The following is a 41,716-nucleotide window of genomic DNA, read 5'->3' on the forward strand; positions in this document are numbered from 1 at the left end:
ATGCGGGGGTAAGCAGGGGAGGATGGGGAAGGAGCAAGGGGGGGGGCGGTTTCCGGAAGCCCCCTTTGGAAACGGGGACCTTCCAAAGGGGGGCCTCAAGGACACCGCCAGAGCGGGTTTTGAATCCTTTATAGACAGTCGAGAAGGCCGCAGGGTGGCGACTTCGCGACACCCGCAGCCGGTAGTGCGGTGGGGCCAGGGGCTGAAGGACGCTTTCCCCGCATCTCACGTGGGGAAAGCGCCCTTCACCGCGTCCGATGTGGGGAAAGGCCCCTTCAGCTCTGGCCGGACGAGGACATCGCCCGGCTGATCAGGTCACCCACGTCCAGGTCGTCGACGGCGTCGGCCGACACCGCGGGCGTGTCCGAAGGCAACTCGTCGGCCAGTTGCACCAACGCCTCCAGCACGCCCAGCTCACGGAGCCGGTCGAGCGACGCTCCCGCCAGGGCCCGCCGCAGACGCGCCTCGTCCGGCACCGCGATTTCGGGGAACAGCAGGGTGCCGAGGTGGGCCGCGAGCGCCGCCGGGGTCGGGTGGTCGAACACCACCGTCGCCCCCAGCGGACGGCCTGCCGCGGCCGCGAGGCGGTTGCGCAGCTCGACCGACGTCAGCGAGTCGAAACCGAGGTCGGTGAACGCGTGCTCCGGATCCACCTCGCCCGCCGTGGCGAAGCCGAGTACCTGAGCGGTCTGCGTCCGGACCAGGTCTTCCAGCGCGTCCGGCGTCAGCGGACCGGCCTCGGCGACCGGGGAGGCCGTCCGCCGCACGGGGAGCCGGACGAGTCCGGTGAGCAACGCGGGCAGCACTCCCGCCCGGGCCTGGTCGCGCAGCCCGGCCAGGTCGAGTTTGACGGGGACGGCCACCGGACCGGGAGCGAGATCGAACAGGACCGCGCCCTCCTCCGGGGTCAGCGCGCCGAAGCCGTCGCGTCGCATCCTGTCGATCAGCGCCTCGTCGAGGACGCCGCCCATCCCCTCAGCGGCCCACATCCCGTAGGCGAGCGACCGCGCGGGCAGGCCGTCGGCGTGCCGTCGCTCGGCCAGCGCGTCCAGGTAGGCGTTGGCCGCCGCGTAGTTGCCCTGCCCCGGCCCGCCGAGCACGCCGGACACCGACGAGACGAGCACGAACTCGGTCAGCGGCCGGTCGAGGGTCAGTTCGTGCAGGTGACGGGCACCGTCGGCCTTCGGGCCGAGCACGCGGTCCAGGCGTTCGGGGGTCAGCGCGGTGACGACGCCGTCGTCGAGGACGCCGGCCGCGTGCACGATCCCCGACAGGCCGGGGATGCCGTCGAGCAGGGCGGCCACGGCGTCACGATCGGCGACGTCACACGCTTCGACGCGCACCTCGGCGCCCAGTTCGCCCAGCCGGTCGGCCAGCTCTTGGGCGCCGGGGGCGGCGAGGCCGCGACGGCTGGTGAGGACCAGGCGTTCGACGCCGTTCTCGGTGACGAGCCGTTCGGCCAGTTTGGCCCCGACGCCGCCGGTGCCGCCGGTGATCAGCACCGTGCCCGAGGACTCCCAGTCCGGTTTGGGTCCGGGCTCGGCCCGGACCAGACGCGGTACCTCGGCCCGGCCGTCCCGCACCCGGACCCGGGGTTCCCCGGCAGCCAGCGCAATGTCCACATCGGACACTTCGCCGTCGAGGATGACGAACCTGCCAGGATTCTCCGCCTGCGCGGACCGCACGAGACCGGCGGCGGCCGCGTCGTCGAGCCCGGGTCCGGTGACCACGACCAGACGTGAGCCGGAGAACCGGGGTTCGGCGAGGAAGCTTTGCAGGGCGGCGAGGACGGCGTGGATTCCCTCCGGGGGAACCGGCAGGACGACCACCGGCGGAACCGGCTCGGTCACCTCGTCCCACCGTGCCCACGGCACCGGCGTGGTCACCGAAGACTCGGCCGCGATGTGCTCGACGCGGAACAGCGACCGGTCTTCCCCCGCCCGCAGTTGCTCACCGGTGACCGCGCGGACGACCAGCGAGCCGACCGACAGCACCGGCGCTCCGGCGAGATCGGTCAGGTCGACGGCGACCTCACCGGGCCCGACGAACCGCAGCCGCGCACGGACCGTGGTGGCGCCGGTCGCGTACAGGCTGACGTCGCTCCAACTGAACGGCAGCGCGCCCGACTCCTCTCCCTCACCGAGGAACATCCCGTGCAGAGCGGCGTCGAACAGCGCGGGGTGGATACCGAAGCGGGCCGCGTCCTCCTGCGCCTCTTCCGGCAGCGAGATCTCGGCGTAGCGGTCCTCACCGTGCCGCCAGGCCGCCCGCAAGCCCTGGAACAGCGGGCCGTAGGCGAACCCGCGGTCGGCGAGGTCGTCGTAGAAGGAACCGAGGTCGATCGGCTCGAGACCGTCCGGCCACGTGAATCCCTTGGCGGGCGGTTCCGCCTCCGCCAGCAGGCCGAGCGCGTTGAGTTCCCAGTCCTCGCCGGGGATCCGCGAGTGCACGGTCACCGCCGCCGCACCGCTGACCGCGACCTGCAGTTCGATCGGCCCGCTCTCGGGGATCACCACGGGCGCGTGCAGGGTCAGTTCGACCAGGCGCGGCCGCCCGGCCTCGTCACCCGCCCGGACGGCGAGCTCGGCGAGCGCCGCCCCCGGCAGCAGGACGGTGTCGTGCACGGTGTGCCCGGCGAGCCAGGGGTGGGTCGCGAGCGAGAGCCGTCCGGTGAGGACGGTGCCGTCGCCCTCCGCGAGCGAGAGCCCGGCGGCGAGCAGCGGATGCCCCGGCGAGTCCAGCCCGGCCGAGGTGAGGTCCGCGACAGGCGCGGGTTCGAGCCAGAAATGCTTGCGCTGGAAGGGATAGGTCGGCAGGTCGAGCGCACGCGCGCCGGGCAGGACGCCGTCCCAGTCGACGCGGGCACCCTGGACGTGCAGCGTGGCGAGTGCGGTCATCGCCGTGACGGTCTCGTCTCGGCCCTTGCGGAGCAACGGAATCCCGTCGGTGAGCGCCGAGAGCACCGCGTCGGGACCGACTTCGAGGAACTTCGTGACCCCGTCGGCGCGGAGCGTCTCGACAGCCTCGGCGAAGCGGACGGTCTCGCGTACGTGTGCCACCCAGTACGCCGGGTCGGTCACGGGCGACACGAACGGGATACGCGGCTCCGAGAACGTCAGCTCCCGCACCACTTCGGCGAAGTCGTCCAGCATCGGTTCCATCAGCACCGAATGGAACGCGTGCGAAACGTCCAGGCGCTTGGTCTTCCGACCGCTGAACCGGGCCGCGACCGCGAGCGTCGGCTCCTCCGCACCCGAAAGCACCAGGGACGTCGGACCGTTCACCGCGGCCAGCGAAACACCGTCCGGCAGCTCCCCGATCTCGTCCTCGGCCGCCTGCACGGCCACCATCACGCCGCCCTCGGGCAAAGCCTGCATCAACCGGCCGCGCGCCGTGACGAGCTTCGCCGCGTCCTCCAACGAGAACACCCCGGCGACATGAGCCGCCGCGATCTCACCGATCGAATGCCCCGCCAGGTAGTCGGGCCGCACACCCCAGGACTCCACCAGGCGGAACAACGCCACTTCCAGCGCGAAGATCGCGGGCTGCGCGAACTCCGTCCGCGAGAGGTCGCCGAACTCCGGCAGCAAAGCGCACACCTCGTCGTAGGCCGCCGCGAACACCGGGAACGCCCGGTACAGCTCGGTTCCCATGCCGGGACGCTGCGAACCCTGACCGGTGAATAGGAACGCGAGCTTGCCCTGCTTGACCTTTCCGGTGATCCCGCCACCTTCGGCGACGGCTTCGAGCCCGGCCCGGAGGGTGCCCGCGTCCGCCCCGACGACCGCGGCCCGGCGTTCGTGCGCGGTCCGCGTCGTGGCCAGGGAGAACGCGACGTCACGCGGGTCCGCCGAGTCCACTATGGACAACAGCGCGCGAGCCCGGTCGGCCAAGGCCTGGTCGGTCTTCGCCGACAGCACCCACGGGACGACGCCGTGCGAGGCGGGCTCGGCGGGCTTCTCGGCCGGAACCTGCTCCAGGACGACGTGCGCGTTGGTCCCGCTGATCCCGAAGGACGACACCCCGGCGCGCCGGGGCCTGCCGGTTCCGGGCCACTCGCGCGGCTCGGTGAGCAGTTCCACCGCCCCGGCGTCCCAGTCGACCTCGGCCGACAACTCCGCGGCGTGCAGGCTGCGCGGCAGCACACCCCGACGCATCGCCTCGACCATCTTGATGATCCCGGCGACCCCGGCCGCGGCCTGTGTGTGACCGAGGTTCGACTTGACCGAACCGAACCACAACGGCTCGTCCCGTTCGGCGCCGTAGGTCGCGATGAGCGCCTGTGCCTCGATGGGGTCGCCCAGCCTCGTACCGGTGCCGTGCGCTTCGACCGCGTCGATGTCCGAAGTGGACAGACCGGCGTCGGCGAGCGCCGCACGGATCACGCGCTGCTGCGAAGGACCGTTCGGCGCGGTGAGACCGTTGGACGCGCCGTCCTGGTTGACCGCCGAACCGCGGACCACGGCCAGTACCGGATGCCCGTTGCGGCGGGCGTCCGAAAGCCGCTCCAGCACGAGCACTCCGGCGCCTTCCGACCAGCCCGTGCCGTCGGCGGCGTCGGAGAAGGACTTGCAGCGGCCGTCCGGGGAAAGCCCGCGCTGGCGGGAGAAGTCGAGGAACGTCTCCGGCGTCGCCATCACGGTGACCCCACCGGCGAGCGCCATGTCGCACTCTCCCGACCGCAGCGACCGGGCGGCCAGATGCAGGGCGACCAGCGACGACGAACACGCCGTGTCGACCGACACCGCCGGGCCCTCCAGCCCCAGGGTGTAGGCGATCCGCCCGGACAGCACGCTGGCCGAGGTGCCCGTCCCGAGAAACCCGGCGACGCTGTCGGGGACGCTGGCCAGTTTCGCGGCGTAGTCGTAGTACATGATCCCGGCGAACACGCCGGTGGCGCTGCCCTTCAGCGAGGCCGGGTCGAGCCGGGCGCGTTCGAAGGCTTCCCAGCTGATCTCGAGCAGCAGACGCTGCTGCGGGTCCATCGCGAGGGCTTCGCGGGGCGCGATCCCGAAGAACTCGGGGTCGAACTCGCCCGCGTCGTGCAGGAACCCGCCGTGCCGCGTGTAGGTCTTGCCGGGCAGGCCGGGTTCGGGGTCGTAGATACCGTCGACGTCCCAGCCGCGGCGGCCGGGGAACGGCGAGATCGCGTCGGTCCCCGCGTCCACGAGGTCCCAGAGGTCCTCGGGTGACCGGACGCCGCCGGGATAGCGGCAGCTCATCGCGACGATCGCGATCGGCTCGTCGACCGCGCCGCGGCGGGTCACCACCGGACGGGCCGGTTCCGGGGCGCCGAGCAGTTCGGTGCCGAGGAACGCGGCCACCGCGGCCGGGCTCGGGTGGTCGAAGACGAGGGTCGCGGGCAGCCGCAGACCGGTCTCGGAGGTGAGCTCGTTGCGCAGTTCGACGGCGGTCAGGGAGTCGAAACCCAGTTCGGTGAACGGTCGCGACGCCTCCACGGTGTCCGCGCCCGCCCTGCCGAGAACGGCCGCGACACGGGCCCGCACCAGGTCCACCAGCAAGGTTTCGCGGTCGCCAACGGGCAGTCCGGCGAGCCGTCCGGCCAGACCGGTGTCGGCGCGGCGGGCGGCTTCGCGACGAGTGCGGACGCGGACCAGCCCGCGCAGCAGGGGCGGCACCCCGGCGTTCCGCACGGTCGCGAGGTCGAGCCGTACCGGGATGAGGACGGCGCCGCCTTCGGCCACCGCGGCGTCGAACAGGGCGAGGCCCTCTTCCGGTTCGAGGGCGCCGAAGCCGTCCCGGCCGATCCGGTCCCGGTCGGTGCCGCTCAGCGCGGCACCCATGCCGTCCCGCCACAGGCCCCAGGCCAGCGATTGGGCGGGCTTCCCGTCGGCGCGACGCTGCCTCGCGAGCGCGTCCAGTGCGGCGTTCGCGGCCGAGTAGGCCGCCTGCCCCGGCGAGCCGAACACCCCGGCGATCGACGAGAACAGCACGAAGAAATCGAGGTCGCCGGCGAGTTCGTCGAGGACGTGCGCGGCGGTCGCCTTCGCCCGGAACACCGCGGCGACCCGTTCGGGGGTGAGCGAGGTGAGGACGCCGTCGTCGAGGACACCCGCCGCGTGGACGATCCCGGTGACCGGCGGTTCGGCCCGGTCCAGCAGGTCGCGCACCTGATCGCGATCGGCGACGTCGCAGGCCTCGATCCGGGCCCCGAGTTCCTCGGCGAGTTCCTTCGCCCCGGGCGCGGCCTCACCGCGGCGGCTGACCAGCAGCAGATGCCGGACGCCGTGCTCGGCGACCAGATGCCGGGCGAGACGGGCGCCGAGCCCACCGGTGCCGCCGGTGATCAGGACGGTGCCGGAGGTGTCCAGTGTGGACTCACCGGTCCCGGCCCTGGCGAGACGGGGCGCGAACAGGCTTCCGTTTTCAGCGTGGACTTCGGGTTCGCCGGTGGCGAGCGCGGCGTCGAGGTCCGCGTGGGTACCGCGGACGAGGACGATCCGTCCCGGATGTTCGGCCTGCGCAGTCCGGACCAGGCCTTCGACAGCGCCTTCGTTCCCGGTGAGTACCACGAGCGGGCCGGGCTCGTCCGTGGCCAGGAAGTCTTGCAGTGCAAGGAGAGTGGCGTCGAGAGAGTCGGCTTCCAGGATCCCGGCGGGCGTGACGTCCGAGGAACCGGCGGGAAGCGGAACCTCTTCGAGGCGGTAGAGGCCGTCCGTCACCGAACTGGCGGCCGTCACGGCGCGGACGCTCAGCCCGCCGATCGTAGCGACCGGTGCGCCGGTGCCGTCGGCGAGGTCGAACTCGAAAGAGCCGTCGGCGCCCGGCCGCGCATGCACACGCAGTTCGGTAGCGCCCCGCGCGTGCAGCACGACGTCGCGCCAGGCGAACGGCACCGCTCCCTGGTCCTCACCGAGGACCGCGGTGGCTTGGAGCGCGGCGTCCAGCAGCGCCGGATGCAGGCCGAACTTCGCCGCCTGATCGGGATCCGGCAGGGCGACCTCGGCGAAGACCTCGCCGCCGCGACGCCAGACCTTGCGCAGGCCGCGGAACATCGGCCCGTAGGCCAGCCCGGCCGCGGCGAGCCGGTCGTAGGCGTCATCGAGGTCCACGGCTTCGACGTCCTGCGGCGGCCAAGCCAGGTCCACTGTGGACACCGGAGGCGTGCCGAGGAAGCCGGTGGCGTGGGTCGTCCACGGATGCTCCGGCAACCGCGAGTGGATCGACACCGGGCGGCGGCCGTGCTCGTCGGCGGCACCCGCGACGACCTGGACCTCCGGCGTGGCACCGGGTTCGAGGACGAGCGGTTCCTGCAGGATCAGCTCTTCCACGCCCGCACAGCTCGCTTCGTCACCCGCGCGGACGGCGAGTTCGGCGAACGCGGTGCCGGGCACGAGCACGCGGCCCGCGACGACGTGATCGGCCAGCCACGGATGCCGGTCGAGCGAAAGCCGCCCGGTGAGCAGGACACCGTCGTCGGTGGCCACGGACACCACCGCGCCGAGGAGCGGATGGTCTGCGGCGGCGAGCCCGGCCGCCGTGACGTCGGCGTCGCTTTCCTGGCCGAGCCAGAAGTACTCGTGCTGGAAGGCGTAGGTCGGCAGTTCGGTGAACCGACCGCTGCCACCGAGGTAGGCGGACCAGTCGACGGCGACACCGCGCGTGTGCAGGGCGCCGAGCGCGGTCACCAGCTGCCGGGGTTCGTCGTGGCCACGGCGCAGTGCGGGAACTCCGCCGTCGACGAGTGCGCTGAGCACCGCGTCCGGCCCGAGTTCGAGGAACTTCGTGACCCCGGTGGCCGTCAAGCGCCGGACCGCGTCGGAGAACCGCACGGTCTCGCGGACATGGGCGACCCAGTAGGCCGGGTCGGTCACGGGCGACATCATCGCGATACGCGGCTCCGAGAACGTCAGTTCCCGCACCACCTCAGCGAAGTCGTCCAACATCGGTTCCATCAGCACCGAGTGGAACGCGTGCGACACCTCCAGCCGCTTGGTCTTGCGGTCCGTGAACCGGGCGGCGAAGGCCAGCGTCGGTTCCTCGGCGCCGGACAGCACCACCGAGGACGGACCGTTCACCGCAGCCAGCGAAACACCTTCGGGCAGCTCTCCGAGTTCCTCCTCGGACGCCTGCACAGCGACCATCACGCCGCCCTCAGGCAACGCCTGCATCAACCGGCCGCGCGCGACGACGAGTTTCGCCGCGTCCTCCAGCGACAGCACTCCCGCCACGTGGGCGGCGGCGATCTCGCCGATCGAATGCCCCGCCAGGTAGTCGGGCCGCACCCCCCACGACTCCACCAGCCGGAACAACGCCACTTCCAGCGCGAAGATCGCGGGCTGCGCGAACTCCGTCCGGCCCAGGTCCCCGAGTTCCGGCAACAGCACACGTACTTCGTCGTACGCGGCCGCGAACACCGGGAATGCTTGGTACAGCTCGGTTCCCATGCCGAGGCGCTGCGAACCCTGACCGGTGAACAGGAAAGCAAGCCCGCCCTCGGTGACCCGGGTGGCGGCAACGTCGGACAGACCCGCCGAGAGGGTTTCCCAGTCCGTACCCGTGACAACGGCTCGATACGGCAGCGCCGCCCGGGTGGCCAGGGTATGGGCCACGTCGATCGGCTTCGCGGTTCCGGCGACCGACAGCAGGCGAGACGCCTGAGCGGCCAGCGCCGGTTCGGTGGCCGCGGACAGCAGGAGCGGGACGACCGCGGGCGCGTCCGGCGCTGCGTCGGTTTCCGTCGCGGGGGCCTGCTCCAGCACGACGTGCGCGTTGGTGCCGCTGATGCCGAACGACGACACCGCCGCCGAACGAGGGCGGCCGGTCTCGGGCCACGGAGTGCTTTCGGTCAGCAGCGAGACCGGTCCGGCGGACCAATCGACCTCGCGGCTGGGCGTGCCGACGTTCAGGGTGGGCGGCAGGGCACCGTGCCGCATCGCCTCGACCATCTTGATGATCCCGGCGACCCCGGCCGCCGCCTGCGCGTGGCCGAAGTTCGACTTGACCGAGCCCAGGAACAGCGGGCGATCGCGGTCGCGGCCGTAGGTGGCCATCAGCGCCTCGGCCTCGATCGGGTCGCCCAGCCTGGTTCCGGTGCCGTGCGCCTCGATGGCATCGATGTCCGAAGTGGACAGTCGCGCGTCGGCGAGCGCGGCGCGGATCACGCGTTGCTGGGACGGGCCGTTCGGCGCGGTGAGCCCGTTGGACGCGCCGTCGGAGTTCACCGCGGAACCCCGCACCACGGCGAGGATCCGGTGACCGTTGCGCTGGGCGTCGGACAGTTTCTCCAGTACGAGCATCCCGACGCCTTCGGCCCAGGCGGTGCCGTCGGCGTCGTCGGAGAACGACTTGCAGCGCCCGTCCGGGGCCAGGCCGCGCTGGCGCGCGAAGTCGACGAAGATCCCCGGCGAGGCCATCAGGTTCACGCCGCCGGCCAGCGCCAGGGTGCACTCCCCCGCGCGCAGGCCGCGCACCGCGGCGTGCACCGCGACCAGGGACGACGAGCACGCCGTGTCGATCGACACCGCCGGGCCCTCCAGGCCCAGCTGGTAGGCGATCCGTCCGGAGTGGACACTGCAGGTGGTGCCGGTGAGCAGGTAACCGTCCACCGTGTCACCCGGATTGTGCAGGCGTGGCCCGTATTCCTGCGCGGAAACACCGACGTAGACACCGGTGGGGCTGCCGCGCAGCGCGGCCGGGTCGAGGCCGGACCGTTCGACGGCCTCCCAGCCGACCTCCAGCAGCAACCGCTGCTGGGGTTCCATCGCCAGCGCCTCACGCGGCGAGATCCCGAAGAACTCGGCGTCGAACCCGGCGGCGCCGGGCAGGAAACCGCCGGTGCGCACGTAGGTGGTGCCGCGGTGGTCGGGGTCGTCGTCGAACAGGCCGGAGGTGTCCCAGCCGCGGTCGGCCGGGAACTCGCCGATGCCTTCGCGGCCCGAATCGACCAGATCCCACAGCGCGGCGGGCGTGTCGGCCCCGCCGGGGAACCGGCAGGCCATGCCGACGATCGCGACGGGCTCGTGCCGTCCGTCCTCGGCGTCGCGCAGCCGTTCCCGGGTCCGGTGCAGATCCCCGGTCACTCGCTTGAGCAGGTCGAGAAGCTTCTCTTGGTCCGCCATCACACCCTCGCTGGTCAGAAGATCTCGTCGGTGAGGAAGTCGAAGACCTTGTCGACAGCGGCGTCGAAGAGCAGGTCGTCGAACTCGTCGTCCTTGTCTCCGGCCGCGTAGGCCAGCAGCAGCTTCTTCAGCGGCTTGGCGACCTTCTTCCGGTCTTCGGTGTCCAGATCGCTCAGGCGCTCGCTCAGCCGTTCGATGTCGGCGAGCACCTTGGCGACGGCTTTCTTGTCCGCCATCAGGAAATCCCCAGTTCGGTGGCCAGGAAGTCGACGACTTCGTCCGCGGTCGCGTCCTCCAGGCGCCCGCCGACGTCCGTCCCCGGCGTGATGCCGTCGAGCAGGGCCCGCAGCCGCCCGGCGACCGCCGTGCGGCCGTCGTCGTCGACCCCGCTCAGGCGCGTCTCGAGCGCGTCGAGTTCGGCGAGCACCGCGTCGGCCGCGCTGAGCGACGGCGGGGCCAGTTCGGTCAGCAGGTGCCCGGCGAGCGTGGCGACGGTCGGATGGTCGAACACCGCGGTCGCCGACAGGCGCAGCCCGGTGACGGTGTTGATCCGGTTGCGCAGTTCCACCGACGTCAGCGAGTCGAACCCGAGGTCCTTGAACGCGCGCGCCGGATCGATCATGCCGCCCGCCTCGTGACCGAGGACGGCGGCGGCGTTGTGCCGTACCAAATCGATCAGCAGGGCCGAACGTTCTTCGTCCGGCAAGGTCGTGAGCCGCTCGCCGAGGCCGTCACCACCCGCCGTCGCGGGTCCCGCGGCGCGCCGGGTCGCGACCTTCGCGAGGCCGCGCAGCACCGGCGCGACCTCGGTGGTCCTGGCGTGGGCGCGCAGCGCGGCCCGGTCCAGTTCGATCGGCAGGACGGCGGTGAACCCGCCGTCGAGGGCGGCGTCGAACAGGGCGAGCCCGGACTCCGCGGTCAGCGGCGGCAGTCCTTCGCGGGCCATGCGGTCGACGTCGTTCTCGGCCAGCCCGCTGCCCATTCCCTCGCGCCACAGGCCCCACGCGAGCGAGACGGCGGGCAATCCCCGCGCGCGGCGCTGGGCGGCCAGCGCGTCCAGGAACGTGTTCGCGGCCGCGTAGGAAGCCTGCCCCGCGGAACCGACGATCCCGGACACCGAGGAGTAGAGCGCGAACAGCGCGAGGTCGTGGCCGCGGGTCAGCTCGTGCAGATGCCAGGCCGCGTCCACCTTGGGGCGCAACACTTTCGCGAGCCTTTCGGGGGTCAGCCCGGTGAGCACGCCGTCGTCGAGGACGCCCGCGGTGTGCACGACGCCGGTCAGCTCGACGCCGTCCAGCAGCGCGGCGAGCGCGTCCCGGTCCGCGACGTCGCAGGCGGCGACCCGGACTTCGGCGCCCAGCCCGGTCAGCTCGGCGGCGAGTTCGCCCGCGCCCGGCGCGTCCGGGCCGCGGCGGCTGGTGAGCAGCAGTTTGCGGACTCCGTGCGTGGTCACGAGATGCCGCGCGACGAGCGCCCCGAGTCCGCCGGTGCCCCCGGTGACGAGCACCGGCCGGTCCGGGTCCAGCGCCCGCGGCACGATCAGCGCGACCTTGCCGATGTGCCGGGCCTGGCTGACGAACCGGAACGCGTCCGGCGCGTGCCGGACGTCCCAGGTCCGCACCGGCAGCGGGGTGAGCGCGCCCTTCTCGAACAGCGCGAGCAGCTCGGCCCAGATCTCGGCGGTGCGCGCCCGGCCCGCTTCGATCAGGTCGAAGGCCCGGTAGGCGACGTTTTCGGGCGCGCGAACGTCGGTCTTGCCCATTTCGAGGAACCGGCCGCCGGACGCGGTCACGCCGAGGGAGGCGTCGACGAACTCGCCCGCGAGGGAGTTGAGCACGACGTCGACACCGCGTCCGCCGGTGGCCGTCAGGAAACCGGCGGCGAAGTCGAGGGTCCGCGAGGACGCGATGTGGTCGTCGGGCAGCCCGGCGGCGCGCAGGACGTGCTGCTTGCCCTCGCTCGCGGTGCCGAACACCTCCGCCCCCAGATGACGCGCGAGCTGGGTCGCGGCCATCCCGACCCCGCCCGCCGCGGAGTGGATCAGGATCGACTCACCCGCCTTGAGCCCGGCGAGGTCGACCAGCGCGTAGTAGGCGGTCAGGAAGACCAGCGGCACGGTCGCGGCCTGCTCGTCGGTCCAGCCGTCCGGGATCCGGGTCAGGAACGGGCGCTCGCCGACGGCGACCGGGCCGATCCCGCCGTGCACCATGCCCATCACGCGGTCGCCCGGCGCCAGATCGGTCACCGCGGTTCCGGTGGCCAGGACGGTCCCGGCGACCTCGCAGCCCAGCGGCCCGGCCTCGCCCGGGTACATGCCCAGGACGTTCAGGACGTCGCGGAAGTTCAGCCCGGCCGCCCGGACGGCGATGCGCACGTCGCCGGGTTCGAGATCGGGCTCGTCGATCGTGGTGAGGGCGAGGTTCTCGACGGTGCCCTCGCCGGATTTGTCGAGCCGCCAAGGCCCGGCGGGCGGTAGCAGAACCCCCGCGCCCGCCTCGGCGATCCGCGGGACGAGCGGGACACCGTCGCGCACCGCGACCTGCGGTTCCCCGGTCGCCACGGCCATCGGCACGTCTTCGGGCGCGGCGTCGACGAGGACGAACCGGCCCTGGTGTTCCGCCTGGGCACTGCGCACCAGGCCCCAGATCGAGGCCGCCGCCGGATCCGCGGCGTCGGGTCCCGCCGCATGTCGCGTGTGGACGACCAAAGTGGACTCTTCCCGCGTCACCCAGTCCTGGAGCACTTCCAGCACACGGGTGCCGAGCTCGTGCGCCGAGGTGACCGGGTCACCTTCGGACAGCAGTGATAGCACGGCGGGTTTGCCGGGGACGACCTCCGGATACGTCGTGCACGCCACCGGTTCCGCGGCCGCGGCCGGCGTCCAGTCCATGGTGAACAGCCCGGCGGGGAGTTCCCGGCCACGCTCGGACGGACGGCGGACGGTCAGCGAGCCGACGCTGAGCACCTCGGCGCCCGACGGATCGACGGCGGCCAGCGACACAGTGTCCGCCGCGTGGAACGTGATCCGCAGCCGCAGCGCTGTCGCACCGCTCGCCCGCAGGCGGACGTCCGACCAGGAGAAGGGCAGTCCACCGGCGGATTCCGCCGACTCGCGGAAGAACATCGCGTGCAGACCGGCGTCCAGCAGGGCCGGGTGGATGCCGAAGCCGCCGTCCTCGACGTCGGCGGGAAGCGCGACTTCGGCGTGGACGTCGTCGCCGTTTACCCACACCGCTCGCAGGCCGCGGAACACGCCTTCGTAGGCGAATCCGGGCAGGTCGTCGTAAAAGCCTTCCAGGGAAAGGGGTTCTCCAGGCGGCGCCCACGCGAGAGCTGTCGGCGCGGCGCCGGTGTCAGGGACAAGCGTGCCGTTCGCGTGGCTGGTCCACTCTTCGCCGTGCTCCGGTCGCGAGTGGACGGTGACCGCGCGGCGCCCGTCGTCGTCCGCGGCGGCCACCACCACCTGTACTTCGACCGGGGCCACGAGGGCGAGCGGCGCGCCCAGGGTCAGCTCCTCCACGCATCCGCAGCCGGTCTCGGCTCCGGCGTGCAGGGCCAGTTCGAGGAAGCCTGTGCCGGGGAACAGGACGTCGTCGCCGACCCGGTGCCCGCTCAGCCACGGCTGCTCGGCCACCGAGAGCCGGGCGGTGAAAACGGTGTCACCGCCGGGGACCGGGACCACCGCCCCGAGAAGCGGGTGTCCGGCGTCGCGCAGGCCGAGCCCGCGCGCGTCCTTCGCCGGGCCAGGGGTGAGCCAGTAGCGCGATCGCTGGAACGGGTAGGTCGGCAGAGCGATCCGGCGCCCACCCGGGGCGAGCGCCGCGAAGTCGACGTCGACCCCGCGTACGTGGGCGGTGCCCAGGGCGGTCAGGATTTCGGGCACCTCGGGCCGGTCGCGGCGGAGCAGGGGCCGGGCGACGCCGTCGTCGACCAGCGCCGAGAGAACGCCGTCCGGGCCCAGTTCCAGGTACGTGCCGCAGCCGTTGTCCCGCAGCACGCGCAGCGCGTCGGCGAAGCGGACGGTGGCCTCGACGTGGCGGATCCAGTACTCGGCCGTGTCGTGCCCGCCGATCTCGCCGGTGACCGTCGAGACGATCGGCAGGTTCGCGGGGTGGTACTCGGCGAGCCGCGCGATCCGGGCGAAGTCGTCGAGCATGTCCCGCATCAACGGCGAGTGGAAGGCATGACTGACGTTGAGCCATTTGACCTTGCCGTCGAACCCGGCGATCGCCGCTTCCAGCGTGGCACGCGCGCCGGACAGCACGACGGCTTCCCCGCCGTTGACCGCGGCGATCCCGGCGCTGTCCCCGTATCCGGCCAGCAGCGTGCGGGCCGTTTCTTCGGAGGCACGGAGGGAGACCATCGCGCCGCCCTCGGGCAGCGCGCGCATGAGCCTCCCGCGGGCGGTCACCAGCATCGCCGCGTCGGACAGCGACAGGACGCCCGCGACGTGCGCTGCCGCGAACTCGCCGACCGAATGCCCGCACAGGGCGGCCGGGACGACGCCCCAGGACTCCAGCAGCCGGAACAAGGCGACCTCGACGGCGAACAGCGCGGGCTGCGCGTAGTCGGTGCGGTCCAGCAGCGCCGGGTCCGCCCCGCCGAACACCACGTCCCGCAACGGCGGATCGAGCTGCAGGTCCACGTGGGCACAGACCTCGTCGAATGCCTCGGCGTAGACGTCATAGGTGTCGTAGAGTCCCCGGCCCATCGCGATCCGCTGGGCGCCCTGTCCGGTGAACAGGTACGCGAGTTCGGCGGGCTCCTGGAGCGGGCCACCGCGCAGGACTCGCTCGTCGAAAGCGGTCAGGGCCTCGGTCAGGCCGTCGGCGTCCGGTGCCAGGACGAAGGCGCGTTCGGCCAGCGTCGCCCGGGTCTTGGCGAGCGAGAAGGCCAAGTCCGCCGGGTTCGCTTCGACGGCGGCGAGCTGGGCCGCGCGGGCACGCAACGCGTCCGGATCGGCGGCCGAGAACGTGACCGCGATCGGCGACGGCACGTCGGGTGCGGGCGCTTCGGACGTGGCGGGCGCCGGTTCTTCGAGGATCAGATGGGCGTTGGTGCCGGAGATGCCGAACGACGAGACGGCGGCCCGGCGCGGTTCCTCACCGCGGGGCCATTCCACCGGCTCGGCCAGCAGCGAGACCGCGCCTGCGGACCAGTCGACCGCCGGTGTCGGGTCGGCGCCGTGCAGGGTGCGGGGCAGCCGGTCGTGCCGCAGCGCCATGATCATCTTGATCACCCCGGCCGCTCCGGCGGCCGCCTGCGCGTGCCCGATGTTGGCCTTCACCGAGCCCAGCCACAGCGGGGTTTCCCGGTCCTTGCCGTAGGTCGAAAGCAGTGCTTGCGCCTCGATCGGGTCGCCGAGGGTGGTCCCCGTGCCGTGCGCCTCGACGGCGTCCACAGTGGACGCGGCGATCCCGGCGTCGGCCAGCGCGGCGCGGATCACCCGTTGCTGGGACGGGCCGTTGGGCGCGGTGAGCCCGTTCGACGCGCCGTCGGAGTTGACCGCGCTGCCGCGGATCACCGCGAGCACCGGATGCCCGTGGCGTTCGGCGTCGGAAAGCCTTTCCAGGACGAACATCCCGGCGCCTTCGGCCCACGCCGTACCGTCCGCCGCCGCCGAGAACGGCTTGCAGCGCCCGTCCGGCGCCAGGCCGCGCTGATGCGAGAAGGCCACGAAAGGACCGGGCGTACCGAGCACGGCCACCCCGCCGGCGAGCGCGAGCGTGCATTCACCGCTCCGCAGTGCGCGGACCGCGAGATGGAGGGCGACCAGCGAACCGGAACACGCGGTGTCGACGGTCAGTGCGGGCCCTTGCAGGCCGAGGGTGTACGCGATCCGGCCGGAGACGACGCTCGGCGCGCTGCCGGTGAGCAGGAGCCCGTCGAGACCTTCGGGCGCGTCCGCCAGGCGGGTGCCGTACTCCTGCGGCTCGGCGCCGACGAACACCCCGGTGCGGCTGCCGGTCAGGGTCCCGGCGTCGATCCCGGCGCGTTCCAGCGCCTCCCACGCCGTCTCCAGCACGAGGCGTTGCTGCGGGTCCATCGCCAGCGCCTCGCGCGGCGAGATGCCGAAGAACCCCGCGTCGAATTCGGCCGCGCCGGGCAGGAAACCGCCGTGGCGCACGTAGGTCTTGCCCGGGGTGCCCGGCCGGGGGTCGTACAGGCCGTCGACGTCCCAGCCGCGGTCGCGGGGGAATTCCGTGACGACGTCCCTTCCTTCGTCCACAAGGGACCAGAGGGCGGCGGGCGAGTCCGCCCCACCGGGGAAGCGGCAGCCGATGCCGACGATCACGATGGGTTCGCCGGTGGCCGTGCCGCCGTCCGCGGCGTCCTCGGCCTCGGCACCGAAGAGGCACTCGTCGAGGAAGTCCGCCAGCGCCTCCGGTCCCGGATGGTCGTAGGCGAGGGTCACCGGCAGTTCGAGCCCGGTCTCGGCGCTCAGCCACGCGTGCAGCTTCACCGCCAGCAGTGAATCGAACCCCAGGTCGGCGAAGGTGCGGCCGGCCGGGAGCGGCCCGTCCAGCACCGCCGACGTCGCCCGGCGCACCAGGCCCAGCAGCGTGCGGCGCCGCTCGGCGCGCGGCCTGCTCTCCAGCCGTCGCAGGGAATCCAGCTCGGTCATGCGCGCACTCGCCACCTCGGGTCGCCTGGCACAGGGAAGTCGTGCTCCAGCTATCCACAGCGGGCCGGGCGAGCGGGACGGAACTGTTCCACCGCCGGGTAACCGCCCGCCCCTCCGCCGGGTTTCCGTGCCGTGGGCAAGCGGTGGAAAAGGTATCCGTCGCTCCGGAACGGAATCGTTAACGTGGCTCTCGGCGAACCGGATTCAGTGCCCCGATTTCAGCGCCCCCGATTTCAGCGCACAGACCCGTGGCCGCACGAGAACGCCGGCGTCCGCCGTGCCGGCCGGGTCGTCCGCGCGACGCCAGAACTAGTGCCGGAGGTAACGCCGATGACCATGTCTCCCGTCGAAGAACGCATCCTGCCCCGCCCGAGGGCCGAGGCGGCTCCGCCGACGAGCATGCTGTGTCCCGATTTCCCGTTCGCCTACGACGACTGGATCCGCCATCCCGCCGGCCTCGGCCGGGTACCGCGCCAGGCGCACGGCACCGAGGTCGCGGTGATCGGCGGTGGGCTGTCCGGGATGGTGGCCGCCTACGAGCTGATGAAGCTCGGCTTGAAGCCGGTGATCTACGAGGCCGAGCAGCTCGGCGGCCGGATGCGCTCGGTGAGCCTGCCCGGCTACCCCGACGCCGTCGCCGAACTGGGCGCGATGCGCTTCCCGCCGTCCGCGGGCGCGCTCTTCCACTACATCGACAAGGTCGGGCTGGAGACGACGCCGTTCCCGAACCCGCTCTCCCCCGCGTCGCCGAGCACGGTGATCAACCTGCACGGCGAGAACCACTGGGCCCGCACGTCCGCCGACCTGCCCGCGGTCTACCGCGAGGTCAACGACGCCTGGACGAAGACGCTGCAAGAACAGGCAGACCTGTCGCTGATGGAGGACGCCATCCGGCGCCGTGACATCTCGACCATCAAGGCGCTGTGGAACCACCTGGTCACCAAGTTCGACAACGTGTCGTTCTACGGATTCCTGACCTCCTCCCCGCTGTTCTCCTCCTTCGAACACCGCGAGATCTTCGGCCAGGTCGGCTTCGGCTGCGGCGGCTGGGACACCGATTTCCCCAACTCCGCGCTCGAGATCCTGCGCGTGATCTGCACCGACACCAGCGACGAGCACCACCGGATCATCGGCGGCTGCCAGCAGTTGCCGCTCGGGCTGTGGACCGACGAGCCCGCCGATCTCGAATACTGGCCGTCCGGCACGTCGCTGGCGAGCCTGCACGGCGGTGAGCCGCGCCCGGCGGTGGTGCGGATCGACCGGACCGGCCGCGGGTTCACCATCGAGGACGCCGACCGCGACGTGCGCACCTATCCGGCGGCGATCTTCGCCGCGCAGAACTGGAATCTGCTCTCGGGGATGAAGAGCGACGACGCCCTGCTGCCGCAGCCGGTCTGGACCGCGCTGGAGCGTACGCACTACATGGGCGCGTCCAAACTGTTCGTCATCACCGACCGGCCGTTCTGGCTCGACCAGGATCCGGCGACCGGCCGGGACGTGATGAGCACGACGCTCACCGACCGCATCCCGCGCGGGGTCTACCTGATCGACAACGGCCCCGACGAGCCCGGCACGATGCTGCTTTCCTACACGTGGAACGACGACTCGCTGAAGGTCGCTTCGCTGACCCCGGACGAGCGGCTCGACGTGATGCTCGCCGCGCTGGCCAAGATCTACCCCGGCGTCGACATCCGCTCCCACATGATCGGCCCGCCGATCGCGATCACCTGGGAGACCCAGCCGCATTTCAAGGGCGCCTTCAAATCCTGCCTTCCCGGCAGCTACCGCTACCAGCGGCGGCTGTTCACCCAGTTCATGCAGCGCGACGCCGCCGACCACCACCGCGGCTTCTTCCTGGCCGGCGACGACGTCGCGTGGATCGCCGGTTTCTCCGAGAGCGCGGTCACCACCGCGTTGAACGCCGTGTGGGGCGTCGTCGAGCACCTGGGCGGCGGCACCCATCCGGACAACCCCGGTCCCGGCGACGTGTTCGACGAGATCGCCCCGGTGAGCCTGGATTGACAGCGGAAAGGACTTCCCCATGTTCGCGAAGATCTACTCCCCCGACGCGGTCACCGGCGGCGCCGCCTTCGAGCAGCAGGCCCTGCGGGTCGCCGAAGTGCTGCGCGACCGCGGTGTCGGCTCCGGCGACCGTGTCCTGCTCAAGGCCGACAACACGGTGGCCTACCTGACGATCCTCGTCGCGCTGATGCACGCCGGCGCGTCCGTGGTGCTCGTCGACCACATGGAGCACGCCGACCGCACCGCCGAGACGATCGCCGGTTCCGGTGTCGTGCTGGCGGTCGTCGACGACGACGCGCCGATGCCCGCCGACGCGCCCACGGCGTACACCTACGAGATCATGGTGGCCGCCGCCGACCGGACCCCGACCGATGTCCAGTTGCGGTTCGACGTCTGGGAGAAGCTGCCCGACAGTCTCGTGATGTGGTCTTCCGGCTCGACCGGCGTCCCCAAGGGCGTCGCGAAGAACGGCGCACGGTTCCTGAAGAACCTGGAACGCAACGCCGACCTGGTCGGCCACGTCGCCGACGACGTCCTCCTGCCGTTGCTGCCGTTCAACCACCAGTACGGCCTTTCGATGGTGATGATCGCGTGGCTTCGGGACTGCTCGCTGGTGATCGCGCCCTACCGCCGTCCCGACCGGGCGCTGCGCCTGGCGGGGATGGCCGGCGCGACGGTCGTCGACGCGACGCCGTCCACCTACCGCAGCCTGTTCAACATCATCGGCAAACGTCCGTCGCTCAAAGCGGAATTCTCCCGCGTGCGCATGCTGTGCAGTGGCGCCGCCCCGCTCGAACCCGGGGTCGTGGAGCAGTCCGACGAGCTCTTCGGCATGCCGCTGCTCGACAGCTACGGCAGCACCGAAATGGGCAACGTCGCCTTCGCCAACATCGGGAACCCCCGTGGCTGCGGGCAAATCGTCGAAGGACTGACCCTGGAGGTGCGCGCCGACGACGGCACCGTGCTGCCCAGCGGCGAGATCGGCGAACTGTTCGTCCTCGACCCGGATCTCATGGAGGGCTACCTCGACGGCACCGGGCAGGTGCTCCCCGTCGACCGCGGCTGGTACGCCACCGGCGACCTCGGCCGGCTCGACGCGGACGGGAACCTGTTCGTCGTCGGGCGCAAACGGGCCGTGCACCGCAACGGGCACACCCTGCACCCCGAGGTGATCGAGCACCGGCTGGCCGAAGACGGCTGTTCCGCGAAGATCGTCGCGCTGCCCGACCAGCGGCGCGGGTCGAGCCTGGTCTTCGTCGTCGAGGACGACGCACAACGGGACTCGCGTTACTGGCGCGACCGGATCTGCGGCGTGCTGCCCCCGGCCGAGCAGCCGAACCGTGTCCTCGTCACCGATCAGTTCCCGTTGAACCGCAACGGGAAACCGGACCGGAAGCGGCTCGAGCAGTTCGCCGCGGCCGAACAACTCTGATCCGATCACGAAACTGGGTGTGCACAGTGGACATTTCCACGGATGCCGTCCTCTTCCCCGGCATGGGTCCCGCCCGTGCTTCGGAACTGGGCAGGTTCCTCGTCATCGACCCTCTGGCCCGGCGCCTGCTCGGCGCGGCGGAGCACGCGCTCGGCCGCTCCTTGCTGGATCCGCTGGCCAGAACGGGCGAAGAGTACAGCGAGCACACCCAGATCGCGTTCGTGCTCGCGTCGCTGGCGCTCGCCGAACGGGTGGAGCGGGAGCACGGGCTGGCACCGGTCGCGGTCGGCGGCGCCAGCTTCGGCGAACGCGCCGCCGTGGTCCGCGCGGGCGCCCTTCCGCTCGGGGATCTCGTCCGGCTCGTCGACGCCGTCGCACGCCGGGAACGGGAGTATTTCGAGACGGCGCACCAGGATCTCGTCAGCCAGTTCATCGTGCGGACGCCGGATACGGCACTCGGCGAGATCCTCGACGGGATCGGCCACGAACTCTCCGGCCGGTTCGACGACGAAGTCCACCTGGTGACCCTGCGCGAGTCCGATTTGGACGAATTCGTCCGCCGGGTGCGGGCCGCGGGCGGATACGCGCTCACCACCATGCGTCCCGCCGCTCACGCGCGGACGCTCGGCGGGCTGCGCGACAGGCTCTCGGAGGAGGTCTTCGGCGAGTTCGAGTTTTCCGCCCCGGACCTCCCGATCGTGTCCGATCAGGACGGAGAGCCGATCCGGACCGGTGGCGAGGCGGCGTCGCTCCTGCTGGAGTCGACGGTCAACGCGGTACGGCTGCCCAGGCTGGTCCACCGGTTCACCCAACTCGGCGTCGGCCGGGTCCTCGTCGCCGGTCCGGACCACCTGCTGCACCGGCTGCCCGGGCTGACGTCGGCGTTCACCCTCCTGCGCGCCGACCTCCGGAGCACGCTGAAACCGAAACCCCGGCCCCGCCTTCCCGAGGCGGTGGCCGCATGAGTTCCAAGGCCCGCGACATCGCGACGATCATGGTGTCCTGCCTGGCGCAGCTGATGGTCGCGATCGACATGACCGTGCTGCACCTGGCCGTCCCGGCGCTCACCACGCAACTCGGCGCCTCGGCCGAGGAACTGCTGTGGATCGCGGACGTGTACGGCTTCGCCATGGGCGGTCTGCTGGTGACCATGGGCAATCTCGGCGACCGGTTCGGCAGGCGGCGGGTGCTCGTGGTCGGGGTGGCCGCGTTCGCGCTGGGCTCGCTGGTGGCCGCCTACGCCCCGAGCGCGGAAATGCTCATCACGGCCCGCGCGCTGCTGGGAGTGGCGGGCGCGGCCGTGCTGCCCTCGACGACTTCGTTGCTGCGCGCGGTTTTCACCACCCAGCGGGCACGGACCGCCGCGGTGGGCGTCACCGCCGGGGTGTCGGCCGCGGGCTTCGCGATCGGCCCGATCGTCGGCGGGGTGCTGCTGGAACACTTCTGGTGGGGTTCGGTGTTCATGGTCAACATCCCGGTGGCGCTGCTGATCCTCGCCGCCGCCCGGGTCGTGCCGGAATCCCGCTCCAGCGGCCGGTTGCGGCTCGATCTGCCCAGCGTGCTGCTGTCCATCGTCGGACTGGTGGCCGTGGTGTACGCGCTGAAGGGCGCGTTCTACGTCGGCCTGTGGTACCCGGAGGTGCTCGGCGCTTTCGCGGTCGGAGGCGCGGCGCTGTGGTGGTTCGCCCGCCGCCAGCGACGGCTCGAACAACCGCTGATCGACCTGGACCTGTTCCGGCGCCGCGGGTTCTCGGCCTCCGTCGGTTCGAATCTGGTGTCGGTGTTCACGATGTCGGCCTTCGCCTTGATCTCCAGCCAGTACTTCCAGCTCGTCCTGGGCTGGAGCCCGCTGCGCTCCGGGCTGGCGTTCGTCCCGGGCGCGATCGCGGCGCTCGTCGCGGGCGGTGTCCTGGCGGCCAAGGCGGTGCGCCGGTTCGGCCGGGCGCCGACGGTGTCGGGCGGGCTGGCGCTGGCGTCGATCGGCTTCGGGCTGTTCGGTGCGGTGAACACGGAATCGACGTACGTGCTGGTGCTGGCCGCGCAGGTGGCGTTCGGCGCGGGCGCGGGGCTCACGCTGACCGTCACCGGCGACACCATCCTCGGCACGGTCCCCCGCGATCGCGCGGGCGCGGCGTCGGCGATCTCCGCCACCGCCTACGAACTCGGCGGCTCACTCGGCATCGCGGTGGTCGGCAGCGTGCTGTCCGCCGTCTACCACGCCGAGCTGACCCTGCCCGCCGGCGTACCGCCCGAGCTGGCCGCCCAGGTGCGGGAGTCGTTCAGTGCCACGGCGGCGGTCGCGACCGGCCTGCCGGAACCGGTGGCGACGGCGGTCCGCACGGCCGCGGAGGAGTCGTTCGTCGGCGGCATCCGCACCAGCATGCTGGGCAGCGCGGCGGTGATGGTGGTCCTCGCGGTGGTGGCGCTCCGGAGCCTGCGCGGCGTCCCCAAGGTGATCGAGACCGACGTGCCCCACCCGCAACCCGACCCCGTCCCCGACGCCCCCACCACCCGCATTTAGTCCTCTAGTTGCGGTAGTTACGCACGCTAAAGACCGCAACTAGAGGACTAAACGCGGGAGGGGAGAGCGCTTTCTTCGGGACGGCCGACTCTGGTGGAAGCGGTCGACCGTGGTCCGCCGGGGCAACTATGCTGGCCGAAGGTGCCCCGGCCGCCTGACCTCCCGACCGAGCGGTCCTCCGTGCGCCATGCTCGGAGCGACCGTCGCCCGGCCGCGCCGTGGTCCCGCGCCGGTCGAGGAGGGAAATGGGAGCGACGGCCGTCACGAACGCCGGACCGGACGACGCGCAGGCCGCTTTGGACCGGGTACTCATCGGGTCCGGTGCGATCTGGGTGGTGCACGGCCCGGTGGGCAGCGGCCGCAGCACCGTCCTCTCCGGGCTGGCCCAGCGCGGGCGCCGCTCCGGCGCCGCCGTGCTGGCCGTGCCCGCCGGTCCCGAGCCCGAAACCGTACTGCTCCGGCTGACGACCCAGCTGGTCGAGCTGATCGCGACCCTCGACCGGCCCGAGCTGGTCAGCATGCTCAGCGCGGTGGCCTGGCTGCGGGCCCGGCTCGAGTCGGGCTCCGGCACCGCACCGCAGACGACCGCCCACGATCTGATCACCGTTCTCGCCACCCTCGCCCCGCGCAGCCGGATCGTCCTGCAGTTCGACGACTTCGATCTGCTGCCACCGGAGCTCGCCACCGTGCTCACCCTGGTCGCCGAGGGCGCCCGCGCCACCGGGACGGTCACCGTCGCGACCGCGGCGGGCCGGGATCCCGACGGCGGACCGGTCGGCAAACTGCTCGCCATCGCCGACGGCACGGTGGGCCTCCGGCCGCTGACCGCCGCGGAGACGACGGCGCTGCTGCCCGGCTGGACCACCCGTGCCGGGCGGATCGCGAGCGATCCCGCGCTCGTCAGCGCGGTGCGCACCGCGCTCGGCCCGCTGTTCGGCAATCCCGGCACGGTCGGCGCGACGGTCGCGGGCCTGCGCGTCTCCGGCAGGCTGTCGGTCGTCGACGAACACGTCTGCCTGACCGGCGCGGGAACCCCGATCGTGTTGCCCGAGGGACATGCCGAGACGCTCAGACTGCGGCGGCTCGGGCCGCGCGCCCGGCGGCTCGCCGCCATCATCGCGGTACTGAGCGAACAAAGCGTCCCGACCCTCGAAAGACTGCCTTGGCTGGCCTCCGCGGCCGCGCTGACGCCGTCGGTCGCGGGCCAGGCTGTCGACGACCTGGTCCGGGCCGGAATCCTTCGCGGCGGGACGGACGGCGTGGTGGAGTTCGCCGTCCCCGCACTGGCCGACAGGCTCCGGCTGGAGCACGGCTTGCGCTGGCGCACGGTGCTGCACCGGAGGATCGTGCGGGATCTCCTCGACCGGGGTCCGGCCGATCCCGCCGAAATCGCCCCGCATCTCGCCGAACTCCCGCCGTCACCACCGGATCCCGGGACGGCGGGACTGCTGCTCGAAGCGGCCGCGAGCGGGAACACCGACATGCCGACGGCGCGCCGCTACCGGCTCGCGGCGCTCCGGCTGCTTGCCCCGTCCGACGACCGCTTTCCCGACGTGCTCCGGGCCCTGCTCGCGGACAGCCTCGCGGCGGGCGGCTACGGCGCGCTGGCCGACGACCTCGCCACCGTCGTCGCACCGCGGCTCGCCGACCCCGGGCCGTCCGCCCGGCTGTCCGCCACCGTCCTGATGTGCTGGCTGGGCGCGCTCGCCCACGAGCAACGACTCGCCGAACTCGACGTCGTACGACCTCTTGCCGCCGAAGTCGCGCATCTCCTCGACAAGGTTCCCGACTGCCGCCTGCTGCTCGACGCGGTCAACCGGGCCGACCGCCCGGCGGCCGCGGAAGCGGTGCGGGCGCTCGCGCGTGCCAGTGGCGCGGAAGACGACCAGCTGTTCGCCCTCGGCGCCGGGATCCTGCTGGGCGCGCTGCCGGGCGACGGCGGCAGACCGGCCGAGGAGTGGTTGGTACTGACGGAAATGCCGCCGCACGAGGACGTCGCCGAAGCCGCGGAGGTCCTCGACACGGTCAGTGTCCTGAACGTCTTGCTGCGCGGCCGCTACCAACCGCCGACGTCCGGTTTCGCGGTCGATTGGCATATGGTCCGGCAGGCTTACCGCGAGGGCGAGTGGGACGCGGCGTTGTCGCTGGCCCGGCAGCTCGAAGGCGACCGCCTGTGGTGGGACCCGCCCCGTCGCCACCGGTTCGCGAGTGTGTTCGCCGCGGAGATCTGCGCCCAGCGCGCCCAACCCGATCGGGCGGCGGATTGGTTGCGCCGCTTGCCTTTCCGGACTTCCGCCGACGCGTACGTCGCGTGGGTCAGGTGCCTGCTCCACCAGTCCGAAGGGAAGCACGACGAAGCCCTCGCTCGCGGCTGGCGGGACTACCTCGACTGCCGCGACCGCGGGGTGCGGGCGGGGATGGAACGCCTGCTCGCCCGGCTCCTGCACGGAGCGAGGCTGTACGGGGACACCGAGACCGTGACCCGCCTGCTCGCCGAACTCGAGAGCCTCGCCGTCCGCAGCCCGACCGCGTCGGTCCAGGAGGCGGCACTGGTGTGCGGGGGTCTCGTGCGCGGGGACATGGAGTCGGTACGCGCCGGGGTCAAACTGGCGCGGCAGTCCGGTGACGTCTTCCGGATCGCCGAGGCGTGCACGGCGTTCGGCGAGGTGAGCCCGGTCCCCGGGCCGTCGCTGCTGGAGGCGCACCGGACGTTGAAGCGCCTGGACGCCGTCGTCGCGCTCGCGCCCGTTTCGGAGCTGCTCGATCGGCACCGGATCGCCTTCTCCCCCGACCGCGCGGACCGGACCGACCGGGCGGGGCTGGATCCCTTGGAACGCCACATCGTCGGCCTGATCGCGAGCGGCCGCACGAACCGGCAGATCGCGGCGGCGCTGCAGGTCAGCGAGAAGCGCATCGAAGCCCGGTTGACGTCGCTGTTCGAGCGCACCGGCAGCCAGTCCCGGGTGGAGCTGGCGGCGGCGTGGCTGCAGGGACGCCTCGGCCCCGCCGGATCCTGACCGGGCTCAGCCCGCCCGATGGCCGCGCATCGCCGCGGCCAACTGGGCGCGGCCACTGATGCCCAGCTTGCGATACGAACTGGTGAGGTGCTTCTCCACCGCGCGCACGGTGACCTCCAGCAGTTCCGCGATGTCGCGGTTGCGGCGGCCGGACACCGCCAGTTCCACCACGCGCTGCTCGGTCGCGGTCAGCAGTCCGCCGTCCGCCTGGTCCGGCGGCTCCGCGGACCCGGTCAGCCAGCTCGCCCCGCATCCGGCCGCCAGGCTGCGGCCCTCCAGCAGCCGCTCGCGGGCGTCGGGTCCGGTGCCGCGTTCCCCGAGCAGGATCAGCGTGCGGGCGAGTTCGAGCCGGTCTCCCGAGCGGGCCAGCGTTTCCGCGGCCTCGCGCAGCACCGGGACGGCGTCCTCGTCCCGGTCGAGCAGCGTCGCGCGGATCCGCAGCGCGCGCCCCACCGACGACGGCGCACCCCACGACAACGCCCGCTCGACCTCGCCCTGCGCGACCGCTTCCGCCCGCTTCGGATCGTCGGTCGCCGCGAGCAGAAGGGCGATCTGGCCGCGCAATGGCAGCAGCACACGGTTCCCGAACCGCTCCAGCTGATGCACGCAGTCGAGGAAGTACTCGGCGGCCGCGGTGTGATTGGCCTCGGTCAGGGCCAAGGTGCCGTACGCCAGCGATCGGAGCCAGGGGTCGTGTTCGACCTCCAGATGGTCGACGATCAGCCGCGCGAGTGCCGGATCTCGTTGCTCCATCGCGATTTCGGCCAGCACGCGCATGGCCGTCATGGTGATCCCGACCCGGCTGGGACCCGCCGAGGTCAGTACCGCCTGCGCCCGGTCGCGGGCCACGCCGAGCAGGCCGGTGGCGGAGGCCACGAGCGACTGTCCCGCCCAGGCGACCAGCGTCGGCAGGTCCGGATCCGCCGCGGGACCGCACGCCGCGGCGAGCCAGGAGTCGACGCCGTCGAGCGAATCGGCGGCGGCCAGCACCAGCACCGTGAGCGGCAGCGTGGTGTACATCTGGTCCGGCGAACCGGGTTCCCGCTCCAGCACCTGCCTGGCGATGTCCACAATGGACTCCCGGGGTGCGACGCCCGCGACGGTCATCAGGTACAGCAGGACAGCGACCAGTTCCCGCTGGGCCGAGGAATCCTGGGCGGGCGCGGGACCGAGTTCCGCCAGCCGGTCCGCCGCCGCGTCGCCGGCACCGGGGACACCCCGTTCGAGATAGCGAAGACGGGCCTCCATGCGCAACGCCGCGTCGGCCGCGTCCGGACCGGGTACCTCCCGCAGCTCCGCGAGCACCTGCCGGAGGCGGCGGACGTCCGCGGCGAACCGCAGCCCGGTCACCACCGGGAGCAGGCCGAGCGCGAACGCGCGGTCCACCGGATCCCGCATCAGGCCCAGCGCCTGGTGCAGATGCCGGTGGGCGGCGGGCAGGTCGTAGCCGCGTTCGACGGCGGCGAGATCGACGAGCAGTTCCGCGCGGTCGGCCCCCGGATGCGCCAGCGCGTGCTGCAGATACTGGGCGGCCGTCTGGGGCGACGAGTTCGCCAGCGCGGCACTGGCCGCGGTCCGCAGCACCTCCGCGGCCCACGGCTCAGGTTCGGCGACCGTGGCCAGCAGCTGCCGTCCGATCTGCTCGACCGGCCTTCCGTTGCGGTAGAGGACATTCGCGGCGCGCAGGTGCAAACGGTCCTGTTCGTCCGCGCTGAGCTGGTCGGCGACGAGATCGCCCGCCATCTCCCCCGCGAACCGCAGCAGCCCGTCGGCGGGGGCTTCGACGAGTCCCAGCCGCCGCAACGCGCGCAAGGCCGCGTCGAAGTCCGGCGAGTCGAGGTCGGCGAGTTCGGCCAGGACACCGGGCTCGGTCGACCCGCCGAGCGCGGCCATCGCCTTGGCCACCGCGGAGACGTCGTCCGGCTGGGCGCGCAGGCACCGGGTCAGCCGGGCCGCGGCGGGCGAGGGCCGCAGCGCGGCGAGTTCGGCCGCGGCCGGGGCGATCGGCCGCAGACCGTGTCCGAGCATCGCGTTGACCAGCGCGTCCAGCAGCATCGGCGAACCGCCGGTGCGGGCGTGGCAGACGTCCGCGAACTCGTCCGCGGGTTCGGCTCCGCAGCGGGCGGTCAGGTAGGACCGGACACCGGCGGCCGAGAGCGGGGTGGCGTGCACCGTGCGCGCCGCGGTCCGGGCGATGTCCTTGACCACGACGTCGTCCGCGGAGTCGTCACCCTCCAGCAGGGTCGCCACGACGAGGACCCGCAGGCGGCTCATCCGCTTGGCCAGATACGCGAGCCACCGCGCCGAAGCCGCGTCGGCCCACTGCAGATCGTCCACCAGCAGCGCGACCGGACCGGTGTCGCGCACCATCTCCGTGAACAGTTCCAGCAGTTCGTGCAGGACGAGATGGGCGCGGCGCGCGTCGGGCGGATCGGCGGGGAACTCACTGTCGGCCCGGACCGCGGTGAGCAACTCCCCGCGGCGGCCGGATTCCAGCAAGGGTTCCAGCAGCAACCAGACCACGCCGTGGGAGACGCCCCGCTCCAGCGGGGTCGCGGCCGCCCGGACGACGCGCACGCCCCGCGCGGCGGCCTCCTCCCCCGCCGCGTGCAGCAGCGCGGACCGGCCGGCGCCCAGCCCGCCGCGGACGACGACGAACTGCCCCGCCCCGGCACGCGCCTCGGCGACGGCCCCGGCGATCGCGGCCTGCTGGTCGACTCGCTCGATCATCATGACGACGGATCAGAGCTCCTTGTCCAGCGCGTCGAACAGCTCCCGCAGTTCGGCCCGCCCGGTGACCTCGAGCTGCCGGTAGATCGCGGTGAGCCGGAGCTCGACGGCGCGTTTGCTCACGCCCAGTTCCTCCGCCAGTTCGGCGTTGGAGGCGTTCGCGAGCACGCGGCGGACGAGGTCGGTCGCGGCGGGCGAGAGCGCCCGCCATCGCCGGGACGCCGTGCGATAGGACCGCCGAGGCCGGTCGGACAGCCGTTTCCCGAGGTCGGCGATGCGGGAAGTCGCCCACGCGAGCTGGTACGCGGTGGCCAGCCGCTCGGCCTCGCGCAGCAGGCGCGGCACGCCGCTGGTCTGACCCCGGTTGATCTGCGCGGCCGCGAGCAGCAGCACCGCCTCGACGTAGAGCACCCTGGCGGGCGACTGCTGGAGCGCGTTGACGGCCTGCGTCAGCCGGAACACCGCGTCCTCGGACCGCACCGCGACACCCGCGCCCAGATGGGTCCGCCCGATCGCGGTGCGTGTGCCCCAATCCTGCGCCAGCCGCCATTCCTCGCTGATCATCGCGGCGGCGGTGTGCTCGTCGCCGAGCGCCTGCGCCGCGATGGCGACATGCGAACGCCACGGCACCAGTCCGGGGTTCTGCCAGCCGATCGCGTTCATCCGCCTGCCGCATTCCTGGAACAGCCCCAGTGCCCGCCGGTGGCGTTTCAGGTCCAGTTCCAGCAACCCGCGCATGAAGAGCAGATACGGCGTGGAGTACAGCGGCCCGCCGTCGACAGCCGCGTCGACGGCGCGCTGGGCGGCCTCGAGATCGCCGCGGGTGAGCGCCGCCGCGATCGCGATCGTGCTCAGCGACGCGGTGACCGTCGGCGGCCAGCCGTCCGGTGGACCGGACACGGTGGCCTTGGCGAGCGCGTCCTCCGCGGCCTGCACGCGACCGCGTTGCAGGTGGATCCAGGCCTGGCCGGTGAGGCCGAGCGCCACCGGCACGCCCGCCCCGGCGGCGCTCGCGTCCGCGATCACTTCCTCGTAGACGGAAAGCGCTTCCAGGACGTCGTCGGTCTGGGTGAAGGTGATGGCCAGCGCCAGCCGCGTCGAGTAGAGGGTCATGGGCTCGTTCGACGGATCCGCCGCGCGCCGGGCCAGTCTGCGGGCCACTCGCCCGTCGCGGCACGCCGTCGTCGCCAGCCAGGACGCGGCCGCCGTCTGCTCGGGGGTCAGCGATGCCGGGTCCAGGTCCGACAAGGCCGGAATGCCGAGGAGGACGGCCCCCGCGCCGGTCCCTTCGGCCAGCCAGTGCAACGCCGTCAGATCCGCGCGATCCCGGTCGTCGGCCACGGCCTCGCTCAACACGGCCAGCTCGCGCAGCGCGTCGTCCCTGGCCCCTCGCTGCATCATCAGGTCCACAGCGGACAGTCGCGTTCGGACGGTGTCGTCGCCGTTGGAGACCCGGGTCGCCCTGGCCAGCCGCAACCCGCCGGTGAACGGGCACGACGACGCCTCGACCGTCTCCAGTTCCAGCCGCAACCGGGCCGACGTCCCTGGCGGCGCGGGTTCGGCGAGCGCCCGCCGGTAGTACCGGGCCGCTTCGGTGTGGTCCCCGGCTTCGCGTCGGCGCAACGCGGCCGCGTGCAGTGTCTCCAGCGCCCAAGCCTCGCCGACCGGCTGCGAACCGAGCAGCAGCCCGGCGACGTCTTCCTCCGGGGCGGCCCGGCGATGCCCGAGCTCGGCGGCCCGCCGTCGCGTCCCCGCCCGCTCCTCCGCGCCGGTCGCGGCCAGGACCCACGTGGCCACCTGGGGGTTCATCGGCTCGGCGGGATCGGTCCCGATCAGGCCGGAGTCCGCCAGCACCCGCAGCGCCCGGTTCAGCGGCATCCCGAGCGGGGCGGCGAGCGGGCGCAGGTAGGCCTCGTCGAGGGTGCCGATCGCGGCGATCGTCCGCACCAGCGCGGCGAGATCGGACGGCAGCCGGGCGAGCAGGTCGAGCACGGTGTCCCGGCGCACGTCCGCGGTGATCGCGGTGATCTCCGCGCCGGGCCCCTGGCCCGCGGCCGACCGGGCGAGCACTTCCGCGAGCAGCGCGGGGTTTCCGCGCGTGGCCGCGTAGACCTCGGCCACCGGCGGCCGCGGCGCCGGGACCGCGTGCACCAGCCGCCGGACCGCCGCCTCGCTCAACGGCCGCAACCGCACGACATGCCGGTTCTCCCAGGGGAGACCGCCGAGGCACAGCGGATCCGCGCCGTCGCCGTCGGCGTCCTGCGGGCCGGAATGCGCGGCGATGAGCAGCACCGGGTCGCTCCCCCGGCGTCGCTGCAACGCGGCCAGCCAGGCCTCGGACTGTTCGTCGGCCAGGATGAGATCGTCGACGACCAGCAGGACCGGGCGGCGGCGGGCCGATTCCAGCAGCCGCTGGCAGAGCAGTTCGTGCAGGACCTGCACATCGGTGCCGTCCGAAAGCGCGGCGTGCAGCCACGGGACGTCCGCGAGTTCCGGGATCGAAGCGAGCAGCTGGGAAAGGAGCCCGTACGGCAACTCGGCCTCGGTGGCCGAGCCGCGCGCGGTGAATACCTGAAGCCCCCGCTCGGTGGCCAGCGACGCGACCTGGTCCAGCAGCGCCGTCCGCCCGCTGCCCGCCGGGCCGAGCACGAGCGCGGAACCGCCGTGGCCGAGTTCGAGATCCCCGACCAGGCGGGTGAGCAGGCGCAGTTCGGTCTCACGCTCGACGAGTTCGTCGGCGCCGTCGGCTTCGAGCCGCCGGACGGCGCTCACCGGGCACCTTCGAGCAGCACGGGACGGTCGTCGACGTGGCCGACGATCACGGCCAGCTCGCCCCGCCCGCTGATCCGCAGCTTGCGATACACGCTCGTCAGATGCGTTTCGATGGTCCGGACGGTGACGAAGAGGCGTTCCGCGATGACCCGGTTGCTGATCCCGCGCCCGGCGAGCCGGGCGATGTGCCGTTCGGCGGGGCTCAGCGAATCGAGCGGGGAGACCTCGTTCGGGATACCGGCCTCGGCGGCGGTCCGCTGGGCACGGCGGAGCAGAAAACGGTCCCCTGTCCGCAAACTCAGCTCGACACAGCGCCGCAGGCGGACGCGCGCGGCGGCCGTGTCCCCCGCTTCGACGAGCGCGTGGCCGAGGTGGAACTCCGCCAGCGCTTCCTCCAGCCGGGCGGGAGACCCGGCCAGGATGCCCGCCGCCTCCTCGATCAGTCCGATCCGGTCGGGGCCGCGGGTGGCGACCGCGGTCGCGAGCCGGGCCATTCCGACCGCTCGCGGGGTGCCCCACCGCGCCGCCGGTCCGGCGCCTTCGGCCGCGAGTTCCGCCGCGGCCTCGAATTCTCCCTCGCCCGCCAGCATGCAGGCGCCCTCGAACCACCACGGTGCCAGCAGCGGATTGGCGATGCCGACGTCGGCGAGGCTCTCGCCGCAGCGGTGGAACAGCTTCAGCGCCGCCTCGCGATCCCCCGCCGCCCAGTGCACTCGCGCGTCGACGAGCTGGAACCACGGGCGCATCACCGTGTGCTCCCACAACTGCGGGGAATCCGCTTCCCGCAACAACTTCATCGCCTTCGAGGTGTCGCCCTGCTGGGCCGCGACGGTGGCGAGCGCGATGCGCGGGACCACACCGCCGGTGCGCCCTTCGGCACGGCGGCTGAGCGCGTAGGCCTGTCCGGCGTCGGCGGCCGCGGTGGCGAGATCGCCGCACCAATGCCCGAGCAGACCGCGGAAAGCGAGGTACTCGCTGCGCTGGGCCGGGACGAGCTCGATGGCCCTGGTGAGTTCGTCCCTGGCGACGTCGACCTCGTCGGCCAGCAACAGCGCCAGTACGGCGGAGCTGACGGCCGAATCGTCGGTGGTCGGGGTGTACCCGCGGATCGCGCGCATCGCCCATTCGGCGGCCTCGCGCGGCCGGGTTCCGTCGAGGGCGGCGACGACGGCGCACACGGCCAGGTGCCTGGCGTCGACGACGGCTTCCGGGCCGTCGCCGGTCCGGGGCTGGATCCGGGTGTCGAGCTTCGGCAGGCTGTCGCGATCTTCGATGCCCACCAGGCACAACAGCCCTTCGAGATGGATCCGCAATTGCTGGTCCACCTCGCCACCGAGGACGGTCAGCACCCGGTCCAGCACGGTGACGGCGGTCCCGCAGCGGCGGGCGACCAGCGCCGCGCGGCCCAGCTTCACCGCCGCCCTGGCGCGGTCGGACGGATCCTGCTGCAGTTCGAGCGCGCGGCGCAGAAGGTCGAAGCCGCTGTCCGGTTCCAGCAGCGCGACCGTCTCGGCGAGCTGAACGGCCAGGCCCGCGTCGGAAGGCCTCGCCGCCGCGGCGGGCCGGAGATAGCGCAGCGCGTCCCAGGGCGCTCCACGGTCGCAGGCGCAGCTCGCGGCGTCCCTCAGCAGGTCGACCATCCACGAGTCCAGCTCACCGAGTTCGAGCAGATGCTCGGCCACCTCCTCCGGCGACCCGGCCGCGTCGCTCAGCAGAATCGCCGCGGTACGCCGCCACCGGCCGAGCTCGGCGGGATCGAGGGCGTCGAGCAGCCCTTCCCGCACCGGGTCGTGCCGGAAGGAAAACCCTTCCTGCGCAAGGATGTGCTGACTCCGCAGCAGGTCGACGGCGGTTCCGGCGGTGCGGGCCGGCACCTTGGCCAGCCTTGCCACCAGGGAGAGGTCCTGCCCGCCGAGTACCGCGATGGCGGTGGCGACCGACCGGGCGTAGTCCGGGACGCCGGTGAACAGGGAGTGGATCAGCGCGGCTCCCGCCGCGGAACCGGCCACCGGCGCGACACCCGCCGCGACCTTGCCCAGTTCGTCGAGCATCTCCCGCAGCAGCAAGGGATTCCCGCCGGACTGCTCGACGCAGTGCCGCACGAACGCTTCCCCCGGCTCCGATCCGACGGCCTCGCGCGCCAGCGAGGCGACCGCCTCCGCGGGCAGCGGGCCGAGGTCGAGCACCTCGGTGCCGTACCAGGATTCGAGGTCCGCCAACCGTTCCGCCACCCCGTCCGGACCGTCGGCGGCCGACCGGACCAGGATCATCCGCACCGGCAACCGCGTCGCGTGGCGGGCGATGAGACTCAGCCATCGCAACGTCGGTTCGTCACACCACTGCACGTCGTCGACGGCGAGCACGATCGCGGGCCGCCCGCCCGCCCAGGCCGCGAATCCCTCGTACCAGGCGGCGAAGTCGGCCGGATCCGAGACCGGCGCACCGGCCTGGCGCAGTCCCGCGAGCAGTTCCCGGGAAGCCGCGGCCCCTTCACCCGGCACACCGGCGCCCCGGCAGACGACGGTGTCCGTGAGAGCCGCCAGCGCGGTGTCCAGCAGGCTGGACTTGCCGATACCCGACTGCCCTCGTACGACGATGACGGAGCCTTGACCTGGCGCACCGGGGCTCAGCCGCGCGGCGAGCCGGCGCAGCTCGTCGTCACGTCCGGCCAGCGTGCGCCCGGGTCTGTTGGCGTCCACCATCTCCGCCTCCTGTCGTCCCATCGGGTCGCTGCCATCACACAGAGCGAACAAACGCTTACGTGGTTCCATCTCATCGTGTGATCGTCTTACCGAATAGACCGGCCAACCCCGGCGAGGGTTATCCCTCGCTACGGGGATGCCTACCGCTCAGATGAGCGCGAAATCGGAGAGCGCGCGATTCCGAGGGCAGGACGGCCACACTCGACGCGGCACCACGCGTGAGCCTGGTGCGACGAAGTGTGGCAGAAGACCGCGCTCCAGGGAATGCATCGTGAACGACCCATGACGTCCAGGTTTACCCCAGCAGGCCACCCGGCGTCCGCTCCGGCCGGCCGCGCCGCTCAGATGAGCGAACATGCCTCGAAGATCATTACGAATTCTTCCGAAATACAACGGTGAACAGCGGCTGGGGCCGGACCGTTCACTGGGACCGCACCGTAATCGCACGAGCACGTCACGCGGCGGCCATCCGCCCGTCAAGTCCGGGCGCTCAGCTCGCGCGCCGCGACTCCGGCACCCGCGGCGGCCACGCCGTCGAGTCGAGCAGCCCGGTGGCGAAGGCGCGCGAAACCAGTTCGACCCGGTTGCGCGCCTTGAACTTCCGCTGCAAGCGGGCGACGTGGTAGTCGATCCCCTGGCGGCTCAGGTAGTACTTGTCGGCCATCTCCAGGCTGGACAAGCCGCTGGCGATGCCCTGGAGGATCTTCGCCTCGATGTCGTTGACCGAGCTCAGCTGCTCGGCGCGGGCCGCGGCGGGCCCCGCCTCCGGGAGCACGGTCAGCAGGATCGCCGTACCCGGCGCCCGCATCCGGCCCGCCACGATGGTCAGCCGGTCGGCGCCGCCGGAGCCGAGCCCGGTGACGCTGCCGCGGAACCGCTGCTCCCAGCCTTCGGCGACCCGGTTCAGCCGGTCGCGCAGATGGTCGGGACCGGTGGTGACGAGCTCGGGGAACGATTCACCGAGCACGTCGGCGGGACGGCGGCCGAGCAGCCGGAAGAAGGCGGCGTTGCCACCACCGAGCCGCAGCCCGGCGCTGAGCGCCGCCAGTGGCATGTCGGCGACTTCCACGAATTCACTGATGATTCCGGGCCGCGCGGTGCGACCCGCGTCGAAAGCCCACTTGCCGATCGGAGAAATCGTTCGGATGCCGGCCATGGAAAGCCCCCTTCTGCCTGAGCCATTCGTGTCCACCAAAGCCGTCCCTGCCCAAGACTCGGCAAACACTACGAACCGGCTCTCGACGGGGTCAACGAATTCCGCAGCAGTTCGTGGCCACCGAACCCACCGTGCGGACAGGCCGTACCGAAGGTTCGGTATCGGCGGCCCAGCGGGAGAATCCTCAGCTCAGCGGCGGATTCGGCGACCGAACCCTCACGGCGAGCCCGCACCACGAGGGATGCGAGGCGAATTCCGAGTGAAGAACTTCTCGCGTTTCGCCCAGTCAAGATAGCACCGAATCCGCCGGTCCTTAACATTGATTTAAGGTAGATCCCGGCGTCTTTGCGCCGTCGCCGGAGCGGATTCGTGAAGCGGGTGCCCGGTGATCGGCACACCGCCGTCCTCGCCTGTCGATCGACCGAATCGGCATTCGGCGCAGAAGCGATCGCTTGACCGAAACCTGGCCGTCCACTGTGGACACCGGGGAAAGTGACAGGGCCGTCCCGGATGTTTCACACCCGGGACGGCCCTGCGCGGATCAGACGGTTTCGCGCGTGGTCACCGCGGCGTTCTCGGCGGCCAGCGCGGTGCAGGTGCGCACCCACAGCTCCCAGCCCGCCAGCGCCTGGTTGCAGTTCCAGCCGGCCCAGCGCATCGCCTGCGCGCCCTCGTTCCCGGCGCGGTTACAGGAGGTTTTGCTGCTCCAGCCTTCACTCTGCTTGCGGTACGGCGTGCAGGAAGCCGCCGCGACGTCACCCGACGCCCCGGCAGCGCACGGTTCCGCGGTGCTCGCCATCGCCGTTCCCCCGGTGAGCACGGAGCCCGCGAGGGTCGCGGCGAGAACGGCCCCACGGACCACGAAGCGCTTGTTCATTGAGTTTTCCTTACCGCGAGCAAGACCCCACGCCTACAGTGGCCGATCCCCGGGAGAAGATCAACCTTCTCGACCGAAGGGCCCCGTTCGAAACCCGGCGCGCCCCGGCTTGGTTCACCCACCTGTTCAGCCGATCCCGGTCCCAGCTCATGGGCACGGTTGCGCATGCGTGCATCCCAACGGTCCACTCGTCGGTACTCCGATCGGAAGGATCACCATGTCCGTCACCGACGAACTCCTGGCCAACAACGCCGACTACGCCGCGCGCTTTTCCGGGCCGCTTCCCTTGCCGCCCGCCAAGCATGTCGCCGTGCTCGCCTGTATGGACGCCCGGATCAACGTTTACGGCGTCCTCGGCCTCCAGGAAGGCGAAGCGCACGTCATCCGTAACGCGGGCGGCGTCGTCACCGAGGACGAAATCCGTTCGCTCGCGATCAGCCAGCGCCTGCTCGGCACGAGGGAAATCATCCTCATCCACCACACCGACTGCGGAATGCTGACCTTCACCGACGACGGCTTCAAGAAATCCATCCAGGAGGACGTCGGCGTCAAACCGTCTTGGGCCGCCGAAGCCTTCGGCGACCTCGACGCCGACGTGCGTCAGTCGATCGCGCGCATCAAGAACAGCCCGTTCATCCCCGAGAAGGATTCCGTCCGCGGTTTCGTCTTCGACGTCGCCACCGGAAAACTGAACGAGGTCGCCTGACCGGGGCGCGGGCCGCGACCGCGCGCACGGTCGCGGCCCGTTCCGGTCATTCGCCGATGACCTGCTCCACCTTGCGCTGCAGTTTGTTCATCCCGCCGAGCCAGCGGTCGGTCTGCGTGGCGCGCGCGGCGTAGTAATCCGCGACCTCGGGGTGCGGCAGGACCAGGAAACGTTCGTGGGCGATGGCCTCGAACAACGCGTCCGCGACCTGCTCCGGCTGGATCGCCGACGCGCCCATGAGCAGTTCGCCCGCCGGGCCGGTGTTCTCCAGCATCGCCGTCCGCACGCCTTGCGGGCAGATCGCCTGCACGGTGAGGCCGCGATGCCGATAGGTGGCCGACAGCCACTCAGCGAAGGCGAGCGCGCCGTGTTTGGTCACCGAATACGATGCCGAACCGAGGGTGGTCAGCAATCCCGCCGCCGACACCGTCGAAATGAAGTGCCCGCGGCCGCGCTCGAGCCACGGCGGCAGCAACAGCCGTGCCGCGCGCACGTGCGCCATCACGTTGACATCCCAGATCCGCGCCCAGTCCTCTTCCGGCGCGTCCACGCCGCCCATCGGCGCGATCCCGGCGTTGGCACAGAAGACGTCGATCTCGCCGAGGGTCTCGCGGGCGGTCTCGATCAGCGACGCGACGCCCGCCTCGCTCGCCGCGTCCCCGGCAACGGCGGTCCCGCCGATCTCCTTCGCGACTTCGGCCGCGGCGTCCCCGTTCAGGTCGCCGACGACGACCTTGGCCCCCTCGGCGGCAAAGCGGCGGGCGAGGGTGGCGCCGATACCGCCGCCGCCACCGGTGACGACGACACCCGCACCGGTGAACGACGCGGTCACAGGCCACCCGCCAGCGTCACGCCGCCGTCGAGGACGACCGTCTGCCCGGTGATCCAGCCCGCTTCTTCCGAGAGCAGGAACGACACCGCGCTCGCGATGTCGGCCGGCACCCCGAGCCGCTTCATCGGGTACGACTCGGAGACCTCTTCCTCCCGGCCTTCGTACAGGGCGGTCGCGAATTTGGTCTTGACCACCGCGGGCGCGACGGCGTTCACCCGGATCTTCGGCCCCAGCTCGAAGCCGAGTTCCTTGGTGAGCCGGATCAGCGCGGCCTTGCTGACGCCGTACATGCCGATCCCCGGCGACGCGCCGAGTCCGGCGACCGACGCGACGTTCACCACCGCCCCGCCGTGCTCCCCCATCCACGCGTCGCGCGCCCGGCGCGTCCACGAAAGCGGCGCGAGCACGTTCACGGCGAAGATCTTCGCCGCGGCTTCGGGATCGATGTCCAGGGTCGGTCCGAACACGGGGTTGATGCCGGTGTTGTTGACCAGCATGTCCAGCCGCCCGAAGGCCTCGATCGTCTTGGCGACGGCCTCGTCCTGGTGCGCGGTGTCGTCGGCCTTGCCCGGGACGGCGATCGCGACGGCTTCCCCGCCCAGTTCGGCGACGGCCTCGGCCAGTGGCTCCGGCTTGCGCGCGGTGATGCACACCTTCGCGCCGCGCTCGACCAGGTCCTTGGCGATCCCGAGGCCGATACCCCGGCTGGCGCCGGTGACGATCGCGACGCGATCCTTGAACGAGTTCACTCTTCGATCTCCTCTGTGTTCACCGACGAGCGCAGTCACTAAGCGAGCGCTCACTTACAATGGGAAGGGCCGGAGGTGGTGTCAAGCCCACCATCCGGTACGAGCCTCTGGGAGGATCTGCGGATGACCATGTCGCTGTCGGCCGAACTGTGGCCAGACGTCCAGCCGGAGACGGCACGACGGCTGATGCTGGCCGGGGTCGAGTCCTTCGCCCGGCGCGGTTATCACGCGACCACCACCCGGGACATCGCCTCGGCGGCGGGCATGAGCCCCGCGGCGCTGTACGTGCACTTCCCGTCCAAGGCCGCGCTGCTGTTCGCGATCTCCAAGTACGGCCACGAGCAGACCCTCTCACTGGTCGAGAGCGTCGTGGCCCGCGAGACCGACCCCGTCGAACGGATCCGGCTGCTGGTCGAGGACTTCGTGGCGTGGCACGCGCGGCGGCACACCGTGGCGCGCGTCGTGCAGTACGAACTGCACGCGCTCCCGGACGAGGAGTTCGAGATCGTCGCGAAACTGCGCCGCCGCATCGAGCAGATCGTGCGCGAGGTCATCACCGAGGGCGCGCGGACGGGCGTGTTCACCGTCGGCGACCCGCACACCGCCGCCCGCGCCGTGCTCTCGCTCGGCGTCGACGTCTCCCGCTGGTACAGCGATCGCGCCCGCCAGACACCGAAGAAGCTGGGCCAGGAGTACAGCGAGCTGGTGCTCCGCATGCTCGGCACGAAACTCTCCTGACCGGGTACTGATCGACCTCCGTCGGCGATACCGCCACCAGAGTGACATACCAACCGGTCGGTATCGAGAAATACCCGCTGAGACGTTGACCACATACTAAGCGGTTGTTAACTTGCCCGGACTGCATCGCCGCAGCAGCGCCGAGCGAAGGGCATCCAGATGGCCGACAGTGCTCCGAACGCCCCGGAAACCGCCGCCGAACCGACGATCACCGTGTCCCAGCGAAGGAGGGCCGCGACCGCGGCGGCGCTCGCGTCGTCGGTCGAGTGGTACGACTACTTCGTCTTCGGGATCGCCGCCGCCCTGGTCTTCGGGAAGACCTTCTTCCCCACCACCAACGCCGCGGCCGGTGTCCTCGCCTCGTTCGCGACCTTCGCGGTCGGCTTCCTCGCCCGGCCGCTCGGCGGGATCATCGCGGGCAGCATCGGCGACAAACGCGGCCGGAAACCCGTGCTGGTAATGGCGATCGCGCTGATGGGGGCGGCGACGACGCTGATCGGCCTGCTCCCCACCTACGACACGATCGGCATCGCCGCGCCGATCCTCCTGGTGCTTCTCAGGCTCGTGCAAGGCGTCGCGGTCGGCGCGCAGTGGGGTGGCGCGATGCTGCTCGCCACCGAGTACGCGCCGCCGGGCAAACGCGGTCTCTACGGCAGCCTGGTCCAGCTCGGCGTCCCGATCGGCGTGGTGCTGGCGAACACGGTGTTCCTGATCGCCGCGCAGGTCGCGCCGCCGTCGGACTTCCTCACCTGGGCGTGGCGGATCCCGTTCCTTGTCGGCATCCTCGTGCTCGGGCTCGCCTGGTACATGCACGTCAAGATCGACGAAACCCCGGAATACCGCCGTGCCGAAGCGAAACTCACCGCCGAGGAACGCGGCCGCGCCAAGTCGCCGCTGCGCGATGTCATGCGCAACCACAAGGGCACCGTCCTGCTGGCGGGCGGCTCGTTCATGGTCAACACCGCCACCTTCTACATCCTGCTCAACGGCGTCCTCGACTACGCCACCCGCCATCTGGGGATGTCACGGACCACCGTGCTCGTCGCGACCCTGCTGATCAGCACGCTGCAGCTGGCGATCATCCCGTTGTCGGCGAAGCTGTCCGACCGCATCGGCAGGCTCAAGATCTACACCTTCGGCGCGGCGGGGGTCGCGCTCTGGGCGATCCCGATGTTCCTGCTGATCGACACGGCTTCCCTGCCGCTGTTCGTGGTCGCCTCGTTCGTCGGGTCGCTGTTCCTCGGCATCATGTACGGCCCGCAGGCGGCACTGTTCGCCGAACTGTTCACCGCCGAGATGCGCTACACCGGCGCCTCACTCGGCTACCAGATCAGCGCGGTCGTCGGCGGCGGACTCGCGCCGTTCATCATGGTGCTACTGCTGGAATCCACCGGGACGTCGATGTCGGTTTCGCTCTACATCATCGTGCTGGCCCTGATTTCCCTCGGTTCGATCGGCCTGCTGGCCAAACGCGCCAAGCGAGCCGCACAGTCCACTTCGGACTCAGTCGACCGCCCGCGCGAAGCGGTCGGCGACCAGCCGTAGCCGCTCCTTGACCTCGTCCGGCGCCTCTTCCACCACGAAGTCGACGTCCCAATGGGCGAGGTAGTAAGGCATCACGGAAAGGTCGTTGGATCCGACCCTGACCCGGCAGGTGTGCTCGTCGATGGCCTCGATCGTCCCGACGGTCGGAGACACGTATTCGGCGAGCGCGTCCGCCGAGGCCTGCACCCGCAACACCATCTGGTGTGGATACGGCGACGACGTGATCCCGCGGGAGACATAGGCGGCGAGGTCCTCGGCGGGCGGTTCCCTCGGCGTGAAGCGGAAACTGGTGTCCGGGACGCCGTCGATACGATCGACGCGGAAGGTCCGCCAGTCCTCGCGGTCGAGGTCGAACGCGACCAGGTACCACCGGCGGCCGGTGTGCACCAGGCGCAGCGGCTCGATGTGGCGCTCGCTGACGTCGCCGTGGTGACTGCGGTAGCCGAACCGGAGCCGCTGATGATCGCGGCACGCGGACGCGATGACCGTCAGCGCCTCCGCGTCGATGACCGGCACGACGCCGCCGAGCGGGATCATCGCGGTGTTGAACGCGGTCACCCGGTGCCGCAGCCGGGCGGGCAGCACCTGCTCCAGTTTCGCGAGTGCGCGCACCGAGGTCTCCTCGATGCCCGACACCGTCCCGTTCGCGGCCGTACGGAGCCCGACTGCGACCGCGACGGCCTCGTCGTCGTCCAGCAGCAGCGGCGGCAGCGCGGCCCCCGCACCGAGCCGGTAACCACCGGCGACACCCGGCGTCGCGTGCACCGGATAGCCCAGCTCCCGCAACCGCTCGACGTCACGCCGGACCGTGCGGACGTCCACCCGCAGCCTGTCGGCCAGGTCGGCGCCCGGCCAGTCCCGCCGCGCCTGCAGCAGCGACAGCAGCCTCAGCAGCCGGGCCGACGTGCCCGTGGTCATCGGTTCGCTCGCTTCATGAGGAGGAGTGTGGCAGACATCGAGGACAGTTCCGGTCCGCATTGGGGTCGTGAGTGGTAAGGACGGTTAGAGCGGACCGGTATTTGCCTACCTACGCGTGACCAGGGCGAAGGCGAGGTGCGGTAGTCGAGGGGGTCACTCCGGTCTCGGAGCTCGATGACACCGGAATCTCGCCGCGACAGGGTTCGAGCGTGGAGGATTCGGGACGCTCAACGTCCTAAATCCTCCACACTCGGTTCACGCGGCCACTGACCACTACGGGATGGCGGCTCAC

19 protein-coding genes are annotated in these 41,716 nt (G+C 71.7%); 8 read left to right on the forward strand and 11 right to left on the reverse strand.

Annotation, left to right across the window (positions count from 1 at the left end; genetic code table 11):
- Positions 1-275 precede the first annotated feature (275 nt).
- From ACZ5IK_RS43665 to ACZ5IK_RS43675, 3 genes are read right to left on the reverse strand one after another with little or no spacing between them, the layout of a single operon-like run.
- Positions 276-10,082: an SDR family NAD(P)-dependent oxidoreductase gene (locus ACZ5IK_RS43665; RefSeq protein ID WP_465493104.1), complete on the reverse strand. Its 9,807-nt coding sequence runs from the start codon at positions 10,080-10,082 to the stop codon at positions 276-278.
- A 14-nt stretch (positions 10,083-10,096) separates the two neighbouring features.
- Entirely contained in the window at positions 10,097-10,318 is a 222-nt protein-coding gene (locus tag ACZ5IK_RS43670; RefSeq protein WP_101606869.1) for a hypothetical protein, read from the reverse strand.
- Positions 10,318-16,707, reverse strand: a complete 6,390-nt coding sequence (locus ACZ5IK_RS43675) for an SDR family NAD(P)-dependent oxidoreductase (protein WP_465493105.1) — start codon at positions 16,705-16,707, stop codon at positions 10,318-10,320. Before ACZ5IK_RS43675 ends, ACZ5IK_RS43670 begins: the two co-directional genes overlap by 1 nt.
- 330 nt (positions 16,708-17,037) lie before the next feature.
- On the opposite strand from ACZ5IK_RS43675, the gene ACZ5IK_RS43680 reads away from it, so the two are divergent.
- The 5 genes from ACZ5IK_RS43680 to ACZ5IK_RS43700 all read left to right on the forward strand — a co-directional run bounded on the left by ACZ5IK_RS43680 (position 17,038) and on the right by ACZ5IK_RS43700 (position 25,699).
- Entirely contained in the window at positions 17,038-18,729 is a 1,692-nt protein-coding gene (locus ACZ5IK_RS43680; RefSeq protein ID WP_465493106.1) for a flavin monoamine oxidase family protein, read from the forward strand.
- Positions 18,730-18,748: 19 nt separating this feature from the next.
- Positions 18,749-20,161, forward strand: a complete 1,413-nt coding sequence (locus ACZ5IK_RS43685) for a class I adenylate-forming enzyme family protein (protein ID WP_465493107.1) — start codon at positions 18,749-18,751, stop codon at positions 20,159-20,161.
- Positions 20,162-20,187: 26 nt separating this feature from the next.
- Complete coding sequence (locus ACZ5IK_RS43690; RefSeq protein ID WP_465493108.1) at positions 20,188-21,126, forward strand: ACP S-malonyltransferase; 939 nt, start codon at positions 20,188-20,190, stop codon at positions 21,124-21,126.
- Positions 21,123-22,682 carry an MFS transporter gene (locus ACZ5IK_RS43695; protein ID WP_465493109.1) on the forward strand — a complete coding sequence of 520 codons (1,560 nt, stop codon included), beginning with the start codon at positions 21,123-21,125 and terminating at the stop codon, positions 22,680-22,682. The genes ACZ5IK_RS43690 and ACZ5IK_RS43695 overlap by 4 nt, the downstream gene beginning before the upstream one ends.
- 245 nt (positions 22,683-22,927) lie before the next feature.
- Positions 22,928-25,699: a helix-turn-helix transcriptional regulator gene (locus ACZ5IK_RS43700; RefSeq protein ID WP_465493110.1), complete on the forward strand. Its 2,772-nt coding sequence runs from the start codon at positions 22,928-22,930 to the stop codon at positions 25,697-25,699.
- 6 nt (positions 25,700-25,705) lie between these two features.
- Here ACZ5IK_RS43700 and ACZ5IK_RS43705 read toward each other — a convergent pair whose 3' ends face one another.
- From ACZ5IK_RS43705 to ACZ5IK_RS43725, 5 genes are all read right to left on the reverse strand, one after another.
- The gene (locus ACZ5IK_RS43705) at positions 25,706-28,432 is read right to left on the reverse strand and encodes an AAA family ATPase (protein ID WP_465493111.1); all 2,727 of its coding nucleotides are present in this window, start codon (positions 28,430-28,432) and stop codon (positions 25,706-25,708) included.
- Positions 28,433-28,441: 9 nt separating this feature from the next.
- On the reverse strand, positions 28,442-31,201 hold the full coding sequence (locus tag ACZ5IK_RS43710) for an AAA family ATPase (RefSeq protein ID WP_465493112.1): 2,760 nt from the start codon (positions 31,199-31,201) through the stop codon (positions 28,442-28,444).
- Positions 31,198-33,903 (reverse strand): AAA family ATPase, encoded by a 2,706-nt coding sequence (locus ACZ5IK_RS43715; protein ID WP_465493113.1) that lies wholly within the window; start codon positions 33,901-33,903, stop codon positions 31,198-31,200. Before ACZ5IK_RS43715 ends, ACZ5IK_RS43710 begins: the two co-directional genes overlap by 4 nt.
- 490 nt (positions 33,904-34,393) lie before the next feature.
- Positions 34,394-35,059, reverse strand: coding sequence for a helix-turn-helix transcriptional regulator (locus tag ACZ5IK_RS43720; RefSeq protein ID WP_410604676.1), 666 nt, complete (start codon positions 35,057-35,059; stop codon positions 34,394-34,396).
- A 541-nt stretch (positions 35,060-35,600) separates the two neighbouring features.
- Positions 35,601-35,936: a hypothetical protein gene (locus tag ACZ5IK_RS43725; RefSeq protein ID WP_465493114.1), complete on the reverse strand. Its 336-nt coding sequence runs from the start codon at positions 35,934-35,936 to the stop codon at positions 35,601-35,603.
- Between the two features lie 217 nt (positions 35,937-36,153).
- Between ACZ5IK_RS43725 and ACZ5IK_RS43730 the strand changes: the two genes are divergently transcribed.
- A complete protein-coding gene (locus ACZ5IK_RS43730; RefSeq protein ID WP_465493115.1) occupies positions 36,154-36,642 on the forward strand; it encodes a beta-class carbonic anhydrase in 489 nt (162 codons plus the stop codon).
- Between the two features lie 46 nt (positions 36,643-36,688).
- Here the strand turns inward: ACZ5IK_RS43730 and ACZ5IK_RS43735 are convergent, their stop codons facing one another.
- Entirely contained in the window at positions 36,689-37,474 is a 786-nt protein-coding gene (locus tag ACZ5IK_RS43735; protein ID WP_465493116.1) for an SDR family oxidoreductase, read from the reverse strand.
- Positions 37,471-38,223, reverse strand: a complete 753-nt coding sequence (locus ACZ5IK_RS43740; protein ID WP_465493117.1) for an SDR family oxidoreductase — start codon at positions 38,221-38,223, stop codon at positions 37,471-37,473. Before ACZ5IK_RS43740 ends, ACZ5IK_RS43735 begins: the two co-directional genes overlap by 4 nt.
- A 123-nt stretch (positions 38,224-38,346) precedes the next feature.
- On the opposite strand from ACZ5IK_RS43740, the gene ACZ5IK_RS43745 reads away from it, so the two are divergent.
- Together ACZ5IK_RS43745 and ACZ5IK_RS43750 are read left to right on the forward strand one after the other, a co-directional pair.
- A complete protein-coding gene (locus ACZ5IK_RS43745; protein WP_410604679.1) occupies positions 38,347-38,961 on the forward strand; it encodes a TetR/AcrR family transcriptional regulator in 615 nt (204 codons plus the stop codon).
- A 159-nt stretch (positions 38,962-39,120) separates the two neighbouring features.
- A complete protein-coding gene (locus ACZ5IK_RS43750) occupies positions 39,121-40,506 on the forward strand; it encodes an MFS transporter (protein WP_465493118.1) in 1,386 nt (461 codons plus the stop codon).
- Here ACZ5IK_RS43750 and ACZ5IK_RS43755 read toward each other — a convergent pair.
- Positions 40,465-41,424, reverse strand: coding sequence for a helix-turn-helix transcriptional regulator (locus ACZ5IK_RS43755; RefSeq protein WP_101606851.1), 960 nt, complete (start codon positions 41,422-41,424; stop codon positions 40,465-40,467). The genes ACZ5IK_RS43750 and ACZ5IK_RS43755 overlap by 42 nt on opposite strands.
- Between the last annotated feature and the right edge of the window lie 292 nt (positions 41,425-41,716).

The sequence above is a fragment of the Amycolatopsis sp. NPDC031561 genome, from assembly GCF_055580625.1.

Coding starts and splice junctions, on each gene's coding strand:
- ACZ5IK_RS43730 (WP_465493115.1), top strand. CDS start 36,154: ATGTCCGTCACCGACGAACTCCTGGCCAACAACGCCGACTACGCCGCG.
- ACZ5IK_RS43725 (WP_465493114.1), bottom strand. CDS start 35,936: ATGAACAAGCGCTTCGTGGTCCGTGGGGCCGTTCTCGCCGCGACCCTC.
- ACZ5IK_RS43695 (WP_465493109.1), top strand. CDS start 21,123: ATGAGTTCCAAGGCCCGCGACATCGCGACGATCATGGTGTCCTGCCTG.
- ACZ5IK_RS43705 (WP_465493111.1), bottom strand. CDS start 28,432: ATGATGATCGAGCGAGTCGACCAGCAGGCCGCGATCGCCGGGGCCGTC.
- ACZ5IK_RS43750 (WP_465493118.1), top strand. CDS start 39,121: ATGGCCGACAGTGCTCCGAACGCCCCGGAAACCGCCGCCGAACCGACG.
- ACZ5IK_RS43685 (WP_465493107.1), top strand. CDS start 18,749: ATGTTCGCGAAGATCTACTCCCCCGACGCGGTCACCGGCGGCGCCGCC.
- ACZ5IK_RS43675 (WP_465493105.1), bottom strand. CDS start 16,707: ATGACCGAGCTGGATTCCCTGCGACGGCTGGAGAGCAGGCCGCGCGCC.
- ACZ5IK_RS43670 (WP_101606869.1), bottom strand. CDS start 10,318: ATGGCGGACAAGAAAGCCGTCGCCAAGGTGCTCGCCGACATCGAACGG.
- ACZ5IK_RS43665 (WP_465493104.1), bottom strand. CDS start 10,082: ATGGCGGACCAAGAGAAGCTTCTCGACCTGCTCAAGCGAGTGACCGGG.
- ACZ5IK_RS43715 (WP_465493113.1), bottom strand. CDS start 33,903: ATGGTGGACGCCAACAGACCCGGGCGCACGCTGGCCGGACGTGACGAC.
- ACZ5IK_RS43680 (WP_465493106.1), top strand. CDS start 17,038: ATGACCATGTCTCCCGTCGAAGAACGCATCCTGCCCCGCCCGAGGGCC.
- ACZ5IK_RS43745 (WP_410604679.1), top strand. CDS start 38,347: ATGACCATGTCGCTGTCGGCCGAACTGTGGCCAGACGTCCAGCCGGAG.
- ACZ5IK_RS43700 (WP_465493110.1), top strand. CDS start 22,928: ATGGGAGCGACGGCCGTCACGAACGCCGGACCGGACGACGCGCAGGCC.
- ACZ5IK_RS43720 (WP_410604676.1), bottom strand. CDS start 35,059: ATGGCCGGCATCCGAACGATTTCTCCGATCGGCAAGTGGGCTTTCGAC.
- ACZ5IK_RS43755 (WP_101606851.1), bottom strand. CDS start 41,424: ATGACCACGGGCACGTCGGCCCGGCTGCTGAGGCTGCTGTCGCTGCTG.